The 57671-nt window shown below is 32.4% G+C and carries 66 protein-coding genes and 1 pseudogene (1 of these 67 running past the window's edge); 18 read left to right on the forward strand and 49 right to left on the reverse strand.

Going from position 1 to position 57671, the window contains the following annotated elements; genetic code table 11:
* The 6 genes from ACFVRR_RS11585 to ACFVRR_RS11610 form a co-directional block, all read right to left on the reverse strand.
* Positions 1-907 (reverse strand): histidine kinase dimerization/phospho-acceptor domain-containing protein (locus ACFVRR_RS11585; protein WP_387328367.1); only part of this gene is annotated, 907 nt, incomplete at its 3' end.
* Between the two features lie 14 nt (positions 908-921).
* Positions 922-1590: a response regulator transcription factor gene (locus tag ACFVRR_RS11590; RefSeq protein WP_387328370.1), complete on the reverse strand. Its 669-nt coding sequence runs from the start codon at positions 1588-1590 to the stop codon at positions 922-924.
* 417 nt (positions 1591-2007) lie between these two features.
* Positions 2008-2553: a Gmad2 immunoglobulin-like domain-containing protein gene (locus ACFVRR_RS11595; protein ID WP_387328373.1), complete on the reverse strand. Its 546-nt coding sequence runs from the start codon at positions 2551-2553 to the stop codon at positions 2008-2010.
* A gap of 136 nt (positions 2554-2689) precedes the next feature.
* Positions 2690-3601 carry an AEC family transporter gene (locus tag ACFVRR_RS11600; protein WP_387328376.1) on the reverse strand — a complete coding sequence of 304 codons (912 nt, stop codon included), beginning with the start codon at positions 3599-3601 and terminating at the stop codon, positions 2690-2692.
* Between the two features lie 41 nt (positions 3602-3642).
* Positions 3643-3987 (reverse strand): SHOCT domain-containing protein, encoded by a 345-nt coding sequence (locus ACFVRR_RS11605; protein WP_387328379.1) that lies wholly within the window; start codon positions 3985-3987, stop codon positions 3643-3645.
* A 264-nt stretch (positions 3988-4251) separates the two neighbouring features.
* A complete protein-coding gene (locus ACFVRR_RS11610) occupies positions 4252-4704 on the reverse strand; it encodes a VOC family protein (RefSeq protein WP_387328382.1) in 453 nt (150 codons plus the stop codon).
* 161 nt (positions 4705-4865) lie between these two features.
* Between ACFVRR_RS11610 and ACFVRR_RS11615 the strand changes: the two genes are divergently transcribed.
* Positions 4866-5399, forward strand: a complete 534-nt coding sequence (locus ACFVRR_RS11615) for a GNAT family N-acetyltransferase (protein ID WP_387328385.1) — start codon at positions 4866-4868, stop codon at positions 5397-5399.
* Between the two features lie 123 nt (positions 5400-5522).
* Here ACFVRR_RS11615 and ACFVRR_RS11620 read toward each other — a convergent pair whose 3' ends face one another.
* On the reverse strand, positions 5523-7061 hold the full coding sequence (locus ACFVRR_RS11620; protein ID WP_387328388.1) for an FAD-dependent oxidoreductase: 1539 nt from the start codon (positions 7059-7061) through the stop codon (positions 5523-5525).
* Positions 7062-7233: 172 nt separating this feature from the next.
* On the opposite strand from ACFVRR_RS11620, the gene hpt reads away from it, so the two are divergent.
* Positions 7234-7761 carry a hypoxanthine phosphoribosyltransferase gene (hpt, locus tag ACFVRR_RS11625; protein WP_387328391.1) on the forward strand — a complete coding sequence of 176 codons (528 nt, stop codon included), beginning with the start codon at positions 7234-7236 and terminating at the stop codon, positions 7759-7761.
* A gap of 45 nt (positions 7762-7806) precedes the next feature.
* On the opposite strand, the gene ACFVRR_RS11630 is transcribed toward hpt, so the two are convergent.
* Positions 7807-8214: an NUDIX hydrolase gene (locus tag ACFVRR_RS11630; RefSeq protein ID WP_387328394.1), complete on the reverse strand. Its 408-nt coding sequence runs from the start codon at positions 8212-8214 to the stop codon at positions 7807-7809.
* 146 nt (positions 8215-8360) lie between these two features.
* On the opposite strand from ACFVRR_RS11630, the gene ACFVRR_RS11635 reads away from it, so the two are divergent.
* Positions 8361-9620 (forward strand): TolB-like translocation protein, encoded by a 1260-nt coding sequence (locus ACFVRR_RS11635; RefSeq protein ID WP_387328397.1) that lies wholly within the window; start codon positions 8361-8363, stop codon positions 9618-9620.
* 208 nt (positions 9621-9828) lie between these two features.
* Here ACFVRR_RS11635 and ACFVRR_RS11640 read toward each other — a convergent pair whose 3' ends face one another.
* From ACFVRR_RS11640 to ACFVRR_RS11650, 3 genes are all read right to left on the reverse strand, one after another.
* A complete protein-coding gene (locus ACFVRR_RS11640) occupies positions 9829-10593 on the reverse strand; it encodes a 2-phosphosulfolactate phosphatase (protein ID WP_387328400.1) in 765 nt (254 codons plus the stop codon).
* Positions 10594-10703: 110 nt separating this feature from the next.
* A complete protein-coding gene (locus ACFVRR_RS11645; protein ID WP_387328403.1) occupies positions 10704-11225 on the reverse strand; it encodes a hypothetical protein in 522 nt (173 codons plus the stop codon).
* A 28-nt stretch (positions 11226-11253) separates the two neighbouring features.
* Entirely contained in the window at positions 11254-11616 is a 363-nt protein-coding gene (locus tag ACFVRR_RS11650) for a VOC family protein (RefSeq protein WP_387328406.1), read from the reverse strand.
* Between the two features lie 146 nt (positions 11617-11762).
* On the opposite strand from ACFVRR_RS11650, the gene ACFVRR_RS11655 reads away from it, so the two are divergent.
* A complete protein-coding gene (locus tag ACFVRR_RS11655; protein ID WP_387328409.1) occupies positions 11763-12242 on the forward strand; it encodes a GNAT family N-acetyltransferase in 480 nt (159 codons plus the stop codon).
* A gap of 285 nt (positions 12243-12527) precedes the next feature.
* Here ACFVRR_RS11655 and ACFVRR_RS11660 read toward each other — a convergent pair whose 3' ends face one another.
* The 3 genes and pseudogenes from ACFVRR_RS11660 to ACFVRR_RS11670 all read right to left on the reverse strand — a co-directional run bounded on the left by ACFVRR_RS11660 (position 12528) and on the right by ACFVRR_RS11670 (position 14546).
* Positions 12528-13487 carry an RtcB family protein gene (locus ACFVRR_RS11660; protein WP_387328412.1) on the reverse strand — a complete coding sequence of 320 codons (960 nt, stop codon included), beginning with the start codon at positions 13485-13487 and terminating at the stop codon, positions 12528-12530.
* Between the two features lie 284 nt (positions 13488-13771).
* Positions 13772-13987, reverse strand: a pseudogene (locus ACFVRR_RS11665) (RtcB family protein); the annotation flags it as partial.
* 106 nt (positions 13988-14093) lie between these two features.
* Entirely contained in the window at positions 14094-14546 is a 453-nt protein-coding gene (locus tag ACFVRR_RS11670) for a GNAT family N-acetyltransferase (protein WP_387328416.1), read from the reverse strand.
* A gap of 264 nt (positions 14547-14810) precedes the next feature.
* Here ACFVRR_RS11670 and ACFVRR_RS11675 point away from each other — a divergent pair, with 264 nt between their 5' ends.
* From ACFVRR_RS11675 to ACFVRR_RS11700, 6 genes are all read left to right on the forward strand, one after another.
* Positions 14811-15362 (forward strand): cysteine hydrolase family protein, encoded by a 552-nt coding sequence (locus ACFVRR_RS11675; RefSeq protein ID WP_387328418.1) that lies wholly within the window; start codon positions 14811-14813, stop codon positions 15360-15362.
* Positions 15359-16828, forward strand: a complete 1470-nt coding sequence (locus ACFVRR_RS11680) for a nicotinate phosphoribosyltransferase (protein WP_387328421.1) — start codon at positions 15359-15361, stop codon at positions 16826-16828. The genes ACFVRR_RS11675 and ACFVRR_RS11680 overlap by 4 nt, the downstream gene beginning before the upstream one ends.
* On the forward strand, positions 16821-17450 hold the full coding sequence (nadD, locus tag ACFVRR_RS11685; RefSeq protein WP_387328424.1) for a nicotinate (nicotinamide) nucleotide adenylyltransferase: 630 nt from the start codon (positions 16821-16823) through the stop codon (positions 17448-17450). Before ACFVRR_RS11680 ends, nadD begins: the two co-directional genes overlap by 8 nt.
* Positions 17447-18268: an ammonia-dependent NAD(+) synthetase gene (gene nadE / locus ACFVRR_RS11690; protein ID WP_387328426.1), complete on the forward strand. Its 822-nt coding sequence runs from the start codon at positions 17447-17449 to the stop codon at positions 18266-18268. Before nadD ends, nadE begins: the two co-directional genes overlap by 4 nt.
* Positions 18269-18438: 170 nt before the next feature.
* Positions 18439-18579 (forward strand): lmo0937 family membrane protein, encoded by a 141-nt coding sequence (locus ACFVRR_RS11695; protein WP_216853880.1) that lies wholly within the window; start codon positions 18439-18441, stop codon positions 18577-18579.
* A gap of 153 nt (positions 18580-18732) precedes the next feature.
* Positions 18733-20241, forward strand: coding sequence for a flavin monoamine oxidase family protein (locus ACFVRR_RS11700; RefSeq protein WP_387328430.1), 1509 nt, complete (start codon positions 18733-18735; stop codon positions 20239-20241).
* A gap of 98 nt (positions 20242-20339) precedes the next feature.
* Here ACFVRR_RS11700 and ACFVRR_RS11705 read toward each other — a convergent pair whose 3' ends face one another.
* The 7 genes from ACFVRR_RS11705 to ACFVRR_RS11735 form a co-directional block, all read right to left on the reverse strand.
* Positions 20340-20753, reverse strand: a complete 414-nt coding sequence (locus ACFVRR_RS11705) for a hypothetical protein (RefSeq protein ID WP_335477964.1) — start codon at positions 20751-20753, stop codon at positions 20340-20342.
* Positions 20754-21059: 306 nt separating this feature from the next.
* Positions 21060-21701: a thermonuclease family protein gene (locus ACFVRR_RS11710; protein WP_387328433.1), complete on the reverse strand. Its 642-nt coding sequence runs from the start codon at positions 21699-21701 to the stop codon at positions 21060-21062.
* 115 nt (positions 21702-21816) lie between these two features.
* Entirely contained in the window at positions 21817-22758 is a 942-nt protein-coding gene (locus ACFVRR_RS11715) for a DNA-3-methyladenine glycosylase family protein (RefSeq protein WP_387328435.1), read from the reverse strand.
* 12 nt (positions 22759-22770) lie between these two features.
* A complete protein-coding gene (locus tag ACFVRR_RS11720; protein WP_387328437.1) occupies positions 22771-23745 on the reverse strand; it encodes a DMT family transporter in 975 nt (324 codons plus the stop codon).
* A 21-nt stretch (positions 23746-23766) separates the two neighbouring features.
* A complete protein-coding gene (locus tag ACFVRR_RS11725) occupies positions 23767-24234 on the reverse strand; it encodes an NUDIX hydrolase (RefSeq protein WP_387328440.1) in 468 nt (155 codons plus the stop codon).
* A gap of 15 nt (positions 24235-24249) precedes the next feature.
* Positions 24250-25185 carry a DUF1835 domain-containing protein gene (locus tag ACFVRR_RS11730; RefSeq protein ID WP_387328442.1) on the reverse strand — a complete coding sequence of 312 codons (936 nt, stop codon included), beginning with the start codon at positions 25183-25185 and terminating at the stop codon, positions 24250-24252.
* 399 nt (positions 25186-25584) lie between these two features.
* On the reverse strand, positions 25585-25719 hold the full coding sequence (locus ACFVRR_RS11735) for a YuzL family protein (protein ID WP_082459488.1): 135 nt from the start codon (positions 25717-25719) through the stop codon (positions 25585-25587).
* A 103-nt stretch (positions 25720-25822) separates the two neighbouring features.
* On the opposite strand from ACFVRR_RS11735, the gene ACFVRR_RS11740 reads away from it, so the two are divergent.
* Positions 25823-26065 carry a YkuS family protein gene (locus ACFVRR_RS11740; protein ID WP_056471845.1) on the forward strand — a complete coding sequence of 81 codons (243 nt, stop codon included), beginning with the start codon at positions 25823-25825 and terminating at the stop codon, positions 26063-26065.
* 210 nt (positions 26066-26275) lie between these two features.
* Here the strand turns inward: ACFVRR_RS11740 and ACFVRR_RS11745 are convergent, their stop codons facing one another.
* From ACFVRR_RS11745 to ACFVRR_RS11755, 3 genes are all read right to left on the reverse strand, one after another.
* The gene (locus ACFVRR_RS11745; RefSeq protein ID WP_387328446.1) at positions 26276-26800 is read right to left on the reverse strand and encodes a chromate transporter; all 525 of its coding nucleotides are present in this window, start codon (positions 26798-26800) and stop codon (positions 26276-26278) included.
* On the reverse strand, positions 26800-27369 hold the full coding sequence (locus ACFVRR_RS11750) for a chromate transporter (protein WP_097973900.1): 570 nt from the start codon (positions 27367-27369) through the stop codon (positions 26800-26802). The genes ACFVRR_RS11745 and ACFVRR_RS11750 overlap by 1 nt, the downstream gene beginning before the upstream one ends.
* 263 nt (positions 27370-27632) lie before the next feature.
* Positions 27633-27977: a 2Fe-2S iron-sulfur cluster-binding protein gene (locus ACFVRR_RS11755; protein WP_098232968.1), complete on the reverse strand. Its 345-nt coding sequence runs from the start codon at positions 27975-27977 to the stop codon at positions 27633-27635.
* Positions 27978-28161: 184 nt separating this feature from the next.
* On the opposite strand from ACFVRR_RS11755, the gene ACFVRR_RS11760 reads away from it, so the two are divergent.
* A complete protein-coding gene (locus tag ACFVRR_RS11760; protein WP_387328449.1) occupies positions 28162-28968 on the forward strand; it encodes an aspartate dehydrogenase in 807 nt (268 codons plus the stop codon).
* Positions 28969-29122: 154 nt separating this feature from the next.
* Here the strand turns inward: ACFVRR_RS11760 and ACFVRR_RS11765 are convergent, their stop codons facing one another.
* From ACFVRR_RS11765 to ACFVRR_RS11795, 7 genes are all read right to left on the reverse strand, one after another.
* Complete coding sequence (locus tag ACFVRR_RS11765; RefSeq protein WP_387328451.1) at positions 29123-29791, reverse strand: GntR family transcriptional regulator; 669 nt, start codon at positions 29789-29791, stop codon at positions 29123-29125.
* Positions 29792-30053: 262 nt separating this feature from the next.
* Positions 30054-30533 carry a GlcG/HbpS family heme-binding protein gene (locus tag ACFVRR_RS11770; RefSeq protein WP_088012216.1) on the reverse strand — a complete coding sequence of 160 codons (480 nt, stop codon included), beginning with the start codon at positions 30531-30533 and terminating at the stop codon, positions 30054-30056.
* A 12-nt stretch (positions 30534-30545) separates the two neighbouring features.
* A complete protein-coding gene (locus tag ACFVRR_RS11775) occupies positions 30546-32018 on the reverse strand; it encodes an aldehyde dehydrogenase family protein (RefSeq protein WP_387328453.1) in 1473 nt (490 codons plus the stop codon).
* A 58-nt stretch (positions 32019-32076) separates the two neighbouring features.
* Entirely contained in the window at positions 32077-32805 is a 729-nt protein-coding gene (locus ACFVRR_RS11780; protein ID WP_056471818.1) for an iron-containing redox enzyme family protein, read from the reverse strand.
* A gap of 220 nt (positions 32806-33025) precedes the next feature.
* Positions 33026-34480, reverse strand: a complete 1455-nt coding sequence (locus ACFVRR_RS11785; RefSeq protein WP_387328455.1) for a hypothetical protein — start codon at positions 34478-34480, stop codon at positions 33026-33028.
* 27 nt (positions 34481-34507) lie between these two features.
* A complete protein-coding gene (locus ACFVRR_RS11790; protein ID WP_387328457.1) occupies positions 34508-35275 on the reverse strand; it encodes a creatininase family protein in 768 nt (255 codons plus the stop codon).
* Positions 35276-35386: 111 nt separating this feature from the next.
* The gene (locus ACFVRR_RS11795) at positions 35387-35719 is read right to left on the reverse strand and encodes a 2Fe-2S iron-sulfur cluster-binding protein (protein ID WP_097973915.1); all 333 of its coding nucleotides are present in this window, start codon (positions 35717-35719) and stop codon (positions 35387-35389) included.
* A gap of 282 nt (positions 35720-36001) precedes the next feature.
* Between ACFVRR_RS11795 and ACFVRR_RS11800 the strand changes: the two genes are divergently transcribed.
* Positions 36002-36337, forward strand: coding sequence for a hypothetical protein (locus ACFVRR_RS11800; protein WP_069033298.1), 336 nt, complete (start codon positions 36002-36004; stop codon positions 36335-36337).
* Positions 36338-36426: 89 nt separating this feature from the next.
* Here ACFVRR_RS11800 and ACFVRR_RS11805 read toward each other — a convergent pair whose 3' ends face one another.
* Positions 36427-37608, reverse strand: coding sequence for a hypothetical protein (locus tag ACFVRR_RS11805; RefSeq protein ID WP_387328460.1), 1182 nt, complete (start codon positions 37606-37608; stop codon positions 36427-36429).
* Positions 37609-38246: 638 nt separating this feature from the next.
* On the opposite strand from ACFVRR_RS11805, the gene ACFVRR_RS11810 reads away from it, so the two are divergent.
* Entirely contained in the window at positions 38247-38402 is a 156-nt protein-coding gene (locus ACFVRR_RS11810; RefSeq protein WP_069033300.1) for a DUF1540 domain-containing protein, read from the forward strand.
* A 149-nt stretch (positions 38403-38551) separates the two neighbouring features.
* Here ACFVRR_RS11810 and ACFVRR_RS11815 read toward each other — a convergent pair whose 3' ends face one another.
* The 5 genes from ACFVRR_RS11815 to ACFVRR_RS11835 form a co-directional block, all read right to left on the reverse strand.
* Positions 38552-38878 carry an antibiotic biosynthesis monooxygenase family protein gene (locus ACFVRR_RS11815; RefSeq protein ID WP_387328462.1) on the reverse strand — a complete coding sequence of 109 codons (327 nt, stop codon included), beginning with the start codon at positions 38876-38878 and terminating at the stop codon, positions 38552-38554.
* 110 nt (positions 38879-38988) lie between these two features.
* The gene (locus ACFVRR_RS11820) at positions 38989-39126 is read right to left on the reverse strand and encodes a hypothetical protein (protein WP_387328464.1); all 138 of its coding nucleotides are present in this window, start codon (positions 39124-39126) and stop codon (positions 38989-38991) included.
* Positions 39127-39243: 117 nt separating this feature from the next.
* Positions 39244-40407 carry an MFS transporter gene (locus ACFVRR_RS11825; RefSeq protein ID WP_387328466.1) on the reverse strand — a complete coding sequence of 388 codons (1164 nt, stop codon included), beginning with the start codon at positions 40405-40407 and terminating at the stop codon, positions 39244-39246.
* 123 nt (positions 40408-40530) lie between these two features.
* On the reverse strand, positions 40531-40902 hold the full coding sequence (locus ACFVRR_RS11830; protein ID WP_387328469.1) for an ArsR/SmtB family transcription factor: 372 nt from the start codon (positions 40900-40902) through the stop codon (positions 40531-40533).
* Entirely contained in the window at positions 40902-41327 is a 426-nt protein-coding gene (locus tag ACFVRR_RS11835) for an SRPBCC family protein (RefSeq protein ID WP_387328471.1), read from the reverse strand. Before ACFVRR_RS11835 ends, ACFVRR_RS11830 begins: the two co-directional genes overlap by 1 nt.
* Positions 41328-41728: 401 nt before the next feature.
* Between ACFVRR_RS11835 and ACFVRR_RS11840 the strand changes: the two genes are divergently transcribed.
* Positions 41729-43828 (forward strand): TerD family protein, encoded by a 2100-nt coding sequence (locus ACFVRR_RS11840; protein ID WP_387328473.1) that lies wholly within the window; start codon positions 41729-41731, stop codon positions 43826-43828.
* Positions 43829-43867: 39 nt separating this feature from the next.
* Here the strand turns inward: ACFVRR_RS11840 and ACFVRR_RS11845 are convergent, their stop codons facing one another.
* The 6 genes from ACFVRR_RS11845 to ACFVRR_RS11870 all read right to left on the reverse strand — a co-directional run bounded on the left by ACFVRR_RS11845 (position 43868) and on the right by ACFVRR_RS11870 (position 49987).
* The gene (locus ACFVRR_RS11845) at positions 43868-44341 is read right to left on the reverse strand and encodes a GNAT family N-acetyltransferase (RefSeq protein ID WP_387328476.1); all 474 of its coding nucleotides are present in this window, start codon (positions 44339-44341) and stop codon (positions 43868-43870) included.
* 127 nt (positions 44342-44468) lie between these two features.
* Positions 44469-44759: a hypothetical protein gene (locus tag ACFVRR_RS11850; RefSeq protein ID WP_387328478.1), complete on the reverse strand. Its 291-nt coding sequence runs from the start codon at positions 44757-44759 to the stop codon at positions 44469-44471.
* 433 nt (positions 44760-45192) lie between these two features.
* The gene (locus ACFVRR_RS11855) at positions 45193-46389 is read right to left on the reverse strand and encodes a CapA family protein (protein WP_387328481.1); all 1197 of its coding nucleotides are present in this window, start codon (positions 46387-46389) and stop codon (positions 45193-45195) included.
* Positions 46390-46717: 328 nt separating this feature from the next.
* Positions 46718-47755 carry a hypothetical protein gene (locus ACFVRR_RS11860; RefSeq protein ID WP_387328484.1) on the reverse strand — a complete coding sequence of 346 codons (1038 nt, stop codon included), beginning with the start codon at positions 47753-47755 and terminating at the stop codon, positions 46718-46720.
* Between the two features lie 88 nt (positions 47756-47843).
* Positions 47844-49301, reverse strand: coding sequence for a sensor histidine kinase (locus ACFVRR_RS11865; protein ID WP_387328486.1), 1458 nt, complete (start codon positions 49299-49301; stop codon positions 47844-47846).
* Complete coding sequence (locus tag ACFVRR_RS11870) at positions 49298-49987, reverse strand: response regulator transcription factor (RefSeq protein WP_387328488.1); 690 nt, start codon at positions 49985-49987, stop codon at positions 49298-49300. Before ACFVRR_RS11870 ends, ACFVRR_RS11865 begins: the two co-directional genes overlap by 4 nt.
* Positions 49988-50521: 534 nt before the next feature.
* Between ACFVRR_RS11870 and ACFVRR_RS11875 the strand changes: the two genes are divergently transcribed.
* Positions 50522-50854 (forward strand): hypothetical protein, encoded by a 333-nt coding sequence (locus ACFVRR_RS11875; protein ID WP_387328490.1) that lies wholly within the window; start codon positions 50522-50524, stop codon positions 50852-50854.
* A gap of 51 nt (positions 50855-50905) precedes the next feature.
* Here ACFVRR_RS11875 and ACFVRR_RS11880 read toward each other — a convergent pair whose 3' ends face one another.
* A complete protein-coding gene (locus ACFVRR_RS11880; RefSeq protein WP_387328492.1) occupies positions 50906-51751 on the reverse strand; it encodes a class I SAM-dependent methyltransferase in 846 nt (281 codons plus the stop codon).
* A gap of 52 nt (positions 51752-51803) precedes the next feature.
* Entirely contained in the window at positions 51804-52523 is a 720-nt protein-coding gene (locus tag ACFVRR_RS11885) for a toast rack family protein (protein ID WP_387328494.1), read from the reverse strand.
* A gap of 290 nt (positions 52524-52813) precedes the next feature.
* On the opposite strand from ACFVRR_RS11885, the gene ACFVRR_RS11890 reads away from it, so the two are divergent.
* Positions 52814-54256, forward strand: a complete 1443-nt coding sequence (locus tag ACFVRR_RS11890; RefSeq protein ID WP_387328496.1) for a flavin monoamine oxidase family protein — start codon at positions 52814-52816, stop codon at positions 54254-54256.
* Between the two features lie 103 nt (positions 54257-54359).
* On the opposite strand, the gene ACFVRR_RS11895 is transcribed toward ACFVRR_RS11890, so the two are convergent.
* The 4 genes from ACFVRR_RS11895 to ACFVRR_RS11910 all read right to left on the reverse strand — a co-directional run bounded on the left by ACFVRR_RS11895 (position 54360) and on the right by ACFVRR_RS11910 (position 57033).
* Complete coding sequence (locus ACFVRR_RS11895; protein WP_387328499.1) at positions 54360-54863, reverse strand: GNAT family N-acetyltransferase; 504 nt, start codon at positions 54861-54863, stop codon at positions 54360-54362.
* Positions 54864-54886: 23 nt separating this feature from the next.
* Positions 54887-55456 (reverse strand): nucleotidyltransferase domain-containing protein, encoded by a 570-nt coding sequence (locus ACFVRR_RS11900; protein ID WP_387328502.1) that lies wholly within the window; start codon positions 55454-55456, stop codon positions 54887-54889.
* 61 nt (positions 55457-55517) lie between these two features.
* Positions 55518-55781 (reverse strand): hypothetical protein, encoded by a 264-nt coding sequence (locus ACFVRR_RS11905; protein WP_387328504.1) that lies wholly within the window; start codon positions 55779-55781, stop codon positions 55518-55520.
* A gap of 1 nt (position 55782) precedes the next feature.
* Positions 55783-57033 (reverse strand): helix-turn-helix domain-containing protein, encoded by a 1251-nt coding sequence (locus ACFVRR_RS11910; RefSeq protein WP_387328506.1) that lies wholly within the window; start codon positions 57031-57033, stop codon positions 55783-55785.
* Between the two features lie 439 nt (positions 57034-57472).
* On the opposite strand from ACFVRR_RS11910, the gene ACFVRR_RS11915 reads away from it, so the two are divergent.
* Positions 57473-57671: the beginning of a hypothetical protein gene (locus tag ACFVRR_RS11915; protein ID WP_387328508.1), read on the forward strand. It continues 299 nt past the right edge of the window; only the first 199 of its 498 coding nucleotides appear in the window; it begins with the start codon at positions 57473-57475; its stop codon lies off the right edge, out of view.

Raw genomic sequence — 57671 nt, forward strand, 5'->3', positions numbered from 1 at the left:
CTAGCTTCGTTAACTGTAGAAGCTCATTCGTTAAAATAATCATTCTGTTTGTTTCATTAATACATGTATTTAATGAGTTTTCTAAAACAGTTTCGTCTTTTTTCCCCCAGCGATTAACTAAAGATAAGTGACCGTGAATGATTGCTAAAGGTGTTCTTAATTCATGAGAAGCATCTTCAACAAATCGCTTTTGTCTTGTAATCGAAGCCTCTAACTCATCCATCATTTTGTTAAAAAGTAGACCGAGTTCAGATAGCTCATCTTTTGTTTCTCCTACAATAACTCGCTCTTTTAATTGATTATTTTTTATTTTAATCATTGTTTGATTTAAATTTTTAATAGGATTTAATATTTTTTTAGATAAGAAATAACCACTGAGAATACTTAAAATTAATGAAATGGTTGTTCCTAGAACGAGAATCATGAAAGATTCTTTAATTAATTTCGAAAAGATGTCTACATTCATCGCAACTTCTAATACACCGTCAAAATTCTTATAATGTAACACTTTACTATTAATTAATATTTCTTGATTGTTTTTTCTATGTTTTTGAATTTCACCGAATTCTTTTTTAATAATAGGAATTTTAGGCATTGTTCTTGAAACTGTAAATATTTCTTTTCCATCTTTATCTATTAATCGGATCATCTCATTATTTTGAATAATTTTTTCAAAATATTGTTTGTTTTCTGCAAAAGATGCCACATTAGGACGTTTCGTTTTATATTCTTCATCTAAATAAGCTGCCGTATCATTTAATCTTTTTTCAATTTGATGTTGCTGCTGATTCATTACAGACATTTGAATTAAAGCCGATTGAATAAGATTACATAATGTAAATATAAAAAACATAAGCACAGCGATTGTAATTGTTATTTTCCATCTAATCGAAAGCTTATTTAACAAGGTCAGATTCACCTCTACATCCTCATTACATACCCAGTACCCCTTACAGTGTGAATATAGGTATTATTTTTATCATCTAGTTTTGTTCTTAAGTAGCTAATATAAACATCCACTACATTTGTTTCAATAGTAGAGCCATAGCCCCATACAGTTTCTAATAAAATTTCTCTAGTTAATACACGATTTACATTGCTCATTAATAAATACAATAAATCGAATTCTTTTTTAGTTAAATCAATGATCGCTTCATTCTTCTTAACAACTCGAGCTGCAGAATCTAATGACAAATCTTTAAACTTTAAGCAATGTAAATTTGTTGAACGATCGATACGTCTAAAGATTGCTCGCATATGAGCTAAAAGTTCTTCAATAACAAATGGTTTTGAAATATAATCATCTGCACCACTATCTAATCCAGAAATTCGATCAAAAACACTATCTCTTGCTGTAATCATAATAATTGGTGTGTCTTTATGTGCTCTAATTCGTCTACAAACTTCAATACCACTTAAATTAGGAAGCATTAAATCAAGCAAGATTAAGTCAAATTCTTGGTCAATCGCTAGGTTTAAACCATCTCTACCATCATTTGAAATATGAACTTCATTACCTTCATACTCTAATTCTAATCGTATAAAATTTGCTAATTCTTTCTCATCTTCTATAATTAATATTTTTTTCATATATTTTATCCCTCATTTTTTTTTATAATAACATTTATAAAATTATTATTTGTATTGTATAAGGATATCTGTTTAAGATGAAAATGGCTTTATGGATATTTTAAAATTCAATTAGATTTTTATTAGAAATTCTTAATTGTTTAACTTAATAACCCTGATATTACTACCTATTGTGTACATTTTCTAATAATTCCACTTAAAATGATTAAAATTTATTTAAGAATATATTTAAAGCTTCCCAAAAGATCGGGTATAATTTTTTTAAATTTATGTAATTTTTAAAGTTAATTTCTTAAGATTTCAAAAAAAAATGGCTTTAGCATTTGCTAAAGTCATTTTCATACTAAATATATTATTTGTCAATGGAGTAAGTAGAATCAAATCGATTCCCTTTAAAATCAATTTTCCTAATCTATATTATTTATAATTAGGAAACTGAATCGGAATATTTAGTATATGTTCTGGTTGGCCGTCTTTTGCACTTGCTACATATAAAGTAAGTACCCCATTTGGACTAGTTGGCTGATCATAATTAATGACTAATTTAAAGTTCCCCCATTCTGGAGCACCCATATCAGCCATTGTATGACCTTCCGCTAATACATTATGACCATCTTCTATGCGATAAAGAAATGTTGCTTCAAAAACACTAGCTTTCCCTTCAACAATTAACAAATTTTTACCTGTTGAGTCATTAACAACTGAAGTGACTTTAAATGCATCGTTTTCAACTGGTGTAAATACTTTAACTGGTGGCTTAGTTTCATCCTTTTTTGGCGGATTATTGGTTCCCTTATCTGGTGTATTACCGTTATCAGTATTTTTGTCTTTATCTGGTGTATTACCCTTATCAACTTGTGATGACTGACCATCTTTTTTTCCATTACCGTAGTCACTTGACTGACAGCTTGCTAAACAGAATATGCTTAAAATTATAAGTCCAATAAATAAAAGTCTTTTCATTCTCTTAATCACCCCTAAATTAATTAATTGCTGCAGTTTAAATATTGTTCTAAATTAAACTATTTATTTTTAGCAACAGATGAAATGCATTTTACCGAGGTAGACTACTTATAATAGGAATGAATTTTTAAACACATTAAAAGAACGTACTAGCAAGTTGTATTACCATTGGTAAAGTTAGACTGCTTAATATAGTTGAGGTAATGACAGTTTGTGCTGCAAAATTTGCATGAGGACCTTTGAATGATAGTAATGCACTATTTCTTGAACTTGGAAAGGCACTACCTATAAAAAGGGCTTTTGCAACCACACCTTCAAAACCAAAAATTTTTATAAGGGCAAATGCAATAATCGGACCACCAATTAACCTTAAAAAGTTACTAATCGCTAAATTGTTCCAGCTAATTTCTTTCCCCGATTCAGCTAATTGAGCTCCAAGCGTAATTAACGCAAATGGGGCGAATGATTCAGTAATAGGATTTAAAATAGTAACCAATTCATGATTTAATTTCACATGAGATAGTTGAAGTATAAAGCCAAGTACTACACTATAAATGATTGGTAGCTTTAGCATTTTCATAATTGCTTCTTTCATTTGAACTGTAGCCTCTGCATTATATACCCCAACAGTAAATGTCATTATATTTTGGAACAAAACGATTAAAACTCCAATACTCAATGCAAAAGGATCATTTTTAAAAACTAACGCATTTACTGGCAATCCAAGATTTCCTGAATTATTTAATGCGATGCTATTAGCAAATGTACCTTGCATCGATTTTTCAATTCCTCTCCATCTACATATTAATGTTGAAATTAGAGACATGGCAACAAATTGAATAACCAAGTAAAATAAAACAACACCTGCAACTTTACCAGATAACGGACTATCATAGATTTTCATAAATACGGCTACTGGAAGAAATAAATAAACTAAGAGGGTTGTTAAAGTACGTAAGTGAAGTTTACAAAGACGATTAAACAAATATCCTAATATTACATAAAAAAATAGAGGTATCATAACTTCTAGTAATAAATTTATTACCATTGCTTTTCCTTCTTTCAGATGATCAACGATATTTATTTTATCTACATATCTCGGTTAAAAATTTTTTCTTTTTGTTTCTGAAATTCACTATCTGTGATCACCCCGTCATTTTTTAATTTATTTAATTTACGAAGTTTCACTTCAAAGTCCTCTTTCTCTCTTGTCATATACTCTTCAACATTTACTTCATAATTTGATATACCACGATCACTAAAAACGTTATATCCATTAATAAGCGTAATCATTAGCGCAATTCCGGTCCATAACAATCCGAACAAACCAGCTTGTGGTATTACAATTGTAAAACCGAGAACGATAAAAATAATGCCAACCATTAAACCAAAAAATGACTGCCCTTTACTTGGTTTAACTCGAATCTTTCTCAAATCTTCACCTCTTTTCATTTTAAAATAAATTTCTGAATGAAATAGAAGCTTTGTCGGTTAAATTTGATAAACTATTATTTTGCTTTCGAAATACTATATTCGACAAATTATGTTTAAATACCTATTGCAAAAATAAAAAACCACCTAATTAAGTGATTTTTTAAATTTTTATATTAACTTATATACACTATTTTTGATTTAATCTGATAGGTTCGTATCGTATAAAATGAATTCACTCCATTTTTATAAACAAAAATCAAAAAGTTATTTTGAATATTTTTCTTTCCATTCACTTAAATAGAAAACTTCATTTGTTTTTATAGATTCTCCATCAAGTAGCGTTATAAATTCTAAACTATTTCCATCAGGATCTCGGAAATAAACACTTGCTGCCGGCATCCAAGTATGTACTACAGGTTCAATTGGATTTAATCCAAAAAAGTTTTCAGTTGGTTTTATCCCTCTTTCTTTTAGCCATTCAATACTATTCTCTAGTTCATGTAGACTTACTCCAAAAGCGAAGTGACCTTTGTGAAATTCCTTTCCTTTCTCTACTTCCCATAGACCGAGCATTTGTTTGTCCTCACCGATAAAAAAGAAAGCTACTCTTCTTTTTTCAATTTTATGAGCAAGCTTAATACCTAGTTTTTCGTAAAACATAATGGATTGTTCTAAATTTCTCACTTCTAAATGAGTTTCATATATACTTTTTATCATCGCTTTTTCTCCTTTCATCAGATGAAAGTAATATCGTAAGTATTATATTTTAGCATTATGCTGTTTAATTTTAAAAAATTCTGAATTTTAAACTCATCAAAAATATCTCCAAGATGATATGATTTATTTAACTTTAATTCAAAATGTAAGGTGGTTTGTACGTGATCTTCCAATCAAATAAGCTTACTATTCGTCAATTAAAAGAAAGTGATGTTCCTCTTCTAGCAAAATGGCTTTCGAATCCTAAAGTTCTTCAATATTATGAAGGTCGAGATAATCCATTCAACGCAGAAAAGGTTAAAAGTATTTTTTTTACTAAAGATCACTCTGTTAAAATGTGTATTGTAGTTTATGAAAATATTGAGATAGGCTATATACAATTTTATAAATTAGACGATGAATCAAAAATTGAATATGGATATAAAAATACAAGTGAAGTTATTTACGGAATGGATCAATTTATTGGTGAAACTGATTTTTGGAATCGTGGAATTGGAAGTTTACTTGTCTCATCGATGGTGAATTACTTAGTTAATAATCAAAACGCAGAAAAAGTAGTAGTAGATCCACAAACATGGAATGAACGCGCGATTAAATGCTATGAAAAATGTGGATTTAAAAAAATTCGATTACTTCCGAAACATGAGTTACATGAAGGTGTATATAGAGATTGCTATGTAATGGAATATAATTAAGACTTCGCTTCTTGAAAGAAAAGTGCTTGAAAACAGTCAGATATCATTTTTTTAAACTTTGTCTACAAATTAAGGGATCTCTCATTTTTGAGAAATCCCTCATGATTTTACATAAATTTATAGTTATTGAACAAAAACTTGTTTTAAAGGTTGATCGGCTGGCCCTTCTAATACGTCACCATAAATTGAAAATCTGGAGCCATGGCAAGGGCAATCCCATGATTTTTCACCGTTATTCCACTCGACTTCACAACCTAAATGAGTACAAGTTGTGTCTACACAATGAACTTTACCATTTACATCTTTATAAGCTCCAACTCTTTTCCCATCTAGTGTTACAACTGAGCCTTCATCATTGTATAATTCTTCTATCTTTCTAGAAACAGGTTCTAATTTCCCTTCAATTAAGTGTTTAGCTACATCTAGGTTTTGCATTAAAAAATGCTTGATACTAGGGTCTGCTTGGAATCTTGAAGGAGTGAACACATCAGCATCAACAGCTTCTTTTCCTAAAATTAAATTACTGATTAACTGGGCAGAGACTGTTCCACTTGTCATACCCCATTTACGGAAACCAGTGGCTACGTATATGTTTTCATGTTTTGATGATAGTCTACCAATATAAGGCATTTTATCTAAAGTGATCAAATCTTGCGTAGACCATCTGAATAATACATCTTCAATTCCAAAGGTTTCTTCACCAAAAAGTTTTAAATTTTCATAAAAACTCATAGTACGAGTTTCTACACCTGTTTTATGACTTTCTCCACCAATAAGTACTAGTTCTTCATTATTATATTTAAATGATCTTAGAGACCTTTTCGGATTTTCCGCACTTATGTACATGCCTCCTGGATATGCTGTTTTTACTTTTGCAGCTAAGGCATATGAACGATCAGCATGTAATTTCGTAAAAAACAATTGATTACCATCAAAAAAAGGAAAATGGGATGCACTAACAACATGCTTACATTTAATTTTTCTTCCACTTTGAGTGACTACGACTGGATTGTTACCTGTTTCAACGTCAATGACTACAGTTTCTTCATAAACCTTTAATCCGTTTTCAATTGAAGCTTTTAATAAATGAATCAAGTATTTTAGTGGGTGAAACTGAGCTTGATCCCTCATTGTAATCGAATATTTTGTATCAAAAGGTAATAATGTTTTTACTGCTCCAAATGAGTCGATTCCTAACTTCTCATAAGCTTTCAATTCATTTTCTAGATTTCTTACATAATCATCCGAAGTCGTATAAATTGTTGCATCCTGGGTCTCATAATTACATTCTATTTGGTTATCATTCGTATATTTTTTAATAAAATCCATTGCATTTTTAGTAGAATGATAAAATATTTTTGTCTTTTCTAATCCAAAATGTTGAATTAGCTCATCGTAAATTAAATCATGCTGGGCTGTTACTTTGGCAGTCGTGTGGCCAGTTGTTCCATTAATTATTTTATTCGCTTCAATTAAAGCCACCTTCATACCCGCTTGCGTTAAAAAATATGCGGTTGAAATTCCCGTAATTCCGGCACCAACGATTACGGCATCAAACTCTTCGTCATCGTTAAACGGTTCAAATGTAGGAATATTTAGTCCACTTCTCCATATTGGCTTTGAGTGTTTCGGCAAGCCATTATAATCAATCTTTTCATTCATCTTTATATACCTCCATTTATGTTATGTGGTTATTATTACCAAATTGATGGATGTTCATTAAACTAACTTTTCAATACTACTAATTAGTAAAAATTGTTAAAATGGAGATAATGAGGAATGCTCATCTAATAAAGTAAAAAATAGTTAATAATTAGTAAAGAGGGTAATTTACATGGCTTATAGAATTAAAGACACTTTAATTTCTCAAACTGATTTAAAAAATAGAGTCAAAGCACTTGCCGAACAAATTGAACATGACTTTAATAACGAACCACTAATTCTTGTAGTTGTTTTAAAAGGATCATTTGTATTTGCAGCTGATCTAGTTCGTGAAATGAAAAGTAATATTAATGTAGATTTTATTTCTGTTTCCAGCTATAGTAAACAAACTGAATCAACTGGAAAAGTAAGACTGTTAAAAGATTTAGATGAGAATATCACAGATAAAAACGTGGTAGTAATTGAAGATATCATTGATAGTGGTCTAACATTGCACTTTTTACGTGACCATCTTCAAATGCATAAGCCAAAATCGATTAAGATTTGTACTTTATTAGATAAACCTGAAAGAAGAAAAATCGATCTACCAGTTGATTATTTAGGTTTTGTCATTCCTGATGAGTTTATCGTTGGATATGGAATTGATTATGCACAGCAATATCGAAATCTACCGTATATCGCAACTGTGGAAGAATATTAATTTAATCAAGAACATGCCGTTTGATTATTTATCAAACGGCTTTTTTTATTTCTTGTTAACTTTCTTATTAATTAAATCAATTAATAAATTCCGATCTTCAGGAAAACTAAGCTCTAATACAAGAATTTCATCTGCTGATTTCCATGCAATTTCATATATTAGTTGATCAGGATCTTGAATTTTAGCATTACCACCATTAATTCTAACTTCAAAATAATGTACTTCTACTTGAAAACCATATGAGAAACCTTCTTTGATAAACAATTGCTTAATTACATCAACTTCATATCCTGTTTCTTCGAGTACCTCTCTTTTACAACTCTCTTCAATCGATTCATTTTGTTCTAAACCGCCTGATGGAGTAGCCCAAAGCTTTTGTTCATCAGGCTTGCCTTGAAGTACCATTAAAACCTGCCCTTTACAATTGATACAAATACCAGTTGCCCCAATCATTTCTCCATGAAAAGCCACCTCTTTTAGTTACTTTATCTAATCTAGCTATTCGATTATTTAATATTTTATCCTGTTGAAAATGTCCTTTTGATATTTATATAATTTCTTGGGAAAAATAACTCAAAATTAGTAAACGGGGTGAATTTATGAATCGCAAATTATTACTCATTTTCTCGGTCGTTGTTTGTTTAATTTTTCCGAACTTTAGTTACGCCGAAACTACTGCTAATCCATTAAAAATTGCGTTTGTTCGCGATGGATTCGTTTGGATAAAAATAAATAATAAAGAGGAAAAAATAACAAAAGCAAAAGGGGTTTATTCGAATCAGCCTGAGTGGTCTTTTGATGGGAACTATTTAATGTATCAAAAAGAAATACCTACTGGTCCTACAGCATCATATCCTACTCGCTCAGAAATATGGATCTATAATATGAAAACCAAAAAAGAACAAAGGATCATTTCCGATGGCGAGAATCCTAAATGGTCCCCTACTAAAAACATTTTTGCTTTTTTAGATAGTGGTGTTTTGAATGTTTCTGATTTTAAAAACTTTTATAATATTGCACTAGGTGTAGATGATTATAATTGGATTCCAAACGGTAAAGGCTTTATAGCTTCATCAGCCGCAGTACTAAATCCGGACGGTTGGACAAATCCAGTTTTATATAAAATCACCTTACCAAATGATTTAAAAAATATTACTAGCACAACAAATACTGTAAAACAATTTTTTGTTGTTCCTAAAACCTTAACAAAAGGCAATACTTCCATTCCGTCCATAAATGCATCAACATTTCAATTTTCGCCCGATCAAAAATGGATCTCTTTTATAGTTAGCCCTACAGCTTCTTGGTCTATGGACAGCGACATGCTCTGTATCATTTCTTCAGATGGAAAGGTATTTGAAGTTCAAGATGAAATTATTTTACATTTAGATAATCCAAAATGGGCTCAAACTAAAAATATATTAGGATATATTGCAGGTGGGGGCAGAATAGTTTTCGGATATAAAAATAAAAAGATGAATATTACTGAAATGCCAGCATTTACATCTACAAATTTAACACCACCACATTTTGCTGAATTAGGATTTACATGGTGTGATAACACATCAATTGTAGTTTCAAGAGTAAAAGAAAGTGAGTGGTCAAATGATGAAAAGAAACGACCAAAACCATCATTAAATGTGATTAATCTTTCTACTCATAAACAATTAAAAATAACGAATCCACCAACTGGAAAAGGTGATTATAACCCAGTCTACTCTAAGTCTACCAATAAAATAACTTGGACCAGAAAAGGCGAATTAGATGTTGTCGGTAATGTATGGATCGCCAATTTGGATGGTAGTAAACCTAAAATTTTATTAAAAAATGTTAGTTCATATTCTATTTTTGAGAGGTAAAAAGGATGTTGATGTTTTAATTCATCCTATCAGTGTATAGACAAAGATCTAAAAACTTGATTTTCAGACTGATTGCAAGCGCTTGTCTTTCGAGGCGCGTAGCTTGGTGAGGAGCGGAGTTACCTTAAACGGTAATGAGCACCGCAGACAGGCGAAGCAACGAAGAAAGCGAGCGTTTGGCGGGCAGTCTGAAAGGATGAATATAGTTTCATCCTTTTTCCATTTCAAGACCATTAACGAAGCAATCATTTCGTAAAACTGGTACTACTTTAAAATGGTTTAATTGACTACAGTGCATAACATCATCTTCAAAGCCCTTCATTCTCAGCTCTCTTCCACTTCCACATTCCCAAATCAAATCTTTAATTTTATGTTTCGAGTGTTGAAACGCGCCAATACAAACTTCCGCTTCTGGTGATTTTGTTCCTTCTAACTCTGCTAAAATTGCTCCTGCTCCTAAATAATCTTCAATAGAAGGTCGCAGTGCATCCTCATTTTCATGTAAATCATTCCAAACCTCACCGCACGGAATGACTGTTATATTGACATTTTTTTCTTTTTTTAGGCGATTAGCCAAACTTGCAACCGAAGACGCATTAAGTAAAGAACCAATCAATAACGCTGGCACCTTTGAAGCGATCCATGAACAAAATGCTCCATTTAGAGAACATAAAACAAATTTATTATTGGTATGACGTTCATTAAATGAGACCGGCGAAAGTGTTGCCTTCCCTAAAACTGTCGCTTCATTTCTTCCTAAAATATACTCAGCTCCAATCTTTTTAGCATAAGCTTTCCCATCTAAATTTGGTGGATACGGATAGACGATTGCGTTTTGAACTACTGCTGAAACAACAGTCGATGAAAAACTAAGAACATCAACAATAATCGTAATATCCCCACGTTCCGCTGCTTCCCTCGCACCCCTTTTCCCCCACACTACACGGCATTCATAATTAGATTGATCGAACATATTCTCATCCCCATCCCCTTTATTATTCTTTTATAATCGTCACATAGAAAAAGCAATACTATAAAAGTATTGCATCCGTGTTTAGAGAAAGTATAAGTTTTTCAGACTTACTAACGATATGTAACTTCTGTATACCCTAAACTATTTTTAGTAGTCTTCATCGGCTTATTAGGATAATAGAACACTAAATCATTATAGTTCATTTTATATTTACTTGTTTTAAAGTACTTGTTCAGATACACCGTTCTCATTTTTTCACCATCCACATAGATTGCTTTTCCTTTAGGGCGATCCTTATCAAATCCATAAATTAGTTGATCATTTAAAAAATGCATCCCCTTTCCATCTCCTGCATACAAATGTTCTGCACCTGAAATGGAAGCAAAATTCATATTTAAAAACGATGATGTTTTAAAAATATATATACTATGCGGTATATCAGTAATACAAAGAATGTATGGACTATTCGGGATCTTAACCAATTTGTAGTCCACTTTTTTTAAATCTGGTAATTCCTTATGAATAGCGAAATTAACTGCTTTTTCTTTTGAATTAAAACTGATTGATATGTAAGTAAATATGCTCACTAATGCTACAAAAATTAGCAAGAATGTAATTCCCTTTTTACTCATGTTATAACTTCCTTATTTAGACATTATTTTATTCAGGAAAAGAGCATACACCTAAACGATTTCCTTCTAAATCTTTAAATTCAAACCATTTAAACGTTCCATCTTCATTCAATTGTTCTACTTCTACATCATGTTCTTTTAAATGATTATAAGCTTGTTCAATATTTGGAGTATAAAAATTAAAACTCATATGCGTATTTGGATTTTCTACTTGATTTGTTTTTCTTACTAACGTTAATGGTGTTTCCCCAATATTTAATGCCGCATATCCATTCATCGGATCGTTCCATCTAACCGTAAAACCCAATACCGAGCAATACCAATCTACTGCTTTCTCAAAATCAGTTACTTGCAGAAAAACTGTATCAATTCTTTTAAAATGCTCTGACATAGCTAAGTCCTCCTTTTTTACTACTTACTATTTATTCAACACTTGTAAACTATTTCCTTTTATATTTCACGCTAAAAATAAAGGGATTTTACTATAATTAGTCAATTATTTATAAATATTGAAACTAGACATTGGAGGGGAAATCTTTGATAAAGATTGTTAAAGTAAAAAAGGAAGAAGAATCAAAATTACACAATTTAATGCAATTTTATATTTATGAATTTACTAAATATCTTCCTGAAATTAAACTCGGGGAAAACGGTTCTTATCATAAATTTAATTTGGAAAAATGCTGGAAGGATCTAGATTATCACGCTTTTTTTGTGTTGTATAAAGAAGAACTGATCGGATTCGCTATAATTGAGGCTTCATTAGAATCAACCTCAAATTGTATAGAAGAGTTTTTTATTATTGAAAAATATAAAGGGCATGGTTTTGGTAAAAAAGTTGCAATTGAACTTTTCAATCTGTTTCCTGGAAAATGGAGTATCTCACAAATTGAAAAAAATGAACCTGCCAAAGCTTTTTGGAGAAATGTAGTTAATTATTATACAAAAGGGAACTTTACCGAAAGAGTTGATGAGAATAAAAAGACTATTCAAGAGTTTGATACGTTTGAAATTTAAGTAGTTGAAATAGCAATGTTCTAAACGGGCTTAAGAAGCTTAATGTTGATATTTACTACTAATAACAGGTTTATGTGGTACTATATAAGCTTAATCTTGTAATTTACTTACTCATGACAGGTTCATGAGGTTCTATATAAGCTTAATCTTGTAATTTACTTACTCATACCTGGTTCAAGAGTTAATAATTAAGCTAAAGTGAAAATCCATTACTCATAAATGGTTCATTAGTAAACAGTCTTAAAGCCACCCTAAAGGTGGCTTTGTTTTATAATATAGATCGATTTAATTTGCTTTGAAATTATAAAGTGGTTTAATGACTTTAATAACTTCGATTGCATCCTTAGTATTTTCAATGATTTCTTTCATTTCCTTATAAGCCATTGGACTTTCGTCAAGTGTACTCTCTAAAACTGATGTACTCCAAACATCCTTCATTGTTTCTTTAAACTCATCCAGTGAAAGAGTTGCTTTTGCTTTTGAACGACTAAGAATTCGACCTGCACCATGAGGGGCTGAATAGTTCCAATCTGGGTTACCTTTTCCGATTGCAATTAAACTACCATCTCGCATGTTGATCGGAATCAATACTTTCTCACCCTTTTGAGCGGAAATCGCTCCTTTACGTAGAATCATATTTTCGATATCAATATAATTATGAACAGTCGTAAATTGTTCAACAACTGTTAAGTCCATATTCTTTACGATTTCATCCATCATTGCCTTCCGGTTCCATAAAGCATATTCTTGGGCAATTGCCATATCATGCATATATCGATCAAACCAAACTCCTTCTAAATAAGCTAAATCCTTTGGAATATATTGCGACGGAAGGTTTTTTAGAGCAGCCTCAATTTCTTTTTCACGGCCTTCATCCCTTAATTGCTGAATGACTTTTGAACGATTTTCTGACTGGCCCTTTAGCAATTCATATGCCTTTTTCTGATAAAATTCCGCTACAACTTTACCTAAATTTCGGCTTCCAGAGTGAATGACGAAATAAATATTCCCATCTTCGTCAGCATTGCATTCTATAAAATGATTTCCACCACCAAGTGATCCTAAGCTTAGCTTTGTTCTTGTTTCATTTAATTCTTTAAAACAGTAAAGCTGTGAAAAATCAATTTCCCTCACAAATTCATGCTTATTATTTCGAATTGAAAACCCTGATGGAACATGTTTACGAATAACAGCATCTAGTTTTTGAAAATCGATTTCTTTTTGTGAAACTCTTATTGTTTCCATTCCGCAACCTATATCGTACTTTAACCTCTAATTTCTTAGAGAGTGGACTATACCTTCTCTACAATCATCGGAGTATGCAGCTCCTTCTGTAGGCTCGCCGTGTTAATCATTCCATCTGACATTAGGAAATAGAATAATTCTGCACAATCGTCTGCTAACAACGTGCAAGTCTCTGAACCATTTGACTATGTCACCATAGCCTCTGGCTGCTGATTGCCCTCGACTATATTTTACGTTAGGGTTTCCAGCAATTGAGCGAGTTTTTTAACGTTGGAGCCGTTTTAGTTAACCCCAACGAGATTTGGAACGATTTTATCTTGAATCGTCATTGTCGTTCCAATTGTACACCCCTTACCTGCATGAGTATCAGGCATAATTCTAATTTTAGAACTTTTCACGAACTCTTGATTACATAGTTCAATAATTTGCCCGATTGCTCCTTGCTCCACATTATCTGTAAATATTTTAGCTTCATTAAATGAGCCTTTAACTGTAAGCATCATGTTCTCCTTCAAGTTAGTTTTATTTTGAGGCCTAACTTTATTAAGCTATTTCAAACTATTTGATAATAGTTCATTAATTTTATTAGCTAAAATTTTTTGAAGATCACTTTAGATTTTTTAAATTTAATGAATACGAAAGAAATTCTTTATCAACTTGATAGCCATTTTTTTCATACAAAGCTTGTGCCGATTTATTATCAATCGCTGTTTGTAAATCTAATGATTTTGCTTTCGATTCGATTGCAAATTTCTTTGCTGCATTTAATAACAATTGAGCTACTCCTTTTTTCCTAGCCGATTCAGTCACATATAAGTCATTTAAAATCCATAACTTTTTCATTGATACTGAAGAAAAAGAAGGATATAACTGGTTAAATCCCATAAATTGTTCTTCTTCTTTCACAAGAAATATAACAGAATCTTTGTTATTGATTCGTTCCGTAATAAAATCAATCGCTCCATTTAAATTACTTTCTTGTTTATAAAACATTCTGTACTGATTGAATAAATTTGCTACTTCTGTAATATGCTCTGATTTTGCACGAACGACTTCCATCATGTCACCTCTTCTAACTATTAATGAATCTATTAGTTAGTTCGGTACATTTCATTAATTTCCTCTAATCGCTTTAAAGGATACAAAACCTACGAAAAATAGTAATTTTTAATTGTAAAGTTAATAATATAAAAATGATCTATTAATTTTCCAAAATTTAGGTTTTCATATGAATTAACTTATAATAAGATTGAAGATGAAAACAAATTTAATTTTTTCTATTATGTGAAGAAATTAACATTCTTACACTTGGGGTGATTAATAATGGATAAAAAAGCGCTCATTATTATTGATTATACGAATGACTTTGTAGCAGATGCTGGTACATTAACTTGTGGTAAACCAGCACAGGAGATTGAGCAAAGTATTCTTCAAATAACAAAAAATTTCATTAAAAATCAAGATTACGTTGTGTTTGCTGTAGACGGCCATGATGAGAATGATCCGTTTCATCCCGAAACAAAATTATTTCCACCTCATAATATTAGACATACTAAAGGAAGAGATTTATATGGTGGATTAATGGATTTATACAATTCAACAAAAGGCAATTCCACTATTCAATGGCTCGATAAAACTCGTTACTCAGCTTTTGCAGGCACAGACCTTGAGATAAAACTAAATGAAAGAGGCATTAATGAAATACATTTAATAGGAGTTTGCACGGATATTTGTGTATTACATACCGCGGTCGATGCTTATAATAAGGGTTATAAAATAGTCGTTCACGAGCAGGCTGTTGCAAGCTTTAATGCATCTGGGCATGAATGGGCATTAAGTCATTTCAAAAACATTTTAGGGGCGGAAATAAGATGAATTACAACTTTCAAGATGATAGCTTTGCACTTCATACAGACCTTTATCAAATTAATATGGCGGAAACTTATTGGGGAGACAATATTCACAATAAAAACACTATTTTTGAACTTTATTTTCGTAAACTCCCATTTGGAAATGGATATGCAATCTTTGCGGGTTTAGAAAAAATAATCAGTTATCTACAGAACTTTAAATTTAGCAGTTCAGATCTTGACTATTTAAAAGAAGAACTCGGATATAAAGATGAATTCATTCAATTTCTGTCTAATGTAAAATTCACAGGTTCAGTTAGAGCAATTCAAGAAGGTGAATTAGTATTTGGCAATGAGCCAATCTTAAGAATTGAGGCCCCGCTATTAGAGGCACAATTAATTGAAACCGCCTTATTAAACATTGTCAATTATCAAACATTAATTGCTACTAAAGCTTCACGAATTAAACATATCGTTGGTAATGATACGTTAATGGAATTTGGAACAAGACGTGCTCAAGAATTTGATGCTGCCATTTGGGGAGCAAGAGCCGCTTATATTGGTGGATTTCATGCGACTAGTAATGTTCGTGCTGGTAAATTATTTAATATCCCTGTTTCAGGAACACATGCTCATGCGCTTGTGCAAGCATATCGGGATGAATACATAGCTTTCAAAAAATATGCAGATCTTCATTACAATTGTACATTCCTAGTTGATACATACGATACACTAAAAAGTGGAGTGCCTAATGCCATTAAAGTCGCAAAAGAACTAGGTGATAAAATTAACTTTGCAGCGATCCGACTAGATAGTGGTGACTTAGCCTATTTATCGAAAGAAGCTAGAAAAATGCTCGATGAAGCTGGTTTCGTAAATACAAAAATCGTTGCTTCGAATGATTTAGATGAATATACAATTTTAAATTTAAAATCGCAAGGAGCAAAAATTGATTCGTGGGGAATTGGAACAAAGCTTATTACTGCATATGATCAACCGGCTCTTGGCGCTGTTTATAAATTAGTAAGTATTGAAGATGAAGATGGGAAAATGATTGATACAATAAAAATTTCCCAAAACCCTGAAAAAGTAACAACTCCTGGACTTAAGAAATTGTATCGAATTATTAATACAGTTAACCATCACGCTGAGGCTGATTATATTGCACTTGAAGATGAAGATCCAGGATCTGAGGAAAAAATAAAGTTATTCCATCCGATCCATCCATATATCAGTAAGTTTGTAACTAATTTTGAAGCTAGAGAACTTCATCACCAAATCTTTACTAAAGGTGAATTAGTCTACAAGGTGCCTGCAATTAAAGACATTCAGGATTTTGCTGAAAACAACTTAAGTGTACTTTGGGAAGAATACAAGCGTGCATTAAACCCTGAAGAATATCCTGTAGACTTAAGTCAAAAATGTTGGGATAACAAAATGGAAAAAATAGCAGAAGCTAGAAAGAAAACAGAGGAAATGAAAAATGGCTAAAATTGGGATTTATGGCAGTTCGTTTGATCCGATTACAAACGTTCATTTATGGACTGCAAGTACGATTGCTCATCGCTGTCAATTAGACAAAGTAATCTTTTTACCATGCTCTTCAAAGAGAAGAGATAAACAATTACATAATACTGATGAACATCGTTGGAATATGTTAAAACTAGCAATTCAAAACAACTCAAAGTTTATTGCAGACGATTATGAAATGAGTAAAGAGGCTTGGGAAGTATTCACTTACTATACAATGAACCATTTTAAAGAGAAATATAGTGAAGATGAAGTTTATTTCATAATGGGAGCCGATCTCCTAGAAGATATTGCAGAAGGAAAATGGAAATACGGGGATCAATTAGTTTCCGAAAATAAATTCATTGTTATGGCCCGTGATGGAATTGATATGCTAAAAACCATTTCTCGGTCTCCACTATTACGAAACAATGATAATGGTTCAAGATTTCATCTAATTGATAAAGGATTAGCGATGGAAATTAGTTCAACATATATCCGTGAAGAGTTTGCAAAAGGCGGCGAGCCACGATATTTATTACCTGAGGATTGCTACGCTTATATTAAAAAATACAATCTGTATCAAAAGGAGAATGAAGATTGAACAGTTTACAAAAAGAAATCGTCGAAGAAATGAAAGTAAAACCAGTGATCGATCCTAAGGAGGAAGTAAGAATAAGTGTTGATTTCCTAAAAAACTATCTAAAAAAACATCCATTTTTAAATGGTTTTGTATTAGGTATTTCAGGCGGTCAAGATTCAACTTTAACTGGTAAACTTGCGCAAATGGCAATAGATGAATTAAATAGTGAGCAATCAGAAAAAAGTTATCAATTTATCGCAATTAGATTACCATATGGCGTTCAAATGGACGAAGAGGATTGCCAGGAAGCGTTAAAGTTTATCCAACCAACTAAAACTTACACTGTGAATATTAAAGCTGCTGTAGATGCTAGTGTTAAAACATTAAAGGAAATTGGCGTTGACCTTACAGATTTTGCAAAAGGGAATGAAAAAGCACGTGAAAGAATGAAAGCTCAATATAGCATTGCTGCTATGAATGGGTGTGTTGTCTTAGGTACTGACCATTCCGCTGAGGCTATTACTGGTTTTTACACTAAATATGGCGATGGTGGATCAGACCTTTGTCCGATTTTCCGTCTAAATAAGCGTCAAGGAAAGATGCTACTAAAAGAATTAAATTGCCCACCTAAGCTATATGAAAAAGTTCCGACTGCTGACCTTGAAGAAGATCGCCCACAATTAGCAGATGAAGTCGCTCTTGGAGTTACATATGATGATATCGATGATTATTTAGAAGGCAAAGAAATTAATAGTGACTCTCAAGCAAAAATCGAATCATGGTTTAATAAATCTAGACATAAGAGACAAATGCCTTACACTGTGTTTGATAAATTTTAATTCATTGAAAGCTACCTATTTCTAGACAAAGTACAAAAAACTTGAATTTCAGACTGGGTCTGAAAGCTACCTATTTTGGTGGCTTTTTCACTTATGTAATCAATAATGGATATGAAAGTTAAAATTGGACAAGGTAATAATACAGTCATTAAGAAAGGAATGTTCATATTATGTGGATTTTATTTTTTATTCTTTTAATCTTATGGGTATTAGGTTATTTTACTTTCCATATTGCAGGCGGACTCATTCATATTGTATTAATTATCGCAATTATTGTATTTATCGTTAACCTATTTAGACGTAAAAAGTAGCTAATTTATAGATACTTTTTCTTACAGAGAGCTTGATTTTTCAAGCTCTTTTTCTTATGCCATTACTATTTCTAATCCTGCTTTTAAACTCTTCTATATTCCTCTATTTTTGAATAAACTTCAATGAATGTCATAAAAAAGAGGAGCGAAATTATGCCAGTTAGTATGGAGCCTCCTATATCAATGGAACAAATGCTTCAAACAATTCGTACAGGACTACCAAAAACACTTGAACCTAAAAAGATAATCATAGTTGGTGCTGGGATATCAGGTTTAGTAGCTGCTTCACTTTTAAAAGGAGCAGGACATGAAGTAACAATTCTAGAAGGAAATAATCGAATTGGTGGTCGTATTTTTACTAATCGTAATTTTTATGCAGGACAGTATATGGAAAATGGTGCTATGAGAATACCATCTATTCACTTGCTTGTTTTAGAATATATTAAGAAATTTAACCTTCCTTTAGAAGAATTCATTAATAGCACCCCAAACGATATTATATTCGTAAACAATGTAAGAACCATTCAAAAGCTATATGAGGAAAATCCAGACATTCTTAACTTCCCTACTTCACCATCTGAAAAAGGCAAAACAGCTGATTATTTGGCGCAATATGCCATGCAACCTGTAACAGACTTCATTAAAAAGAATCCAAAAAAGAATTGGGAAATCGTTATTAAATTACTTGATCGTTATTCGATGGAATATTATTTGAAATATAATCCTTATGGCAGAACATTATCAGTTGGAGCCATTGATATGATTAAGGTTATGCTTGGAATGGAAGGCTTTCCTGAGCTTTCATTCACTGCCTTACTACGAGAAGTAATGATTCTATTTACTCCTGGACTAAAGTTTTATGAAATAAAAGGTGGAAACGATCACTTACCGTATTCATTCCTACCTGAATTACAAGAAAATATTATTTACCATCAAAAAATGAAAAAAATTGAACAATACGACTCTTCTGTAACGATTCATACTGAGGATACACAAACCTCACAGGCATATACGGTAACTGGAGACTTAGCCATTATTACCATACCTTTTTCTTTACTAAACTTCGTTGAAATCATTCCACGCGATTTATTATCTTATAACAAATATAAAGCAATTCGACAATTACATTATGTTGCTTCGACTAAAATTGGTTTACAATTTAAAACTAGATTTTGGGAGAAAGCGGGTTTTATTGGAGGAAAAATGACGTCTGACCTACCTGTTCGTTATTCCTATTTCCCAAGCCAATCCGTTGGTTCAGAAGGCCCAGGTGTCATATTAGCAAGCTATACATGGGAAGATAACGCATCAATTTGGGATAGCTTAACTGAAAAAGAACAAATAGAGAATGCGATAGAAGATTTATCGAAAATTTACGGAAAAGAAATATACAATGAGTTTATTACTGGTAATACATTTAGTTGGTCAAAAAATCCTTTTTCAGGTGGAGCTTTTGCTATTTTCAAACCGGACCAGCAAACAGAGATTGCCCCATATATATCAACTCCAGAAGGACTAATTCATTTTGCTGGTGATCACACCTCTACAGCCCCAGGTTGGATTCAAGGTGCAATCGAATCCGGAATAAGGGTGGCTTATGAGGTTAACGATTTACCTAAAACAACGGCAAATGAGAATTTTGAAACACAAGATCATGTTTAAACACTAGAGTTTTGGATTTCTAACCTTAGATAGTATACCCCGAAATTCAAGAAAAACATAAAACCCACAAGGAACAACTTGTGGGTTTCATCATGATATTATCCAATTTTTAAATAACCTACTGAAGGAACAAAAGAGTATCCTTGATTAATAACCATATCTGTTATTTCTGTCGTTTCAGTCTCTCTGACTTGATGAAACAATTTATATTTTATTGATTTTACTTTCTTTCCTCTTAATACATTATTTAAATAAATTAACTCAATGTCTAAAAAAGGTATTCTGTACTTTAAATTATTCGTGATTCTATTTGTGATTAGTTCATTAAACTCAATATCGGCATTATTAACTGAATTTTTTTTCATATCATCTACTAATTTATTCTGTTTATCAGTAAACTCACTAATAATATATTCGATTTCCACTTTTGAAAGGGAACGAGTTTCTTTTAATGGCAATGTAACTTGATTTGTTTTTTCTTTACTAAATAATCGTTTAAAAAATTTAATCATAGTCCCGTCCTCTTCAATTTTTCTTATTTATATTTTGTCATGTTTAAACAAGATTGTAAAAATAATTTTTTAGGCACTAATACTATTCTATTATTAAACCGAAATTCCTTTGTAGAATTACCTCTCTTTTAAAATTTTTAGAACAAAATTTAATAATTCCAAGAGTCAGGGATTGAATTCGAAAATAAAAGACTTAATCAGATAAAAAACACCTAATTTTAGGTGTTTTAGTGTGTAGACAAAGTACTAAAAAATTGATTTTCAGACTGATTGCAAGCGTTTATCAACAGTCTGAATAGGTGTTTTTTACTCCGTTTCACATGCATAATTATCATGATCACGATCCATTTGCGCTTGGTAGGCTTTATTCCCTTTTGGTACTCCATTTGGATAGACTTTTCTTAAGTCAACGCAGTTTTTAAAGTACTGTTTATTATTGTTAGACGAATTATTCGTTTTTGTTTGATTGGTTTTATTTTTGCTCCATAAACCAACCCTCTGCTGCTGGGCAGTTGCTTGTAAGCTTCTAAGCTCTGATTCATAGACATAATTTCCATAGTCATAAAATTTTTCTACATAGCCTTTTTTGATGATTTCTTTTTGGATTAGTCTGCCATCAATCCAAACCCATGCAAGCGTTCGACTATATTTATCTTTTTTTGGACCATCGTATTCAAGCTGAATTGTTTTTGCATTTTTTAATAGATTACATGTATATGCTGAAGCTTCTTTTCCATATGGCTCAATCGTTCTTGTACTTTCTGGCGTATCGATATATAAGAATCTTGTTGTACCAACTTCTGTAAATTTAGCAGTATCTCCATCAATACATTTTATAAGCTCAACTGTAAATTTTGAATTAGTTTTCGTATTAACTGATGCTGTTGACTGTGAACATCCATTAAGTCCAAGCATTGCCATTACAGTTAATATAATAAGTCTTTTCATGTTGTTCCCCCAGTTATTCTTGTTACTACACATTATTTTAACAATAAAAACCAATTATGTATTGAAATAGTGGGGGTTTTTTCAATTTTAAAGGACTTTGCTTTGTATTACTTATTTAGGAATATAATGATCTCCATAAATAAAACGTTACATAAGCTTCCCAGCCCTTCCATTTTTTAGCCATTTTTTTAATTTCTTCAATTGAAGGTTTTTTCTCTAATGATAGTTGATTTTTTAATGCATTATGTATTCCTACATCGGCAATTGGAAACGCCGATTTCTCTTGTAAACATTTCATCAAGACGTAATCAGCCGTCCAGTTCCCAACTCCTCGAATTTCCAATAGCTTATTTAACTTTTTCTCGTATGATTCTAAACGATTTAGAGATTCTTTTGAAATGAGTCCATCTGTCATTAATTTTGCAATCCCAATCACGTATTCTGCTTTTCGTGTAGTAAATTTCATACTAGTTAAATCGGAAACCTCAAGTTTGGATATTACATCTGGAGTTGGAAATAGCCAAAATATTTCATCCTTCCATCTAAAGCTTTCTCCATATTTTTCAACAAAGCTTTTTTTTAAAGAAAACGCAAATGTCAGATTGATTTGTTGACCCATAATTGCCCATGTAAATGCTTCAAATAAATCCGGCATTCCAATTACGCGAAGTCCAAAATGCTGATCAATTAGCAATTGTAGCATTTGATTATTTTTACCTAATTGATAGAACTCGGTTAGGTTTCTGCCTAAATCAAATAAATCCCATATAAATGCTGCTGCAGCTACTTTTATTTCTTCACTTGGATTTTGGTCTGGAAATTCAATTAATAATTCGTTATGATCACTACTTACTTTTAGTAAAATTAATCTATTTTCTATTTTAATAAGTTTTAAAAAATATTCCTCTTTAACTTGATGAAGTACCTCATTATTAGATCGTGCTAGAAATACTAAGCATTCATTAAAACTAAAATCTTTTGGTGTTAAGATGGATATCGAATTCTTATTTTTATCTAATACAAGTGATGCATTGAATTCTTTATACAGATTAATCACCTCTTTCCACATTCATAAATTAACAGTTTCCTTATCTTGCTGTACGGAATTTCCCTTCTGTGATAGATAGCTATGCAAGATCATGCCGATCATGATAATAATCATTCCAATCCAAGAAATAATTGATGGAGATGGCGTTGATAAGAAAATCATTTCACCAATTACTGTGAATAATACTTCCATGGATTGGGTTGCTTCTACTGCCCCTAATTTATGCATATTTCCCCTTACTAAATCAGTAGCTTGAAAAAATAATACAGTAGCAATTACACCTGATGAGATCGCTACAATTAATGATTGTGATACTTGATTTTGACTTGGTAGACCTTCAGTATATAAACCATAGATTGATAGAATGATCCAAAACGGTAAACTGGCTAAGGTCATTCCTAAAACGCGTTGATATACATCCAGCTTTCCATCACATAATTCCATCATTTTCCGATTGCCAAGTGGGTATGCAAAGGAGGCAATAATAACTGGTAAAATACCTGTTAAAACTGTTGAAATAGCTATTTTTGTAGCTAACTCAATCTGCATTAATAAAATACCAAAGATAATTAATAAAGACATGCTTAATCCTTTAAAAGGAATTTTTCCACGAACCTTTTGGATTCCATTTGATGTATGAATTGAAATGAAGAAAAATGGTGCTAAAAGTGACCCAGATAAAATTGTAATCTGCCATGAACTTGCTATTAGCCATCCTGGAGAAAAAACTGCTGCTAGGCAAATTGGTGCATAAAATAAACCGAATCCAATTGTTGACCATATAATCCAACTTTTTAATTTGCCTTTCATTTCTTTCAATAGATCATACAAATTTCTTCGAGAGATTACGATGATTAATAAAAAAGGTACCATAAAAAAGTATCTTAAGGATGCGCTCCAAATCCAACTTCCACCAGATAATTCCATCGAGCGGTTTAAAATAAATGTGATTGAAAAGAAAAATGCCGCTAATATTCCTAATAAAATCGGGCGCATATTACCACCTCTATAACAATTTCAATTATCTTTTACGATAAAATGATTTTCAGTTGAAACTTCCTTTAATTTCTTCCGTAAAAATTCAGGGTATAATTCGATTTCTTCTAGATTCTCTAAACTGACCCATTTAAAAATTAGTCGGTCCCCTTCAATACCGTAAAATGATTCATTCAATGAATTAGTAAGCTTGTTCTCTGAGTTTATTTTATAGTAAAGACCAACTTCGTGAATATCATTCCCTTTATAAGAAAAGAAATTTTCTACTGTCCACATCATCTGATCAATTTCAATTTCTATTCCTAGTTCTTCTTTGATCTCCCTTTTTAAGCTTAAACGTGGCTCTTCATTGAATTTTATTCTACCACCAGGTAAGGACCAAATTGTGTCACTTGCTAGTCTGTGTATTAAGACATGCCCATTTTCAATCCATATACCTGCTACCCTTAAATTAAATACTTTGTTCTCTGATTTAAATACAACATCCATTATTAAGACCTAACCTTACAAGTTATTATTAGAGGCTTTTTCAACTAAATGAACCCCCCCAACCCACCAGTCTATTCCAATTAAATTCATTCGATTTGCTTTTCCCGTTAGTACGTCTAATCCCCATTTAGTTAATTCAATTTTTGCTTTTGGGTTATGTTGTTTATAACTTGGTAATTCACTGTCACTACTTATTAAAGGGTGATCACCTTTCATTAATTCATTTAAAATTGCTGCGAAATATAAATCGCTTAATCCATCATTTGTTCTTTGTCTTACGAGTTTATTAAATAGTTCTGCAAAGGAGTTAATACCTTCATTGATCATTGATAATGCTAAAAATTCTACTTCATTTAATCCATTCTGTTTAGAAGGAAAATATGTCATATGACTTAATAAAGCTTGTTTTAGAAACGGAAGCGCATGACATTTTTGAATAAAATCATCAAGTTCATCTAAATTATTTGAACAATAAGCTTTCCATCCAGCACATGCTTCTTGTATTTGTTCGACTGAAACTTCTTGTTTAGTTGGGAGTAATCCAATTAATTGTTCTGAAGATAATTGACCTAATCCGTGAAATGGTTCAATTCCTTCATATTCATTTATACTAACCATCGAAATTTTATGAAATCCAAGTGTCGATAATTCCGATAATAAATAAAGTATTGTCACCTGATCGTATCGATCATGTTCGAACCATAGGACAACTTCCTCAGAACGAGATAGTTCATTTAATAATTGAAATTGGCTTCGGCAATTTTCAATAAAAAAACTCGAAGGAATTTGTAGCTTTTGTTCAAAAAATTCTGCTCTTCTTTTATATGTTTCTTCTAAAGTCCAATCTCGACTCAGTGGCCCAAAATCATACATTTCTCGCCATACAACAATATTATCATTTAAAGACTTTATTTTTCCTCCAACCACATCACCATTTACAATATGATTCATCTATTCATCTACTCTCTCTGGTTTATTAAAAAGAAAATACAGTTCTTAATTCTTCTTAACGATCGTAGATTCCTCTTACATATAATATTATTATTTTTTTTCAAAATAAAACCACCTATATAAATAAGTGGCCAGTGAGTAGACAAAGTACATAAAACTTGAGTTTCAGACTGATTGCAAGCGCTTGTCTTTCGAGGCGCGAAGCCTGGTGAGGAGCGGAGTTACCCTAGACGGTAATGAGCACCGCAGACAGGCGAAGCAACGAAGAAAGCGAGCGTTTGTCAACAGTCTGACCACCTATATAAATAGGTGGCGAGACATTTTCTTATAAAATAGGGTTCTTGTCAGATTAATTTGAATGTCACTGACTTATTCCCAACATTTGAATTCTAAAAGTCTTTATTTAATCTCTCTTTTTTGTTTTTTTCTACTAGAAGACATCTCAACACCAGTTTCAGATGTTGTAGTCCCTTGACCTTGTACATTTGGTGATCCTAAGCCAACTCTCGATGGATCTTTTTTAGTTTTTCCCATTTTAAACACCTCCATCTTTACTTTTTCTAAACTTAAACTTCTTTATTCAAAGAATATTTTTCCTGTAAATTGCAAATCTTATATATCTGAGGAGGTGTTTTTTATGGCTAGAATCGGAGTAGAACAATCTTTAACTAATGTCCAAGAAGCATTACGTTCAGCGGGACATGATGTTGTTGAATTAAAACAAGAATCAGATGCAAATGGTTGCGATTGCTGCGTAGTAACAGGACTTGATTCAAATGTAATGGGAATGCAAAATGTAGCTACACAAGGATCAGTAATCGAGGCAAGTGGCTTAACAGCTGATGAAGTTTGTCAACAAGTTGAAAGTAGATTACAATAACAAATTACAAACAAAAGTTATATCAAACATTCTAAAGCAGCCTCGCCGATTGGCGAACTTTAAAGCGAAGACAGAGACTAAAGTTGCACTTCTCCAATTCCTAAATATGCGACTACGTCAAATCCCCTTTGCCGCTAAAATATTTATACTTACTAATGTGCAAAAAAGGGTAAGCAAAATTCAATGAAATTTGCTTACCCTTTTTTCAAATTATAAATTTAATCCACCGTATAGCAAAGCTCCTATTACAATAAAAGCCGGATGTAGCTTTACTTTCTCCATTAATATGTAACTGATTACTCCTAAAAATAAAAACTGTCCAATACCAATTTGAGAATATGAATCATGAAATGAATTATAAGCCATAACGCCAAGTAAAACTGCGATTGTTGGCTTGACGTAAAGAGTCATTCGCTTAACTTGAATCGAATGACGATATTTATACAAAATTCCCATTAAGGTCAGCATGAGGATTAATGATGGTGCAACTGTAGCCAATACAGCCAAAAATGAACCTAGTATACCACCTTCATGGAATCCGATATACCCTGCCATTTTCGTAGCAATCGGTCCTGGTAGGGAGTTTCCCATAGCAAGAGCTTCATTAAATTCTTGATGTGTAAGCCAACCTCTTGTGACAACTTCTTTTTGAATAAGAGGAATGGTCGCAGGGCCTCCTCCATACCCTAAAATATTAGCAACAAAAAACGCCCAGAAAATGTTCCAATATACCATTATGCAGACAGTCCTTTTGATTTTTTACCTTCAACTGATTTGGTTGGCTTAACGACCGCAAATAACAGTAGCCCTCCAATAATAAATCCTGGATGTATATGAAAATATTGCATTAAAACAATCCCTACTATAATATGTCCGATTGTAAAGGGCCATTTTAACCCCTTAACGGAAGCTTCTACAAATTGCCAAGTTAGTACACCAAGCATGACTCCAACCACTGGTACAATTGCTTTAGTCATTCCTTGCACCCATTTTAGATCTTTAAATGTCACTAGAGTAGTCAATAAAACTACCATTAAAATAATCGTCGGCAGGATCGTTGCAACTATTGCATTAATCATCCCAATTTTACCACCTACTTTGAACCCAATGTATCCAGCCATTTTTGTATTAATCGGTCCTGGCAGTGTGTTTCCAATAGCGAGCACATCTCCAAATTCTTCATCATTCATCCATTTAAAGCGTTCAACCACTTCTTTATGTACTAAAGGAATGGTCGATGGTCCACCTCCGTATCCAAGCATACTGCTCCTAAAAAAGGCGATAAAGATGTTTAACTGTTTCATAAAATCCATCCCTTTAGTTTATCTTTCTTTTAATTTGCAATAAGACAAGAGCACTTCACACAATTACCGCATGGCTTTTTTATCACTGGAATAGGTTGATTGACCATATTCATTAAAAGCGAAGTCTCCACATTACATAACGAGCATGTCTCACCAGTTTGAGCTTTTTGAATTTGAGGCATTTCAACTAACCTTAAGGCTTCTTTCATATGTTTGTCGCATACTAACAACATATCATTCACTCCCGCTCTTAAAATTGGATTTTATGGTGTAGATGTCACTTTCTTTTTCGGATGATCTAACTTACGTTTTTTTACTTCATCTGTTACTTCTTCGTTCCATGAAATCGTTACATCATCGTCAGTGATGAAAGCTTGGCAACCTAAACGGAACCCTTTGCTTAACCATTCTTCACCAAGTTTTCGACGCTCCTGTACTTTTATATGATCAACAGTACCCTCTTCAATTTTACAAACGCAGGATCCACAAACGCCGCCACCACATCGATTTGGTAGTTCTCCATCAAATCGAAGAGACATACGTAAAATATTGGAATTTTCCGGTACTTCTAATACTTTTCCACTAGTAGCAAAATTCAGTTTCGGCATAATTCAAATCCTCCTCTCCACCTCTTTGGTATACAATATACCATAGTTATAATTTTCTGACAATATAAAAATTACATATATTAAGCTATTTTTCTTAATTTATATTACTCTATTTGTTTTTATATACCGGTCTGATATAATATTTTGTATACCAAATGCGTCTTAATATTCAAAAAATGAGGTGATGTATGTGCTTACTATTGGATTAATTGGATATGGAGCAATCGGACAAGATATCGTCAAATATATAAACGAAGGCAAGGCTGGTGATGTATCATTAAAGGCGGTTCTCGTACGGAGAAAGGATCAATACGAATCGCATATAAGCGATTTATTTTACGACAATGAAGAGACTTTTTTTGGATTGGGATTGAATCTCATAGTTGAAGCTGCGGGTCATGAAGCTGTCTATAAGTATGGAAAAAAGGCGCTGTCTACTAGTAGTGACTTTATCATCTCTTCTGTAGGTGCATTAGCAGATGACGCATTATTAGCAGAACTTGAAACTACTGCAAAGCTTACTAACAGCAAGATTATCATCCCTTCTGCTGCGATTGCTGGATTGGATCGTGTAGCTGCTTCTATGCTACAAGGGGTTGATGAAGTAAAACTTGTAACGAGAAAACCACCGAGTGCATGGAGAGGAACGATTGCAGAGGAAAAGGTAGATTTAGACACCGTTACGGAGCCAATTTGCATATATAATGGTGTTGCTAGAGAATCTTCTAAGCTTTTTCCGGAAAGCACAAATGTTTCAGCAACCTTGAGTCTTGCTGGAATCGGATTTGATAAAACAAAAGTACAAGTTTATGTAGATCCAAACATAACCAGTAATACACACCAAATTTTAGTAAAGGGATTTTTTGGTGAAATGGAAGTAAAGGTGCAAAATATTCCTTCTTCTACTAATCCAAAGACGGGATATATAGTTGCAATGAGTATTTGTAATACTTTAAAAAATAGAACGTCCTCGATCGTAGTTGGTATCTAGTTTTTTCTCTTTATTATTTGTGAAATACGAAACTAAAATAAAAAGCCCCCCTTAGTCTAGACGATCTAACAGTCTATCTAATAGGGGTTTTATTATTTATAGAAAATTGATTTTTCCATACAAGAAAAGAGACGCAAACATCCACAAACTATTTTTATGTCGTTTTTTCTTTTCTTTTTTCTATGTAGTTCATGTACGCACGTCTAGAATTTTCGATATGAATTTTCGTTAAATACTCCGACATTTCTATTTCTTTATTTCGTACTGCTTTCATAATTTCAATATGTTCCCTCAATGATTCCTTACGTCTTCCAGGCGTTACGTACCCCATATTAGCAGACATATGGATATAATCTGTTAAGCCGGATAAAATTTCAAAAAGCTTCGGACTTCTCGCTGCCTTATATAGTAGGAGATTCATTTCGATATGCTCATTCTCGAAGGTTTCGTCTGAGTGTTCCTCAATATAAAGAAGCTCCTCGATTTTCTGATCAAACTCTTTTTGAATTTCGTCCGTCATTTTTTTAGCAGCCAATTTTGCTGCTAACACTTCTAATGAAGATAAAATCGTAAACACTTCCATAATGTCTTCATCAGAAATATTCGAAACGATGACACCTTTACGCGGAACGGTTTTTACAAACCCTTGTGATTCTAAGCGGAATAAAGCTTCTCTAATAGGTGTACGACTAATATTTAGCTTAACAGCAAGCTCCCGTTCAATTAAGCGATCACCTGGCTTATAATGCCCCTCTAAAATCAATTCTTTTAAATATCTATACGCATGTTCCCGGATTGAAAGAAAATTAGTTTCCATTTCCATTCCATTCACCTGCCTCCCATTTCTTGCCTATTTTAAAATAGTGTATCATCATTTTGTTAAAAGTAAATCGATATTTCTATTATAGTATCTTTTAAATGAGTAATCGAGCACATAGATGGAAATCCATTCCAATCAAGTTCTACTGTTAGTTAACTACTTTTATAGCCTATAAATACAAACTTTAATCCCAACTATTTTCTATAAGAATGTTAGTACACCAAAAAAGGCGATGTAGGAACAACACCTAACCGCCTCCAAAGTATTATTTTTTAATGTCTGCATCAGTAACAACTTCATAACCGTCATTTGAAAGGAACTCTTGCAATGCTTGTAGAGCAGCTGTTCCTACCGCTGTATCCTGCTCTCCATTTCCACCGCTAATCCCCACGCCACCAATGACTTCTCCATTTACTACAATTGGAAATCCGCCTACAAAAATTGCAAATTTTCCATTTAGCATATGTTGTATTCCAAATGCTTCATTTCCCGGAAGGGCTGGTCCGTTTGGTTCTGTATTAAATAAATGAGTCGAGCGTTTATGTCCCGCTGCCGTATATGCTTTAGCAATAGCAATTTCAGGACCAGTAATACGAGCACCATTCATTCGTTCAAGTGCAATGACATATCCTCCGTCATCTACAATTGCAATCGTCTCTGGAACGTTAATATCCTCTGATTTTTTCTTAGCAGCTTCAATCATTACTTTTGCTTCATCTAGTTCTAATTTTAATATTTTTTTCATTTTATATCCTCCTCAGTAACCGATATAGACTGTTTTTATTTGTGTAAAGAATTCAAGTCCAACTCTACCTGACTCACGGAATGTAGAAGTACTAGAACGTTTTACTCCACCAAATGGTGCATTCATCAAATTACCTGTCGTTGTACGATTTACTTTAACTGTCCCTGCTTGAACATCTTTAGTAAATTGATGAGCGAGTTTCAAATTATTCGTAACAATCGATGCAGATAATCCATATTCAACATCGTTAGCAATTAAAACGGCTTCTTCATAGCTTTCTACTTCAATTACAGCAACAACCGGGCCGAAAATCTCTTCTTTAGCAATGCGCATATCAGGCTTCACATTCGTAAAGATCGCCGGTTCAATATAGTAGCCATTTTCGTATTTTCCATATGCAAGCTGTTGTCCTCCATATTCAAGTGTAGCCCCTTCTTCTTTACCAATTCCTATATACTTCAGCACGTTTTTTAACTGCTTTTCATTTGCTAGAGGTCCAATAATGACACGATCGTCAAAGCCGTCGCCAATTTTTAAAGCACTTGTTTTTTCTACTAATTTCTGCACAAATTGTTCCTTTACTTCCTTCATAACAATTACACGGCTAGTGCCTGTACATGCTTGACCAGTAAGGTGAAAGCCTCCATTCACGGTTAGGTTAACTGCTAAGTCTACATCTGCGTCATCCATTACAATAAGAGGATTTTTTCCACCAAGCTCCATTTGTGTTCTTGTAGTAAAGGATGTGTTTTTATGAATATGTTCCCCAGCACTAGTAGACCCAGTGAAAGTAACTCCTCGTATAGCAGGATGTTTAATTAAAATATCCCCGATATCGGATGAACTTCCAGTTACAAAATTGATGACTCCTTTTGGTATACCAGCTTCATGAAGCGCCTCAACGAGTCGGTATGCAATTAAAGGTGTATCAGATGAAGGCTTGAAAACAACTGTATTTCCAGTAATTAATGCCGGAGCAATCTTTCTTGATGGTATGGAGATTGGGAAATTCCATGGGGTAATGACAGAAATAACACCAAGAGGCTCCCTTTCTGTTGTAACTCTCATATTTGGATCATCATTTGGGAACGTTTCCCCTGTAAAGCTTTGTCCTTCAATGGCATAATAACGAAGAGTTTCCGCTGAGCGAAGCACCTCCTGTTTGGCCGCGCTTATTACTTTTCCTTCTTCTCGTGTTAATTCTTCTGCTAGTTGTTCCACTCTTTGTTCTAGTATTGATGCCGCCTTATTTAAAATAGCAGCACGTTTAGAAGGTGGAGTTTGTGCCCACGCAGGAAAAGCCTGGCTTGCTGCATCAATTGCTTGAATCACGTCTTGTTCTGTCGAAGCTTGAAATGTGCCGACAATATCTTCCTTATTAGAAGGGTTTACGCTTTTGAACGTTTTATTATTTACTGACTCGACCCAACTTCCAGATATGTAATTTTTATAAGTTTCTAGTTTAGTAGTTAGCAAATTTATCATCCTTTCTGAACAAGATGGCAGTTCCCTAGACGGAAACTGCCATTTTATTTTCTAATTATTATGCTTGTACTAGAGCACCTAAATCTTTTTCAAGATATTCTCTCCATAAGCCATCCATATACATGCGACGCATTTTTGCACCAGTACGAACTACTTCTAAGCAACGTTGTTGTAACTCAGGAGTATCAGCATGATCAAGTACAATTTTGTATCCACGCTCTCCGTGAATTTCATCTGATACGATGTGTAAGTCGAAGAATTCAATCTCTTCATCTGTAAAGTTGTACTTCTCACGTAATGCTGGAGTTTGCTTACGATAAATGTCTGGAACTTGAGATTCCAGTCCTACAACTAATGCTGCAGTTGCTACTACGAAGTTTTCACGTGCTGCTACTGCAAAACACCAGCTTTGTAGACCTAGCGTTGTAGGAGCCATGTTGTTAGGATCCAATACACGCTCACGAGTTGTTCCGCAAGCTTCAGCAAATCGAATTAATAAGTCTGTATGACGATCGCCAGCGATTTCTTCTTCGTACATGTTTTGTAATGTGAAATCTTTTGCATCTTCATATTTTGGTAAGTTAGGAGTGTTATGGTAGATATAAGCTAAGTAATCTGCAAAAGGTCCAACATAATGGTAATGATTTTCAGCCCAGCGAGCGAAGTGGCTACGCTCTAATTTTCCTTCAGCCCATGCTACAGTAAAAGGTGCTTTTTGGCTGTGGTTCCCTTTAATCGCTTCTTCTAATTCCTTACGAAACTCATCTTTAGATAATAATCTAGTCATCCAAACTCCTCCTCCAATATGTTTATGTAGTTTAATAGTTTAGTTAAACAATCGAAGTATACCAAATCACTTAAAATACTTATAAAAACTACTAAATACGAGGTATTTATTTGTATTTTGTATTTGGTATACCAACTAATCTTATAGTAACCCATTGTTTTTTATTTGTAAATACATTTCCACTAAATTTTCTAATTTTTCTAAATTTTAAAGAGATGCTCTACCATATAATGAGAGCGACAATGGTAGAGACTATTAAGCCTGTAGCAACAGGAAGTAAGTTTTTCCTAGCTAATTCTAAAACATTCACTCCACAAAAACTAGCAACCGCTACTAATGATGACCACGCAATTAACGTTCCACCACCTGTCCACACAGATCCCATTTGACCGATTGCTCCTAGCGTTCCAGGCTCCATACCAACTCCAGGTGCCAACGCTCCTGATAAAGCTCCCACTAGCGGTAATCCAGAAAACCCTGAACCCTCTAACCCAGTAATCGCTCCAGTAATTAATAGACCAAAAGATGTTAAAACCGAATTATGTGGAATGATTGATTGACCAGCCTGAACTAAATCAACTAAAAACGCTGGCTTTGCTACATTTTCTCCTAAGGAAAAAATGGTACCGCTAAAGTCCGAGCTACCTAAGAAAAAGAATGCTGCAATCGGAATAACTGGTCCCATTGCACGAAATGCAAATACGAATCCTTCTGTAATATGCTCACTAATTTTATCAAGAGCTTGTAAACGACGGAACGCTACACATGTTACTACTAACAACATAGTGGCAACACCACCGATAAATGCTGCACCGTCCCCTCCCTCAAAACCACTCATTTTACCATTACCGATTTTCGTTGAAAACATAAATATGATAACTGCTAGTAGTGATAGTGGGACTAATACAGCAAAGATTTTGCCCCATTTTTCACGCTCTCTATCATCGATAGTTGCTTCTGTTGCTGCAGCTATTTCGTTTGCAGAAGAGTTTTTGTTTACAAGTGACTGTAAATGTTGCAATGAAGCTTCACTTTCTGATTTACCGATTGATTTGCGTTCAGTAAAGTAAGTAATCGCGATTGCAACTCCCCCTGTAATTAAAGAGAGAATCATGACCTTACCTGACACAGCTGATGTTTGAATACCTGCTGATTTTGCAGTAAGCATTGGAGCGATCTGCATAATATAGTCTGAAGATAATGCCATACCTTGTCCTGCAATAGAAACAACCATGGCACAAGCAATTGGCGATAAACCAGCACGAATAGCCGCAGGTACTAATAGAGTACAAATAAGCGGAACGGCAGGAGTAGGCCAGAAGAATAAAGAAATGACGTATGTGACAACTAATAGAACAGCAAAAGCAATATGTCCGTTTTTCATTACCTTTTGCATCGGAGCAATCATTCTTTCATCTGCACCAGTATCTTTTAAGGAATGTAATAATGCCACCATAAAAGTGATGATTAAAAAGATGGTAAATAGCTCCTTTGCTGCTACAAGATTTGCATTGAATAACGCTTGAAATCCACCAACAACTGATCCTTTATAAGCAACAGAAACAAGAAAGGTTCCAATGATGGTAGGCAATACAACCCCTTTTCGAAACAGCATAGTCACAATTACAACAAGTGTCATGATACCATAAAGCCAGTGAGCAACAGTTAAATCCATAAACCCCACCCTCTCATTTATAGGTACTTACAACTTACATTCTTCTAGATTTAAAAGCTTTTGGAGTTCGTTTGAAAGGTTTTCGAGTGCTTCACCTACAATCTTTTCCCCAATTTCGAAACTTGCTTTCGTTGCATCCCCAATGCAACCATTAGTCGTCATCTCTTCATATCGATAAAACCCTTGAATAGCTTTACCAGGTCGTAGTTGCTTCCATCTACCTTCGTTTTGGATGCTTCCTTTAGTAATTTTATTTGGTCTAATTAAGTGAGGAGCCAAGTAAAGTGCTTCTGACACTTCTCGTTCACAGCTGTGACCGAACAATGGCGAGTGAATAGATTCTGAGATTGAAAGTTTGGCAGATGCCGTCGTTTTAGCATAATAGATTTCTGTACCTAGCTCTTCTGACAACATGGTGCAAGCAACATTTAAAGTTGACTGATTGCCACCGTGAGAGTTTAATAATAAAAATTTTTGAATACCATGGTGTTTAAGAGATATAATCATATCTTTTAAAATTGCTATAAGCGTAGTCGGTTGCAATGAAATGGTTCCTGGAAAGTTTAAATGATGGTGCGAGACTCCCATATTGACAGTAGGTGTCACAATTACATGAGGATACATTTTTTCAGCTAATTTCTCAGCCATTTTCTCTGCTAGTACAGCATCACAGCTTTCAACCATGTGAGGGCCATGCTGTTCGTGTGCACCAATTGGAATTATTGCTAGTTTTACAGTATGTAGTGCATCCTTTACTTCTTCCCAAGTCATCTCAGTTAACAAATAGGCTTTCATATTTTCACCCCCTTTCATAGTTGTATCCGCTTTCAAAACCTTCTACTTTCGTCCTATGAATTCAACATTTAAATTAAAGAGGTATTTTGTATACCTAGATGATGAAAAAAATTACTGTGCATTTACTGTCTTTGCAATTTTCGGTATTGGGGCGTTTATATTTTCTTGTGAAATGACAATATCATCTTTGATCGTTAACTGACAGCATAATCGAATGCCTTCTTCAACCTTTTCACCTAGCATTTTTTGCTCTTTCCAGTTTGGCGGATCAAGCTTTTCTGCTCCTTCTAGCACTCTACATGCACATTTTGTACATTTACCCATCCCGCACCCGTATTTCAGTTTTGGGAATTGACGGATGCCTGCCAACACTACTAAATTCGCGTGATCACGCACTTCTTGCTCAATAATTTCTCCTTCTACATGCAAGCGTACTTTTGGCATATGTATCCCTCCAATGTAATTTTCTTAAAATTTAAAAAATTTAATCTGATTATAATTCGAATTTTTTAGAAAGTAAATACTATTATTTATTTGGAAATCTTTAACATTGATTCTTTTTACTATTCATTAAAAACTATATATTATAACCATTCATTGTTTTTATTAAAAATTCAGAAAATTATATTGATTAATATTTTTTTCTGTATTACACTATGAATAGAAATTTGGTATACAAAATACCTTATGCTCAGTACTACATAATTAGATGAGGAGTGTGCAAAGATGGGTAAGTATATTGTTTTGACGAATAAAGACACGTTTCAAACTATTGTAGATAACGAAGGATTAAAGGCAATCGAAACATATCACTTCTATTTTTTTAACGAGCTAAAAGCTAAATATACAATTGCCGAAGTGTTGGACGACAATATTAAAATTAAACTTTACGAAAAGTATGAAGGAAAAGAATACGTGAATGATATTCGCGTAAAGTTCTTTGAGACATTTGAAACGATTGAAGCAGCACTAGAAGAGTTATACGAAATAGTAAAAGCTCAAGGAAACAGCGAGGACTCACAGCATTCCAAATTAGTGAAGTCAGACGTACTAACTGTATAGATTACATAGAAATAGCACTGATCCAGTGCTATTTCTTAATTTTACATATAAAAAAAGACAACTATCATAATGTTGTCCATAAAATCCCACTAAATAAGCCACTCTAAACCAAACAAATAAAACATTACAATGAGTAAATAACTAATTGTATAAGGAATATTCCAATTCGATACTTTAAAGGAGCTTTCTTTAACGATGCTCGACATTAATCCAATCGTTGCATTATATGGCCCTACTAAAAACGCAGAAATCGCTCCGGCTAGTAAAGACACCGTTAAAATATAAGGCGAAATACCTAAGCTTTGTGGATCAAGCGCTTCAGCCATTAACGTCAAGGTTACTGCAGGATGTAGCCCTGTAAACGCAAATGCTAACGGAATTAATGGTAATAGAATTAAAAATACCTCTGGACCTACAATATCTTTAAAATGAGTGACTGCTATATTGACCGTTTCATTTATATTTGTACCTTTTACAACGGAAATAAAAAAACCAGCTGACAAAAAGATAAAAAATTGATCTTTCATTTTAAAGGAATAGGAATGAAAATATTCCTTTAAATTATGTAAAAATGCTTTTTGTTGCTTAATGAGAACAGACCACCCAAGAGCAAACGGAATTACTAGAATCGATACGATAATCACAAAAGAATACGAAAAAAGATGTTCTGCAAATGAAATGATGAGATTGAATAGAATAATAGCTATGAAAATATGAAAAACTTTTCTTTGAGGAGCTACCCCTTCTAGTGAAGCAGCAGTTTCATCTTTTGCTAAATCATTTCTATGTCCTTTCGTAAAACTTTTCCGTGAATTCCTTGACGCCAATACCCAATCTAACACAATCCCCAATATACTTAATGGTAATACATATGGCAAAATAGATATCCATCTTACCCCAGTTACGCCAATCACAATTCCTACGATTGGTGTAATTGGAGCCCATAGTAGAGGCATCGCAAATCCATGTGTAATAGCTCGGCTCATAAAACGCTCTTCTTTTTTTATAGAAAAAAGACTTAAGGATGGTTGAATAGAATAGTAAGTCATTGGTAGAGTTGCCAAGTTCATAAACATACTTAAAAAGTAGGATATTCCTGATGTCATTATGTACAACTGGCCAGATGTGTTTACTTTCTTCTGGATGATCGTTTGAATGCCTTTTGCATATCCTCCCAGTTTAACCGGAAAACCTAATATTGGAATGACTGCAAACATAGTAAGTAAATCAAGCATTGGACCGAATGAAAGGATATATTCTTTTATACTCATATTGCTTCTCCAAAGAAGAATACATCCTATAAGTAAAAAAATACTCCCTATTGTTCTAACGAGCGATTTAACTGTAAACATCGTATAAAGAACAATAAAGGCACATAAAGAAGAAATAATAAATTGTAAATCCCAATGAAACAAGGAAGAAGATAAATATAAAATAATTACTAATCCAAACACATACTTCAACATTGTATCACCTTCCTCTCTTCAACCTTGGTATACCAAAAGATATTAATTAGTCTATTTTACAAGAAATTATACCATAAATATCTTGTTTTGGTATACAATTTTATCTTTTCCGTTTTTCACTGAAAAGATCGGTATAAGTTATAGGTGAATACATGTTGAGCTTTGACTTTAATAAGTTATTTCTTTTTAAGTTCCTTTAAACTTTATAAAATTAAATAAGCACAATCTTTATCTAGTTTTAACTGTTATTATATTCAATTTCCATTATGTTTAACCAAGTTAAAGGAGTGCACAATTTTAAAAACCTTACCGCATTTTCGTAAGGTTTTTAAATTGCCTTTTAAGAACTTCTTACTTGAATGAATTTACATTTAAAAAAAAGATAATGGATGTATTAATCCCCTTATTAAGGTAAATGATAAAATTAAGGGAGGTGTCTTATAATGGCAAAAGATGTACTTTGCGAAGTTGATAACTGTAAATTTTGGGCTTCTGGAAACAAATGTAGTGCTGATTCCATTTATGTTGTGAGCCATAAAGGGAAACAAGCTAAAAACAATGCTGAAACAGATTGTAAAACATTTGAAGCTGGAATGTAATGTCTCAAAGGGTAACCTACTTAGAAGGTTGCCCTTTCTTATTTATAGTATTGATAATAACTATCATTTTCATTCAAATTTATTCCAATTATTTTATATAATTTACATATCGATCTTAGATCTGTTTTAAGTTAATCATTTATTTAATGCTACATATCAAAAAAATTATCCCTTTCAACTTTACACACTCTTAATGCAAAGGATTCATACCAGTCTTTTTTTCCACGTTCTTGAGCAACTTTATGAGCTGCATGCTCTTTCCATGCCTTAATTGCATCCAATGACTCCCAATACGAAACTGTTATCCCCATCTCTTGATCACGAGCGCTTTCCACTCCTAGGAATCCTTGTTGTCTCGATGCTAATTCAACCATTTTTTCAGACATCTTACTATACCCATTATCCCCATCAGTTCTCTTAGAACAAAAAATTACAGCATAATATGGAGGATTTGGCGTTTTTGCAAATGAACTCATTTTTCCCCCTCCTTCTTCTATTAATCATATTTGATGAAAGAGTTAAATAACATAGACAAATTCAAAAAATGTAAATAAAAAAGCGATACTCAATGTATCGCTTTCAAATATTACTCAAAAATATAAGGATTTCCACTTATGTTGTTTCTCATTTCTTCTGTTACTTGAAAATCCTCTTGTTGGTAATTTTGTTCTATTGTTTCTTCATTAATTCCGCTACCATCATAATGTACTGGTTTATTTTCCATTAAAATCACCTTCTAATTAATAATAGTTTTGTGCTATAAAACTTCATTATTAGAATATCCAATTCTGGAAAATAAATAATAAAAACGATGCAATAAAAAACGCATCGTTTCATTTTTTTATATTAATTTAGTCTCATTCACTTTATTTGTTAAAACAAAAGAATAAATCGCAGAAAGTAAAGCAAAAATAACAATAATTCCTCCTACAAATGCGTTCATTGTTACTGCATATTGAGTAATTAGAATCCCACCTAAACTTGAACCTAAAGCGATTCCTGTATGAGAAAATGAGTTATTTAATCCAACTTGAATATCAGCCGAATCTTTTGCCACCCTCGCTAGACTATCTTGAACTGCTGGACTAATTGACCAAGATACAGTTCCCCAAAGAACAACTATAATAAATAAACTAATAATCGAACTAGGAGCGAATGTTAAAGTTAAAATAGAAATAGCTAATAACCCTAAATTAAACACTAATGTTTTACTTCCACCAAATTTATCAGTAGACCAACCACCTAACCATCCACCTAAAATTCCTGCGATACCAAATACTAGTAAAACAATACTGATCATATTAGTAGATAATCCCATCGTTTTCATTAAGTATGGTGTAAAGTAAGTATAAATTGTAAAATGTCCTGTTAATTGTAAAAAAGAAATTAGTTGAATCGATAAAATACGTTTATTTTTTAGTGTTGCTACTTGTTTAATCAATGGGATTGTAGGCTGACCTTTAACTTTTGGTAAAAATTTATAAACCCCTAGCATAGCCAATAAGCTTAATAAACCGACTAAAACAAATGTCATTCTCCAACCGAAGTTTTCTCCAATTACTGTACCCAAAGGGACACCAAAAACTAGAGATGAACTGATCCCCATAAAAATAACGCCAATTGCTCTACCTCTTATTTCAGGCGAAACGATGTTTGTTGCGGTTGTTATTGAAACAACTATTACAACTGAGCAACTTGCTGCAAGTATAATACGTGCGATTAATAATACAGCGAAATTCGGACTAATAATGGAAAGAATATTTCCTAAGAAAAATACTGCTAATGCGATTAATAGTAATTTTTTACGTTCTATTTTTGAAGTGATCGCTATAAAAATAGGAGCCCCAAAAGCAAATACTACTGAAAAAATTGAAACTAGTTGACCAACCGCACCAACTGAAACATGTAAATCCCCTGCAATCATTGACAGTAAACCAGTAATAATAAACTCAACAGTTCCTGCTACAAATGTTGCAATAGCTAAAATATATATACTTTTATGCATTGCTTAACTCCTCAAGTATGATCCTATTCATTCAAAAATTTTTTGCCACATTAGTTTATTATATAGATATAACTAAAAATGTCTATGCAAAAAAAACGAACCCACTTTAGATTCGTTTTGAAATTACTCTTCATTATTGTCTATATTTGATTTAACTAGTTTTATACTTTGATCTTCTTTATTTTCAACTAGATGTTGTAATATGGATAATTTATTTGCCCAAAATTGCTCGTAATATGATAACCATTGTTTAATCTCTAAAAATGCTTCTGGTTGTAGTTTATATCTTTTTTCTCTGCCAACTTTTCTTCCACTAATTAATTCAGCTTCTGAAAGGATATGGAGATGTTTTGCAATTGCTGTTCGACTCATTGGAAAATTACTTGATATCTCTGAAATCGGCAATTCATTATTAGCTAATAATTTAAGTACTTCTCTTCTAGTAGGATCGGCGATCGCTTGAAATACGTCATATTTTTGTGCAGAACTGGACACTAGTTTTCAACAACCTTTTTAAGCTTCTGAACAATACCAGTCCAACCACCATTCATATTGTCGCGTACTATACCACTTTTTTGGTTTGGTTTTGGAAGAATTTCATCAGCAGTTTTCCATCCACTATGGATTAACGTAAATTCAGTTTGCTCCCCTAAATCTTTTAAATTAAATGATACTACCCATCCATCAACATCCCAAGTAAATGATACTCGATTTGGTTCATCAATTTCTAAAACTTTACAAGGTGATGGACCGAATGGACCTTGCAAATGAAACTCGTGACCTACGACTGGTTTAAAATCATTTGGCATGAACCATGCAGATATACCTTCCGATGTTGATACGACCTCCCAGACTTTTTGAATAGGTGCATTATATATAAGAGTTTGTTTAATATCTTCAACTTGGTTTTGTACGCCCATTTCAATCCTTCTTTCTAGTTAATATAAAACCTTTTGGTTATATTTTAAATTATATACAACCGTTTGGTTTCATGTCAAATTTAATTTTACGTACTTATTTTTTCCTCGAATAATTAAATTATTATAAATCGAAAAAATACCTTACATTAATCAACAAGACTATGTTATTTGTTGCAAAACGCTTTCATACATACTAAACTAATAAAACAGGCTATGACTCAGCTTCCTTCTACATTCACTGATTAGAGCGTCTAGCGGGTCTCTTTCCTGTATTCCTTATCAGAATTGATAAGGTTACGAGGCTATATTGAATCTTCCTTCTATTAGGTTTGTACTCTAAGTACTTTTTCTAGATTCAATAATTTCCTCGTTTTTTTTATTATAAAATTTGGAGGCTATACATGAATCAAACAAACATCCTTTTCCGAAGAAAAAATTCCCTCTATATCGAAAAACAAGAAAACAACCTCCCAAAACCATTACTTGCAACAGCCTTGAAGCAACTAGAAGCGTTCGGTTATACTTTTTCACTTGAGCTTATTGAAATTTTACAAACATGGAACGATCAAGAATTTATAGCTTGGTTTATAGATTTCAAGGGAACGATTACGAATGAATTAGGCTATAATGTTGACCATATTCCTTTTTACAAAAACTTTCCTAATGACGTAATGAAAATTGATGAAGCGGAATTATATATCAATAGCTTATTGTATTATATATTTGATGTTCAGCCTCTTACTCTAATTCAAAAACGACCACCGCTTAGAAATAAAAAAAATCTAAAAATAATTAATCTTGCAAAACAAGATGATCTAATTCAAATTATTAAAAGATTAATTGATAGTACTGGTTCTTTTAAAGCCCAAGACATTGAGGATATTCAATTTGTACTCCTAGCTCAAAATAAACCATTAAACTTACTTCCAGAACTATTTTTATCAAAAGAAAAAATGGTTCTAGTCCTAAAACTTTTGTATCAATCTAAAAAAATAAGTGAAAATGAAATCGGAAATTATTTAAAAACGGCAACAGATATTTTACGCTTTTGTGTTTCATTAAGTGATGGAGATCCTTCTTTAAGCATGAATACTAAATTTAAATCATTTAGTAGAAAAGAGCGTAAATTCGTACTTTCATTATTAAATGAAATCCCTCATGCAATTGAAGAAATGGTTAAAAGACGAAACGTATGGATAAGAATTGGAGAAAAACTACATCCTGGTGAATATTCAAAGCGTTTTCCTCATGCTGAAAATTTATTCAATATCCTTAGAAACGAAAAACAAGTAAGTACATACCAAAGTAAAATTACTAAATACTTAAGTGAAAAGAATCTCACTAATTTAACAAGTGAATTAATAAAACGTCCTGGTGAGTTTGCTAGAAAACTAGATTTTGTTTTACGTTCATTTACTGAAGAAAATGATCAGCAATATATTGTTTCACAGTTTTCAAACGTTTGTAAGGATGTTTCAACTCCGGTTTTATTGAGTCTATGGAATCATTTTAATAAACGTAATGATGAGAGAAGAATTCGCTCTTTTTTTCCTAAAGGAAATATTGCGAAACTCTATGCAATTGAAAATAAAATAACAAAACTTAGCGAAGTTATAATTGATGCTGTTTTAAATCTTATTAAAAAAACTTTGTCCGTTCGTTTTTCTGTTAAAGAATCTCTTGGCAAAGTATGGATCGATGAGTCCTATCGAAACTTTACATTACCTACTGGATTGCGTTCGGCAAGTAAGTCACTTAGAACAATACCTCGAGGTTCAACTATTCCAATTGGTGAAGGTGATATTATTAGATTCTTTCTTTATTGGAAAGAAGGAGATGTAAATGGAGTACATACAGGAAATGTTGATATTGATTTAAGTGCAGTATTTTACGATGATAATTTTAATTATATAAGTGATATCTCTTACTATGAGCTAAAAAGTAAACAGCTTAAATGTTATCACAGTGGTGATTTCACAAGTGCTCCTAAAGGGGCTAGTGAGTTCATAGACTGCCATATTCCTACATTTAAAAATAATGGGATTCGTTATGTTGTATTAAGTGTAAATAGTTTTTCAGATCATTCATTTTGTAATTTACCTAGTTGTTTTGCTGGATGGATGCTAAGAGATGATTTCAAGTCTGGCAAGGTCTTTGAGCCTAGTACTGTAATGGATCGCTTCGATCTAGCAAATGATCAAAAAATAAGTATTCCACTAATTTTTGATACTTTTGAACAGAAAGTTATTTGGTGTGATTTAGGTTTACAAGACAATATTGAATACTATAACAACGCAAAAAGTAATTCGAATAGTTTAGCAATACTAACTGAAGCTATGACTGAAAAGAATAGTATTTCTCTTTATGAACTATTAGAGTTACATGCTGTTGCCCGTGGCGAGCTTGTTACGAATATAGATGAAGCAGATACAGTATTTTCATTCACTGAAGAAGTTACGCCATACCGTTATGATTTAATAGTAAGTGAGTTTATGAGCTAAAGTTATCCCCCAGACAGTTAAATAAAATCTGGGGGATATTTAGTTTCCTCTTACCATCGTTATAAATCCAGCACGCTCAGTACAAAACTCGTTTTCCTCTTTAAATCCAAAATTTTCATAAAGTCTAATTGCTCTTTTATTAAACTTAGCAACTGTTAATCTGAGTGTAAAAAGATTAGTCGTTTCATGAATTCTTTCAAGAATAAACTTGAAAAATTCACTCCCAAATCCTTTCCCTGTTAGATCTGGTCTAACTCCTAATCCAATATCAACCATCCTTTTTTCATATACACCAAACTCGTTCCCTTTTGGTACTTGAGCTGACTGACCAATACAATAAAAGCCAATTAAGTTCTCATTTTGGTCAATAACTGCTAAATACTGATTATTTACTAGTTCATCTAGTCCTTCTTGAGACAATTCATTATTATAGAAATCGTAAGGGGGAGCATAGCTCCAATTAAGAATATCTGTAGCGTAAGACTCTGTCATATGACTAATGTATAATTCCATGATATCTCCTCATCTTTCTCCTTGTTAAAACTTCAAAAATAAAAAGCATTACTCATTTAAAATAGAGTAATGCTAGATTTAAATTAAAGTCTATCTAAACTTAACTACCTAATCGACCATAATAAATTTACGAAACTAACCTATTTCTAACAAAGAAGAATACTCCGATATTAATTAATAAAATTCCAAAAAATGCAGCTAATAATAACTGAATACCCAAAAGCAGGCTTGCATTATCACTAGAATTAAGGATCCACCAAATACTCGCAATGCCTAAGATGAATAGGTTAATATTAAATGCAATCGACATTGTAGCTAAAACATTGTGTGTTTTATTTTGCATTTTAACCTCTACCCACACAGATAAAATCAAGGATACGAAAATAATACTAAGGAATTCAATAAACTGTAGATTCATTTCTTATTCCTCCTAAATTTTATTTGGCAATCCACTTACTATTAGGTTATTCTTTTGATTCGTTATAAAAAAAGAAAATCCTTCCAAAAATAGCATTATCCTATTAAATAAGGACTTGTACCTATAACTTTTGATCTGAAAAATCATGGTTTACTAAAAAAACAATCTTTTATCGGATTGCTTACGCTGTTGAAAAATAACCTAGTCAATTAAGACGAACATCAACGTTTTATAATAATCATTTGAAACTGTTTTTCTTAAAAATTACTCTTAAGTATTTTTAACTGCTCAAACAAATTAACAGTTAAAATTATATTTAGATCCTAAAAAAATGAATTATATTATCAATAAGATTCTCTTAATATATGTTTGACCATTTTATATTTCAGCACACAAAAAGCAATCCTTTTAAGGATTGCTCTCTTTTATCTGTTTATTTTTCATATTGAGTCCAACTAGAACCATGAATCTTATTTGAAACATCGATTATTTTTTTCTTAACTCTTTGTTCTTCAGAGCCTTTTAAAAATAATGGTTGATAATTGTTTCGGCTAGAAACTGAAGAAATTGAAAATGGTACAACTTTTATTTCTTTTTGATTTGTGAGTACTCCATTATTTAGATGAAAAGTTTGTTGGAAAACAAATGTATCTTTATCTTTAGGATTTTTATTTCCTCCGAACATAAAATTCCCTAAACTATATACGATAAATTTCCCTTTATACTCTTCAATTCCTTGAACAACATGTGGGTGATGGCCAACTATTAAATCCGCTCCATGGTCGATTGCATAATGGGCTAAATTCTTTTGAGTACTATTCGGTACATAGTCTCGCTCGATTCCCCAATGGAAATGGATTAGAATAATTTTCACGCCACTTTTTCTTAAATTTTGTATATCATTATTAATTTTAATCCTTAATTCAGGTGAATCATTCCAGCCTTCATAACCTAGTGCAGCAACCTTAACATCTTTAATCGTTGTTACATATTGGTCATTATAGCCAAAATAACCAATCTTTTCTTTTTTCAAATTGTTAATCGTATCTTCAAAACCTTTTTGCATATAATCATGACTATGATTGTTAGCTAAATTGACTGCTTCAATACCACTTAAAGTTAATATTTTTACATAAGAAGGGTTCCCTTTAAAGCGAAATGTTTTAGTTGCTCTTATTTTTGCATTTGTTAACGTCGTTTCTAAATTAACAGTAGATAAATCATCTTGTTTAAAGATATTATTTAGCCCTTTTGTAAAATAAGCTAATCCATTTTTATTTGCTTCTGCTGGAAAAGAATTAATATATTGAAAATCCTCATCTGATCCAAGTGTAAAATCGCCAGCTGCGCTAATTTTTATAGTCGTTTCTATGTTTTCTTTTTTTGCCGTATTGTTATTTTCTGGCTTTTGAACTGGTGGCTTTATAGCTGGCTTTTTAATCGATTTTGGTTTATCTACTACTTTATTTTTAGTCGTCTCGTTTTTTACTAAATTGCTTTCTTCATAAACTTTCTTATAAACAAAATAACTAAATCCTGATATACACCCAAATAGAACTAATATCATAATCCATATAAATATTTTTTTACTATTTCTTTTTTCAGTATCTTTATCCTTCCGACTCCTCATATGTTTTTATTTCTCCTTTTTATATCTTTGCTAGAAATATATTTTCGATTATTAGTGAAATAAAAAATTCTATTTCTTTTTAGTACGGATGCCTGAACCTCCCCTACCACATTTAGACAAAGATTTTCGCTCAAAATATTGATAAAGAATACTCGTCGACTGACGAGACTAAGCGAAGGCAGAGACGTAGTTGAACTTATACTTTATTCCTAAAATTAGTTACCACGCCTTAATACGACTCCTCGCAGCTAATTTATACTTACCTCAAGAGAAAAAAGAGAAAGTGAACTTTTCCCCTCACTTTCTATAGAAGAAACTATTTTGTTTCTTAATTTTTCAACGTTAATACATATGCCACAAATTCATTTTGATTTTCTTTTAACATCACTTTAGAAACCAATATTTTTTTACCGGATGGACTCCAAGTAATTGGCCCAGCAATCTCGTCTAAATCAGTCGATAATTGTGTTATCTTTCTAGATTTGACATCGATCACGAATAATCCTCTTTCACCCTTATCTTCCGAAATGACGGAAAAAGCTAATGTTTTAGAGTTTGGCGACCAACCTGCACCGAAAATTTGAGTTCCCGTAGCTAAAGATACGGTTTTTCTTCCATTTTCATCGGTAATGAACAACTCTCTTTTCGTGGCTGCAATTTTTCTAACAATAGCGAATTGCTTTTGATTTGGTGATGGAATAACCCATTCAACTTTTTGCTCGTTGTATTTTTTTCTTATTAAATTAACTTTATCAGAGTTAGCATCAATCTTATTTACTTGACCATTTAGATCAGCCGAATACATTTGCTGAAATATTGTTGAATAAATGATTGTCTGTTTGTCGATCCATCGTCCTTCTGTCGCAAATGCATAAATAGTATCAGGCTCTGACACTTTAACCTTCCCAGTTCCGTCAGAATTTATAATAAAACCTGTACCAGAATTTCCATCCTCTGTTTGTTTATAGAAAATATGCCTTTTATCAGGCGAAATAACGGCACCTACTTGATCATGCTCCTCGCTTGCTAATACTTTTGATTTGTTTGTGTTTAGATCATATGAGAATAAATTAATGTGATAAGTATAATCTCCATTATCTGTCATTACTGATTTTGGTAATTTTGTATTTTTTTGTTCAGTTAAAATTGTATGATCATCCAACCAATCCGTCCCACGAATACCCTCATAACGATCTATTTTCTCAAGGGCTAACTCGTTTGTTACAACCTCTTCATTCCCTGTTAATACGGTAATTTTTTTATGTTTTTTTTCAATTACTATATCTTCATTTTGACTTTGACATCCAGATATTAATAGTATTGTACTAACTAGAAAAAATACTTTAACCATGTACTTTTTAAACATCACATCACCTTCCTATATTCTTACAAATTTTATGATACGTTTAGAATGTTTCTATTTTTAACATATCATGTTTCCAATTTGTAAACTTTTACTTCGCTAGCGGAAATGTAATGATAAAATTTGATCCGCTACCTTCTATCGATTCAACATGAATCGTACCATTTTGCTTTTCAATTAAATCCTTAGTTAAAGCAAGCCCTAAACCTGATCCACCAGATTGACGAGAACGATCTTTATTTACGGTAAAAAATGGTTCAAATATTTTATCCACTAATTCCGACGAAATACCGATACCCGTATCTGATATATTAATAACTAAACGATTATTTAGGGTCCTATTCGAAACGTTTATCTCACCATTTGTTTTATTATATTTAATAGCGTTATCTAATAAATTCATAATGATTAATGTAAAGCTTTCTTTATCAATAAGAATCGTTGCATGTTCAAAATTTGTACGGATCGATAAACCAAACTTAGTCATTTTCCCTTTCATTCTTAAACAGATATCTTCTAAAAGGGAATATACATCAACTTTTTCTTTTACAATTTCAAAGTCATATTTCTCAAGTTCTGCTAGCTTTAATATTTTTTCAACCATATCGTAAAGACGAAGTGATTCTTTTCCTATATTACTAATTGCTTCTTCTAATAATTTTGGATCATCCGAATACATGTCTAATAAATCAATATAAGCCCTAATTACAGTCAGTGGGGTTTTAAACTCATGTGTAATCGATCCGATAAACTGCTTTTGTTGTTTTTCTAAAACTTTAAGCTTTTCAACAGCTAATTGCAGATTTTCTTTTTCTTGTTGAATGCCTTTTATATTATTTTGAATTTCATTACTCATATAGAAAATTGCTTGGCTTAAATAACCCAATTCATCTTTTCGACTTAAAGTAGAACGGTCTGGATAGTTTCCTAATTGAATTTCCTCCGTTACTTTTCTAAGTTTTAAAATGCTCATAACAAGAGAATTAAAAAAGAAATAACCAATAATAAAACTAAGAATTGTAGTAATTAAACCAATTTTAATAAACAGGTTAATTGTATTATCATAAAACTTCTGATTATTAATTAATGAATAATCGAACTGAACAACCCCAAATTGATTATTCTCATTATAAACTGGTGCAAAATAAGATAATGTTTCACCGCTCTCCTGATATGCAATCTTACCTTTTAACGCATAACTTAAGGTATCTCCTACATCTCTTGTAGATTCTAAAGGAAGAGAATCTCCTACAACTTTTCCAGACATATTAAAAATTGTGACATGAAGACTACTAATAATCCCAATCTGTCTAGCAATTTCCCGACCATATCGTTTAAAAAAATCTTGAGGATTTTCTGATGTTTGACTTAAATAAACTTGCTTTACATATACATTTGCTAATTTACTTTGCCTAGCAAGTGTTTCTTCAGTTTGTTTTTGCTGGTTTTGTTTGATTCCTTGTAAGACTAATATACTTAATACAATGACAGTTCCGATTAATAGCATCGCTAAAAATAAGCTCGACTTAACTTTAATACTCAGTTTCATTTATTTTCACTAGATATCTTGTATCCAACTCCAAAAACAGTTTGAATTAAATGTTGATAAGAATTTCCTAATTTTTTGCGTAAACGTTGGATATGAATATCGACCGTTCTCGTTCCTCCGATATACTCCATTCCCCACACTAAATCTAATAATTCATCTCTGCTAAAGATTCGATCCATATTTGAAATTAATAAAACAAGAAGGTCGAATTCTTTAGGGGTTAATTCTATATTTGTTCCATCAACTGTCACTTTTCTTTGAGCAGGAATTACTTGTAGCTTATTAATTGAAATGCTCTTTTTTTCATCAGGAGTTGATTGTTTTTTTAATCTTCGTAGTAAAGATCTAGTTCTAGCTAGTAATTCTCTAATATCAAACGGTTTTGTTATATAATCGTCTGCTCCAAACTCTAATCCTAAAACCCGATCAATAATATCATCCTTAGCTGTAAGTAAAATAATGCCAAGTCCTTCTTTATTCCCTATTTGTTTACATAAATCTAAGCCGTTCATTACAGGCATCATAATATCCGATATTAAAATATCTGGATTAAAACTTGGAATCTTATCTAATGCTTCTTTTCCATTAAATGCGTTTTCTACGATAAATCCTTCTCTACGAAATGCATAAGTTAATGGATCTACAATACTTTTTTCATCATCTACAATTAATACTTTTCCTTGCAATTACCTCACCTAAATTCATAATTTATGTTTTTATTTTTATTTACTTAAACTTTATTTTTGGCTTATTAATATTTTCCTTAGGAAAAATTATAGATGGCTCAGTACTGAATTACTAAACGTTTTTACTATAAATGCAAAAAATTTACAACTTGGAAACATCTTGTTCTTTTTTAACATAATCAGGATGCTATACTTTTCCTATGAATTGTTCTTTGATAAGTAGTTATATAAGGTTGAGTGGACAAATAAGACATAGTGCGAAAACCAAGCCCGTCACCCTTCCACTCGTAAAATAACTAAGGTAACGAAAGAACCTCCATTCGTTGGACATCTTCCGCAGGAACTGTGGGAAGTAACGCTCGTGGAGATGAGAGGTTGCTTTCGTCACGGAATCGAGAAGCCCCCACTTCAAGCGTTAACTAAGCTGTGGGAGTGGTTCACTTCTTTGTTCTGATCATTAATTAGTTTGGACAATATTCTAGTCCTTTAACTGACATCATACATTTAGTAATGAGTACAAATGGGAGGGATTCCATGGAAAGTTACCATATTCGAAATATGCAAGATCAGTGTAAAAAGTATAAACTCTGCCATGTTGTATTTCAAACTTCTGAAAGAGCTTTATTAGAAGGGATTTTATTAGATAACAATTCGAGTAGCGCGGACTTACTTGTCCCAGAGGACCTCGCCGCACCCGAATCGCGTTATTTTGAGGTAAGACAAAGTGGCGGCGAAACTTTTCGCCCTAGATACCGAATATATAAAAAGGTCACAGTACCACTTTCTTCAGTTGTAGCAATTTACTTGTATCCGTATTACTACCCAAGTTACCCCTATATTTATCAAAGAAATTATCATCCTCAATAGTAAAAAAAGCATCTAAAAAATAGATGCTTTTTCATTTTAGATTTTGAAGTTTTATTTCGCTACAAATGAAAATATCGATAAAGGTTTGATTTCATTGGAAGTAACAGACTCTTCTAACATTTTTATTTCTGAACGAATCAGTCCATTTAATTTACTAGGCAAATTCTCAATATCATTGAGTTCAATATCGATATCAGCTAAAGTCTTATTAATCTCCCATCTAGCATCCTGTAATTTTGGCGAGAATATAGATGTTTCATTCATTATGTTCCACCCTGAAGCTTCACAGATATTTTTTATATCACTTGGAGTAAAAAGGGTGCGAATGTTTGATTCACTATTTTGTTTTAATGACTCATACTGAGCCTGAATTAAAATAGATAATAAATGCGGGTACTGCTCAATTGAGCTAATTCTTGTATCCCATTCGGCAAAGCATAATTTTTTACCCCATTTTTTAATCTTTTTTAAGACAGCAATAAATTCTTCATGTGATTTTAAGTACCAGGAACAGTGAGACATAACGATATAATCAAACTCATTTTCATGAAAATCTACAGTTGATGATAATATGTCAATTTCAAATTCCAGCTTTAATTGTTTACCTAAATTCGATTGTAATAGGAAGTCTGCTGAATCTCCTAATGAAATTGGACTTCCGTATGCTCGTGGGCCAATATCGATTCCATGGACAAATCCATTTTCTCCGACAATATATGCTAAAACGGCAGTCGTATCTCCTTGACCACAGCCTATTTCTAATATTTTACTTCCCTTTTCTATATTCCAAAACTCAACTAATTTAAAACGATGTTCCGTTTGAATTCTTTGTATATCAGACATCCCCTTACCTGATGCCATACAATCAATAACTGATTCAACTGCATTTTTTAGCATTGAATTCCTCCCAAGCCGATTTAAGTTTTTTAAACCCATTTTTCTACTATTATTAATCTACTTTAAAGTTTACCTCCCCTACACCTAAATCCACGTTTATTGTTAATTTAACATCAGCTTTTTCGTACGCTTCATTAACATAAACACCATTTCCTTTCGAAATTAAATCGACTACATTTGCCTTGCCAATTTCCTTACTTAAATTGATCTTTACACCCACATCAGAAGGTAACACGATGGTCGTTTTCCCAACCCCTGTTTCAATATTTGCTTCGAAGCTTTTATTCCAGCTTCCACCTAAATTAACATTTAGCTCTCCGACTCCAGCCTCGATTTCTAAATCATTTAAATTCAATCCACGTAAATCAAGATTTGTTTTTGATGCGCCAGTATTAACATTTAAATCAATCGGAACTTTATTCGAAAGCTTCAAATTCCATTCATTCTTTAATTTACCAATTTTCACTTTTGGAAAATGCTTTTTAGATTGGTCAATTCTCACTTCTCCTGTGGAGTCTTTAAGCTTATATGATACATCTGGATTAAAATATTTATTGTTATATTCAATCGTTCCGTCTACCCAATTTTTTGTACCTTTTGAAACGTTCAGTACTCCAGCACCTAAATCTAAACTAACATCCAATTTTTTAGCTTGATCTTTATGAATAGAAACAGTTTCTTCTTTTACCTTTTCAACGTTAAAAATTGAACAACTAGCAAGAACGAATACCGAAGTAATCATTAATAAAGCAGAAATAATAATTTTTTTCATTTTTTAACCTCCAATTAAAAACTTCTAATAATCACATTTTATGGAAATTAAAAAATCTAGATAACATCCTACAGTATCAATCCGTCTACGACCAAAGTATGAAAGTAAATAAAGTACGAGATATCCATTAATAATTATTAGATTATTTGACAGCATTCTCCTTTAATTGTTTATTAAAAGATGAATAATTCCAATTGAAACTAGCTATTCCTTCAAATTCAAATCAATTTACATACCTTTTCTTGAATGCGAATAAAATGTAATGAAGGAATTGTAAAGGAGGAGAATATATGACAAGTTCTCCACTAACAACTGATCAAATGATTTCAATCATTCAAAACGGCCTTAGAAAAACCGAATCCACAAAAAATGTACTAATCGTAGGCGCTGGAATGGCCGGTTTGACGGCAGCTTCATTATTAAAGGATGCAGGACACCATGTCACAATTATTGAGGCAAATGATCGAATTGGAGGTCGTGCTTATACTTTACGTGCTCCGTTTACTGATGGGTTATATTTAAATGCTGGTCCATTACGAATACCAAATGTACATCATTTAACTTTAGAGTATATTAGAAAATTCAATTTGCCAGTAAATGAATTTATTAATGAAACCCAAAACGATATCATTTATGCAAATGGAATAAAAACGAATCAAGCTAATTATAAAAGCAATCCCGACATATTAAATTATCCAGTAGCACCAAACGAAAAAGGAAAAACTTCAGATGAATTATTGGATCAAGCATTGCAGCCATTTATCAATTTTATTACTCAAAATCCATTAACTAATTGGGAAATAGTCGAAAAAAGGTATGGTAATATTTCATTTGGTTCTTTTTTAAATTCGTACTTTTCCATCGGTGCAGTTGATATGATTGGGGTGCTACTTGATTTTGAAGCATTTATGGGAATGTCCTTTTTAGAGGTATTAAGGGACCAGATTGATTTTAAATCAGCAACGAAATTTTATGAAATAACCGGAGGAATGGATTTATTACCAAAAGCGTTTCTTCCTCAATTAAAGGATAATATACTATTAAATCAAAAAATGACTAAAATTATTCAAAATGGTAATTCCCTAACAATCCAAACAACTGACAATAATACCGCAAACCAATACATTATGAACGCAGACCTTGCCATCATAGCTATACCATTTTCACGTTTAAGATTTGTGGAAATTGAACCATTCCATTCGATTTCTTATTACAAGCGAAAAGCAATTCGCGAAATAAACTACATGTCAGCAACAAAAATTGGCATTGAGTTTAAAAGTAGATTTTGGGAGAAATATGGTCAATTCGGCGGTATGTCTACAACCGATTTGCCAACTAGACTCTCACTCTATCCTAGTACGGGGATTGGCACCACTGGTCCAGCAGTTGTGAATGCAAGCTATACCTGGGCAGATGAGGCGCTAACATTGAGTGCCTTAACTGAAGAAGAGCGCATTCATTATGCTTTACGGGACTTGTCTAAGATTTGGGGCAACCAAGTTTATTCTGAATTTGTAACTGGAACGTCCTTTAGCTGGAGTCAAAATCCATTTTCTGTTGGTGCCTTTACATTTTTTGAACCGGGGCAAGAGGAAGAACTGAATTCTTATATAAGCAGTCCTGAGGGAAGGTTACACTTTGCAGGTGAGCATACTTCTCGGTCACATGCTTGGATACAGGGAGCTATTGAATCTGGGATAAGGTCTGCTAATGAAGTTAATAGCATATACTAAACTACTTAAAAGTAAGAAAGACCGGGTAATCACTGCCCGGTCCGCTTTAAGGTCTGTTCAACTTGCCCAAACAAAACCTAAATTCAACAATTAAAAGCTATTATTATTGAATAATACCATCTGGCCTAAATCGACACATCATAATTTCATCAACAAATCGACCATTTGCTTTAATATTCCCTTTCTTAACTCCCTCCACTTTAAACCCAAACTTTTCATATAACGCTTGTGCCTTAGGATTTGTCTCCAATACCCCTAGCTCTACTCTTTCTAGCATTAACCAGTGATCTGCCAAATCTAATACTTTCGTGAGCAATGCTTTTCCAATTCCTTTATTATGATGATTTCCATCAGTTGCGATAAATAAATCTCCTACATGAGACCTGCGACCTGTTCTTTGCACTAAACCAACTAACCCTACTACATCTCCATTACATTCTGCGACAAATTCAAATTCGTTTGCTTGTAAGTTTCTAATTCTATTTTCCATCATGTCCACTCGCATACTAGGTAAAAATATCATATAAGGAAAAACATTTTCTTGGGTGCATATACGATGAAGTGCCTTAGCATCATTTATTTCTACTGGTCTAATCAATACTTCCATCTATGCTCACTCCTACAACTTTTTTATATTAACTCTTCAAGCCATTCATGATTATGATGATGGATTAAGATTGATTCACGTAACCATGTTTTCTGTGAAAGGTTCAAATAATCTTTCACGTTTTTAAAGTCCTGATGATCCTTTTCTCTTGTATTTCTAACCTTATATAAAAGCACTATTTCTGGATTCAAGTAAGGAATCCCATCATTTGTAACACGATAAAATGAGTCAAGCTTACAAGTAATCGATTCATCCCTTCTAAACTTCCAATCATTTAACTCGATTTCATTTAATAAGACTTCTAATTCATCTTTTGTCTCATCATTTTTGCCATGTATTTCATGAATAGGTAGTTCTAAATATTCATTCTTCCAAGTTGATATTTCCCCTTTAATGACTTTATTAAACGTCCACTTATGTAAATATTCTTTAAGATAAAGTTGATCCTTACGCGCAATGGCGATTTCGATATCATGGTGATTTCTCGTTTGTTTTTCTAAGAAAAGGTCAATTGCCCATCCACCAGCTATATACCATCCTTTATTAAAATCCTTCATTCGTTCATAAATTTTATAACATTGTTCAAAAGACATAGCTTTCCTACCTCCTAATTAAAAAAGTACCACACAAAGAGTATGATACTTATTAATGTATTTATTTAGTTCTAATAAATAATAATTTTTCTACCTTAGGATGAATTGGCTCATCTGCATAAGAACGATTTGATCGATCATATGGTTGAAACCCATCATTTGTAGACTCACCTTGATCAATCTCATCCGAATAAAGTTGTGTTCCTGAATCACCTGAAACAATTGCGGTCTCCGAACCATTAGAAACTAAATTAGGACTGTAATTAATAGATAGTACAGTGAACAAACACAATATTGTTATTATGTTGAATTGTCTTTTCATCATGTTATTTCCTGCTTTCAATAATTTTTAATAGAGTGCTATTGTATTCTTTGTATAACATGTTTTGTTTTTCTAACGATTCGTGTTTTTCATAGTAATCTGCAACAACATCATAATATTTGATTAATTTTTCATGATCATTGGTTTGAACCCATAATGGCAAGCCAACTTCACGTAAATAGGTAACTAAATTTGCTTCGTCCTTTTTTGCCTCAAGTAATAAAACCTTCATTCGAATATAGGAAGCACTATTTTTATCCTTTATTTTAGAGAGATTCTTACATAACAACTCAGTAGCCGTCTCGTAATCATTTATGATCATCATATTATTCGCTATATTTGAAATGACTAAAAAGTATTCTTCAGTCCCCTCCTGTATATTAGATAAATAGTCTTGATAATACTTTATTGCTTTTTTATGTTTATGAGAATGATAGTATAAAAAGCCTAAATTATGTAAAGCACTCATATGTATTGTTTTATCACTTAATATAACAGAAGAATCTAGTATTTCAATTAGAAATTGCTCGGCTCGATCTAACAACTTGCTCTTAATTAATTGAAGTGAAAGTAACATTTTTGCATCAAGGATCCGTTTAATATTATTATTTTGTAGAAAAATAGGAATTGCTTTATTACAAAAATACATAGACAAGGAAGTCTGATTAATAAAGCTATATACTAAAGCTCTATAGAAGCAATATTCCTGGAAATCGATCTCGAGGTTTGGCGTAATTTCTTGTACTTCATCCATTACTAGAAGAGAGTCATTATATCTTTTTTCTTTTATGTAATATATTGATAGTGTAAACAAATATTTTATCGTTTCATATTGGGAAAATTTCTTCTTTTTTGCCTCAAGTTGTTTCAATTTTTTCTTTGCCATTTTAAGATTTTCAACAAAAATATAATATCTCCAAATTGTTATACAAAAATCATTTGATATATTAGTATAGTTTATACTTTCCTCTTTACCAATCAATTCTTCAAACAGTATTTTACTAGAATCATAGTCAGCTCGTTCGATTGCATTCCATAATCGTTTAAGTTGAACAGTCACTTCATCAATACTATCATTTTCATCTATTTCAACTCGCATCTTTCTTAAAAGTAATTCAATCGTTTCTATACCAGCCTCTTTTGTACCGTTTTCAATTTTACTTAAATGCGAAACAGAGCATATTCCTTCACATAATTTCTCCTGGGTCCACCCTAATTTTTTTCGATGATGAAAGATCATCATGCCATAATCCATAATAAAATCTCCTGTTCCCCTTTATTTAAAATAGCTATTTATATGATTAGAAACTATTAATTTCTTATATTAATATTTTTAATTTTCTCTTAATAATTAAATTTTATTAGATTTTCCGACACATTAATATACTTTTTCGATTTTTTTCAGACAAATTATATTCAAAAAATTTTCCCAATACAAAAAAATCAAACAGAATGGTATGATTTTAGTACAAGCAATTAAACGATACTAACGACTAATAACTTCATTAGTATTTTTTAAATGCACCCCCATTTAATAACCAGTTTAAAGCAAGATGTAAACATTACATCTTGCGATTTTTTTGATTAAACACATTTTTAATAAATAATTTAAATATAGTTTTCTAGCTATCAAGTAATTTAAAAAATTCAAGCTAGTAATCTTCCAAATTAATTTATACTCGTAGAGGTCCCATATGAAAAAAAAACCGCTCACTTTATATTTGGTAATTATTGGAATATCCATCATTATTATATTAACATTAAAACTATCTATTGAAAAAGAAAAACAGAAGAGATTGGACGATGAAGCATCTACAGAATTAATTATTGAACAAAATGTTCAAAATTCTGTAAGAAACTACATTACAGCTTTAAAGTGGAAAGATGTTGAGA

This window comes from Gottfriedia sp. NPDC057948 (genome assembly GCF_042887255.1).
GTDB lineage: Bacteria > Bacillota > Bacilli > Bacillales > Bacillaceae_G > Gottfriedia.

Bases quoted from the DNA above. Each gene is read 5' to 3' on its own strand.
- ACFVRR_RS11590 (WP_387328370.1), bottom strand. From the start codon at position 1,590: ATGAAAAAAATATTAATTATAGAAGATGAGAAAGAATTAGCAAATTTT.
- ACFVRR_RS11595 (WP_387328373.1), bottom strand. From the start codon at position 2,553: ATGAAAAGACTTTTATTTATTGGACTTATAATTTTAAGCATATTCTGT.
- ACFVRR_RS11600 (WP_387328376.1), bottom strand. From the start codon at position 3,601: ATGGTAATAAATTTATTACTAGAAGTTATGATACCTCTATTTTTTTAT.
- ACFVRR_RS11610 (WP_387328382.1), bottom strand. From the start codon at position 4,704: ATGATAAAAAGTATATATGAAACTCATTTAGAAGTGAGAAATTTAGAA.
- ACFVRR_RS11620 (WP_387328388.1), bottom strand. From the start codon at position 7,061: ATGAATGAAAAGATTGATTATAATGGCTTGCCGAAACACTCAAAGCCA.
- hpt (WP_387328391.1), top strand. From the start codon at position 7,234: ATGGCTTATAGAATTAAAGACACTTTAATTTCTCAAACTGATTTAAAA.
- ACFVRR_RS11630 (WP_387328394.1), bottom strand. From the start codon at position 8,214: ATGATTGGGGCAACTGGTATTTGTATCAATTGTAAAGGGCAGGTTTTA.
- ACFVRR_RS11635 (WP_387328397.1), top strand. From the start codon at position 8,361: ATGAATCGCAAATTATTACTCATTTTCTCGGTCGTTGTTTGTTTAATT.
- ACFVRR_RS11640 (WP_387328400.1), bottom strand. From the start codon at position 10,593: ATGTTCGATCAATCTAATTATGAATGCCGTGTAGTGTGGGGGAAAAGG.
- ACFVRR_RS11645 (WP_387328403.1), bottom strand. From the start codon at position 11,225: ATGAGTAAAAAGGGAATTACATTCTTGCTAATTTTTGTAGCATTAGTG.
- ACFVRR_RS11650 (WP_387328406.1), bottom strand. From the start codon at position 11,616: ATGTCAGAGCATTTTAAAAGAATTGATACAGTTTTTCTGCAAGTAACT.
- ACFVRR_RS11660 (WP_387328412.1), bottom strand. From the start codon at position 13,487: ATGGAAACAATAAGAGTTTCACAAAAAGAAATCGATTTTCAAAAACTA.
- ACFVRR_RS11670 (WP_387328416.1), bottom strand. From the start codon at position 14,546: ATGGAAGTCGTTCGTGCAAAATCAGAGCATATTACAGAAGTAGCAAAT.
- ACFVRR_RS11675 (WP_387328418.1), top strand. From the start codon at position 14,811: ATGGATAAAAAAGCGCTCATTATTATTGATTATACGAATGACTTTGTA.
- ACFVRR_RS11680 (WP_387328421.1), top strand. From the start codon at position 15,359: ATGAATTACAACTTTCAAGATGATAGCTTTGCACTTCATACAGACCTT.
- nadD (WP_387328424.1), top strand. From the start codon at position 16,821: ATGGCTAAAATTGGGATTTATGGCAGTTCGTTTGATCCGATTACAAAC.
- ACFVRR_RS11695 (WP_216853880.1), top strand. From the start codon at position 18,439: ATGTGGATTTTATTTTTTATTCTTTTAATCTTATGGGTATTAGGTTAT.
- ACFVRR_RS11700 (WP_387328430.1), top strand. From the start codon at position 18,733: ATGCCAGTTAGTATGGAGCCTCCTATATCAATGGAACAAATGCTTCAA.
- ACFVRR_RS11705 (WP_335477964.1), bottom strand. From the start codon at position 20,753: ATGATTAAATTTTTTAAACGATTATTTAGTAAAGAAAAAACAAATCAA.
- ACFVRR_RS11710 (WP_387328433.1), bottom strand. From the start codon at position 21,701: ATGAAAAGACTTATTATATTAACTGTAATGGCAATGCTTGGACTTAAT.
- ACFVRR_RS11720 (WP_387328437.1), bottom strand. From the start codon at position 23,745: ATGCGCCCGATTTTATTAGGAATATTAGCGGCATTTTTCTTTTCAATC.
- ACFVRR_RS11725 (WP_387328440.1), bottom strand. From the start codon at position 24,234: ATGGATGTTGTATTTAAATCAGAGAACAAAGTATTTAATTTAAGGGTA.
- ACFVRR_RS11730 (WP_387328442.1), bottom strand. From the start codon at position 25,185: ATGAATCATATTGTAAATGGTGATGTGGTTGGAGGAAAAATAAAGTCT.
- ACFVRR_RS11735 (WP_082459488.1), bottom strand. From the start codon at position 25,719: ATGGGAAAAACTAAAAAAGATCCATCGAGAGTTGGCTTAGGATCACCA.
- ACFVRR_RS11740 (WP_056471845.1), top strand. From the start codon at position 25,823: ATGGCTAGAATCGGAGTAGAACAATCTTTAACTAATGTCCAAGAAGCA.
- ACFVRR_RS11745 (WP_387328446.1), bottom strand. From the start codon at position 26,800: ATGGTATATTGGAACATTTTCTGGGCGTTTTTTGTTGCTAATATTTTA.
- ACFVRR_RS11750 (WP_097973900.1), bottom strand. From the start codon at position 27,369: ATGAAACAGTTAAACATCTTTATCGCCTTTTTTAGGAGCAGTATGCTT.
- ACFVRR_RS11755 (WP_098232968.1), bottom strand. From the start codon at position 27,977: ATGCCGAAACTGAATTTTGCTACTAGTGGAAAAGTATTAGAAGTACCG.
- ACFVRR_RS11760 (WP_387328449.1), top strand. From the start codon at position 28,162: ATGTATGTGCTTACTATTGGATTAATTGGATATGGAGCAATCGGACAA.
- ACFVRR_RS11765 (WP_387328451.1), bottom strand. From the start codon at position 29,791: ATGGAAATGGAAACTAATTTTCTTTCAATCCGGGAACATGCGTATAGA.
- ACFVRR_RS11770 (WP_088012216.1), bottom strand. From the start codon at position 30,533: ATGAAAAAAATATTAAAATTAGAACTAGATGAAGCAAAAGTAATGATT.
- ACFVRR_RS11775 (WP_387328453.1), bottom strand. From the start codon at position 32,018: ATGATAAATTTGCTAACTACTAAACTAGAAACTTATAAAAATTACATA.
- ACFVRR_RS11780 (WP_056471818.1), bottom strand. From the start codon at position 32,805: ATGACTAGATTATTATCTAAAGATGAGTTTCGTAAGGAATTAGAAGAA.
- ACFVRR_RS11785 (WP_387328455.1), bottom strand. From the start codon at position 34,480: ATGGATTTAACTGTTGCTCACTGGCTTTATGGTATCATGACACTTGTT.
- ACFVRR_RS11790 (WP_387328457.1), bottom strand. From the start codon at position 35,275: ATGAAAGCCTATTTGTTAACTGAGATGACTTGGGAAGAAGTAAAGGAT.
- ACFVRR_RS11795 (WP_097973915.1), bottom strand. From the start codon at position 35,719: ATGCCAAAAGTACGCTTGCATGTAGAAGGAGAAATTATTGAGCAAGAA.
- ACFVRR_RS11800 (WP_069033298.1), top strand. From the start codon at position 36,002: ATGGGTAAGTATATTGTTTTGACGAATAAAGACACGTTTCAAACTATT.
- ACFVRR_RS11805 (WP_387328460.1), bottom strand. From the start codon at position 37,608: ATGAGTATAAAAGAATATATCCTTTCATTCGGTCCAATGCTTGATTTA.
- ACFVRR_RS11810 (WP_069033300.1), top strand. From the start codon at position 38,247: ATGGCAAAAGATGTACTTTGCGAAGTTGATAACTGTAAATTTTGGGCT.
- ACFVRR_RS11815 (WP_387328462.1), bottom strand. From the start codon at position 38,878: ATGAGTTCATTTGCAAAAACGCCAAATCCTCCATATTATGCTGTAATT.
- ACFVRR_RS11820 (WP_387328464.1), bottom strand. From the start codon at position 39,126: ATGGAAAATAAACCAGTACATTATGATGGTAGCGGAATTAATGAAGAA.
- ACFVRR_RS11825 (WP_387328466.1), bottom strand. From the start codon at position 40,407: ATGCATAAAAGTATATATATTTTAGCTATTGCAACATTTGTAGCAGGA.
- ACFVRR_RS11835 (WP_387328471.1), bottom strand. From the start codon at position 41,327: ATGGGCGTACAAAACCAAGTTGAAGATATTAAACAAACTCTTATATAT.
- ACFVRR_RS11840 (WP_387328473.1), top strand. From the start codon at position 41,729: ATGAATCAAACAAACATCCTTTTCCGAAGAAAAAATTCCCTCTATATC.
- ACFVRR_RS11845 (WP_387328476.1), bottom strand. From the start codon at position 44,341: ATGGAATTATACATTAGTCATATGACAGAGTCTTACGCTACAGATATT.
- ACFVRR_RS11850 (WP_387328478.1), bottom strand. From the start codon at position 44,759: ATGAATCTACAGTTTATTGAATTCCTTAGTATTATTTTCGTATCCTTG.
- ACFVRR_RS11855 (WP_387328481.1), bottom strand. From the start codon at position 46,389: ATGAGGAGTCGGAAGGATAAAGATACTGAAAAAAGAAATAGTAAAAAA.
- ACFVRR_RS11860 (WP_387328484.1), bottom strand. From the start codon at position 47,755: ATGTTTAAAAAGTACATGGTTAAAGTATTTTTTCTAGTTAGTACAATA.
- ACFVRR_RS11865 (WP_387328486.1), bottom strand. From the start codon at position 49,301: ATGAAACTGAGTATTAAAGTTAAGTCGAGCTTATTTTTAGCGATGCTA.
- ACFVRR_RS11875 (WP_387328490.1), top strand. From the start codon at position 50,522: ATGGAAAGTTACCATATTCGAAATATGCAAGATCAGTGTAAAAAGTAT.
- ACFVRR_RS11880 (WP_387328492.1), bottom strand. From the start codon at position 51,751: ATGCTAAAAAATGCAGTTGAATCAGTTATTGATTGTATGGCATCAGGT.
- ACFVRR_RS11885 (WP_387328494.1), bottom strand. From the start codon at position 52,523: ATGAAAAAAATTATTATTTCTGCTTTATTAATGATTACTTCGGTATTC.
- ACFVRR_RS11890 (WP_387328496.1), top strand. From the start codon at position 52,814: ATGACAAGTTCTCCACTAACAACTGATCAAATGATTTCAATCATTCAA.
- ACFVRR_RS11895 (WP_387328499.1), bottom strand. From the start codon at position 54,863: ATGGAAGTATTGATTAGACCAGTAGAAATAAATGATGCTAAGGCACTT.
- ACFVRR_RS11900 (WP_387328502.1), bottom strand. From the start codon at position 55,456: ATGTCTTTTGAACAATGTTATAAAATTTATGAACGAATGAAGGATTTT.
- ACFVRR_RS11905 (WP_387328504.1), bottom strand. From the start codon at position 55,781: ATGATGAAAAGACAATTCAACATAATAACAATATTGTGTTTGTTCACT.
- ACFVRR_RS11910 (WP_387328506.1), bottom strand. From the start codon at position 57,033: ATGGATTATGGCATGATGATCTTTCATCATCGAAAAAAATTAGGGTGG.